Below are 56079 nucleotides of genomic sequence, written 5' to 3'. Positions count from 1 at the left end.
GGTGTACCCTCAAGTCATCGGTTTGCAGCGGGGAAGGAGCTGGCAGGGGCAGCCCTTCGTCCATCGCGGCGGCGATGGCGGCCAGCAGGCTTTCCTGCGCTTCCAGCTCGACGTCTTCGCGTTTATAGCAGGCCGATTGCCACTCGGGGAAGTCGTGGAAACCGATCTGCCAGGCGTCGCTGTCGCTATCGAAGGTGTAATGGGCGGGGTAGTGGCTGTACATGGCAATCCCTGATTGAAGCCTGAATGAGGCGCTATTGTGACGGCATGCCCGGGAGATAGCCAGCATGAACGTCGCCGTGGGGGAATTTAAATTGAAAGTAATAATTATTAGCAGGCAAATTTAATTTTCTTGTTAGCAATATTCTTATTATTTTTTACGGAAAGAAAGATTATTTAATTAGGTGCTTGGATTAACATCCCCATTAATGATTGATAATGAGAATTGAAATCAAATATCACGTCGGTTTTTATACAATTTCACATGAAGGGATGAAGATGAGAATATTGATCATGATAAAAATGTATATTTATGATTTTTATGGTTTTAATTTTTATTATTTCACTTTTTAACAATTGTGAAATTCCATTTTCATTCAGATATCACCTGGCTGCGGTATTCATCGGCAGATTTATAAAATACTCTTTTTAGGCAAAGGCGCATTCGATTCTATTTAAGCGTGCGCCAGACAGAAATATTCATTACTCCATGCTTATTACCCGACGGCCTTAGCCGATTTTTCGGGTGCCTGCTCGCATTTCCACTTTGCCAGGACAGCAGCTCACGGATTAAAGGAATACCTCGTGCCTAAAGTTAACTCGCGTTCGTTACGCTTTACCGAACGCCACGCCACCAAATATGCGGCGTCATTGCTGTTTATCGGTTTATCCCTGCCGGCCGCCGCGCTGGCGGATGAACGCTATGACGCGCTGATCCGTCAGGCCAGGTCGGGTGATACCGCGCCGGTGCTGGCGTATTTATCGCAGCGGCGCGCTCAGGAGGGGTTGAGCCTGCAGCAGCGAGCCGATTATATCCAGGTGGCCGGCTGGGCCGGCCACGATGAAGAGGTGGTCGCGCTTTGGCGTGCCGACGGCGCTGCGCTGCAGCGGGATAGCGCCAGTTTGGCGACGGCGGCCCGCGCCTATCGCAACCTGAAGCAGTGGCAACCATCGCTGCGCCTTTGGCGTGCGGCGTTGCAGCTCGCTCCCGCCGACGGCGGTCTGCAGCGCGGCTATGTGATGACGCTGGCAGATGCCGGGCAGGATGTGCGGGCGCAAACGGAAGCGGCAAAAGCGGAGAAGCTGCTGGAGCCGGCGACGTGGTATCTGACGCGCGCCTATGTGGACCAGGCCGCCGGCCGCAGCTGGGCGGCGCTGGAAAACGCCACCCATGCTCGTGCGCTGGCGCCGTCCGACACCGGAATTCAGGCTTATTACGTGACGCTGCTGGCGGCAAATCGGGTCGCGGATCCGGCGCTGCGTGAAAGCCAGGGGCTGGCATTGCCGCCCGCGCAGCAGCGCCGCCTGCAGACGGATGAAGCCGCCGAACTGGTGCGGCTGTCGTTTATCGATGCTCGCGGCGAACAGGAACGTTTCGTCATCGCCGACCGCGCGCTGGCGCGCTATGACCAACTGCTGACGCAGTGGCGGCCGCTGCCGGAGGCGCAGGACAGCTACCAACAGGCGCGTATCGATCGCCTGGGTGCGCTGCTGGCGCGTTATCGAATGGCCGACGTGGTGAGCGAGTATCAAACCCTGCAGGCGGAAGGGCGCACGGTGCCGGATTATGCCCAGCGCTGGGCGGCGTCCGCCTACCTCTATCTGCAGCAGCCGGACAAGGCGCAGGCCATTTTCGGCCGCCTGAACGCCGCCGCACCGCAGGCGGTGACCGCCGAAGACGAAACCGATCTGTTTTACGCTCAGGCGGAGAACGAACGCATCGATCAGGCGGCGTTGCTGGCGCAGCGCGTCAGCCAGCGCTATCCCTACGCGACCCGCCTGTACCAGCTGCCGACGCTGGCCTACAACGATGACTGGCTGGTCGGCCAATCGCTGCTGGCGCAGTCGCGGGTTTATCAACGCGATCTGGCCGAGGCCGAACGGCAGCTGACCCATCTGGCGCGCACGGCGCCGGGCAATCAGGGTCTGCGCATCTCCTTGGCCAGCGTTTATTTGGCGCGCGGCTGGCCGCGTCGCGCCGAGGATGAGCTGAAGCAGGTGGAAGGGCTGGAGCCGCGCAGCCTGCCGTTGGAGATCCAGCAGGGCTATGTCGCGCAGGAGTTGCAGGAGTGGCGCCAGCTGGATTTGCTGGCCGACGATGTCATCCAGCGCGCGCCGGAAAGCGTCGCCGCTCAGCAGCTTGAACGTTCGCGACGCATTCACCACATGTCTGAACTGCGCATCAGCGGCAATCAGGGCATCGATTCCGACGGGCCGGTCAGCGGCAGCCACGATTTTGGCATTCACGCCGCGCTCTATTCACCGCCGATCGACGACAACTGGCGGCTGTTCACCGGCTGGGGATTCAACACCGGCCAGTTCGACGAGGGCAAGGGCATCAACCGCGATCTCAGCGCCGGCGCCGAGTGGCGCTCGCGCGATCTGTGGCTGGAGGCCGAGGTGGCCAACCGCAACTACGGCCACGGCAATGAGCTCGGCCTGCGCCTCTCATCCTGGTATGACCTGAATGATCAATGGCGCCTCGGCGGTTCGGTGGCGCGCCTGTCGGCCGAGACGCCGCTGCGTGCGTTGACCAACGGCATCAGCGCCAACGGCGGCAACCTGTGGCTGCGTTGGCAGCACAACGAAAGCCGCGAGCTGCGCGCCAGCGTGGCGCCTTCGCACTTCTCGGACGGCAACAACCGGCTGGAATACGGCCTGGAAGGGCGGCAACGGCTGCTCGCCGGCGCCCGCTATCGGCTGGACATGAACCTGACGCTGTCCGGCAGCCGCAACAGCCAGGAGAACGTGCCGTATTACAACCCGAAGCGCGACTTCACGCTGCTGCCGTCGTTAACGCTCGATCACACCCTGTATCGCCATTATCAGACCGAGTGGAGCCAGCAGTTCCAGGCCGGTGCCGGCAGCTATTGGCAGCGGGACTATGCGCGCAAGCCGATCACCCAGCTGGGTTACGGCCAGCGCATCAGCTGGAACGGGGTGTTGGACGCCGGCGCGATGCTGCAGTTTGAGAAGCATCCGTACGACGGCAAACGCGAGCGGAACATCGGCGTGACGTTTGATCTGAATTATCGTTTTTAAAGGAATAATCATGCTTATTCGATCCTCGCTTTTCGTGTTGGCCGCGTTGCTGACCACCGCCTGCAGCCAGGCGGACGTGCCGCGCTTTACGCCGCCGGCGGAGCGCCCCGTGGGGCCGATGGAACGCCCGTGGCCGGCCAACCGTTACGCGGTGCTGGCGTATCACGACGTGGAAGACGGCGCGGCGGACCAGCGCTACATGTCGGTGCGTACCAGCGCGCTCAACGAACAGTTCGCCTGGCTGAAGCAAAACGGCTACCAGCCGGTGTCGGTCGAGCAGATCCTGCAGGCGCAAAACGGCGGCCCGGCGTTGCCGAACAAGGCGGTGCTGCTGACCTTCGACGACGGCTACCGCAGCTTCTACAGCCGGGTCTTCCCGCTGCTGAAGGCCTACAACTGGCCGGCGGTGCTGGCGCCGGTCGGCGTCTGGCTGGATGCGCCGGCCGGCAAGCCGGTCGATTTCGGCGGCCTGATGACGCCGCGCGATCGCTTCCTCACCTGGCAGCAGGTGCGGGAGGTGTCGGACTCCGGGCTGGTGGAGATCGGCGCGCACACCTACGCGTCGCATTACGGCGGCATCGCCAACCCGCAGGGCAATACCGAACCGGCGGTCGCCAATCGGCTGTACGACGCCAAACAGGGCCGCTACGAAAGCGAGGCGGAATATCGCCAACGCATCGAGAAGGACGTGGCGTTGATCACCCAGCGCATCACCGCCGCCACCGGTAAGGCGCCGCGCGTGTGGGTCTGGCCGTACGGCGCGGCCGGCGGCGTGGCGCTGGACATCGCGCGCAAGCACGGTTACCGCATGGCGCTGACGCTGGAGAACGGGCTGGGAGACGTCAACGCGCCTGAAAACGTGCCGCGCATGCTGGTGGCCGGTAACCCGTCGCTGACGAGCTTCGCCCAGCAGCTGACGCAGATACAGAACCGGCAGATCATGCGGGTGGCGCACGTCGATCTCGACTACCTCTACGATCCCGATCCGCAGCAGCAGGCCAAAAACCTCGACAAGCTGATCCAGCGCATCTACGACCTGCGCATCAATACCGTTTTCCTGCAGGCGTTCGCCGATCCAAAAGGCGACGGCAACGTGCGCGAGCTCTATTTCCCCAACCGCTGGCTGCCGATGAAGGCCGACCTGTTCAACCGGGTCTCCTGGCAGCTCTCTTCGCGCACCGGCGTGGCCGTGTATGCCTGGATGCCGGTGCTGGCGTTCGAACTGGGCTCTGACGTGCCGCGCGTACAGCGCCTCGATCCGCAAAGCGGGCAGCTGTCGGTAGACGACAAGCAGTACCGCCGCCTGTCGCCGTTCAGCCCGGTAGCGCGCCAGCGCATCGGTGAGATCTACGAGGATCTGGCGGCCCACGCCACCTTCAAAGGGATCCTGTTCCACGACGATGCCCTGCTGTCGGATTTCGAGGACGCCGGCCCCGACGCCGTTGCGGCCTACCGCCAGGCCGGCTTCGCCGATTCGGTGGCGGCGATACGCCAGGATCCGCAGCAGATGGTGCGCTGGACGCGCTTCAAGAGCCGGGCGCTGATCGCGTTTACCCAGTCGCTGACCGAGCGGGTGCGGGCGATCCGCGGCCCGCAGGTGCAAACCGCGCGCAACATCTATGCGATGCCGGTGCTCGATCCCGCCAGCGAAGCCTGGTTCGGCCAGAATCTGGCGGATTTCCTGCAGGCCTACGACTGGGTGGCGCCGATGGCGATGCCGCTGATGGAAAACGTGTCGCGCGCCGACAGCGGCCGCTGGCTGGATCAACTGGTGGGCAAAGTGGCCGCTTACCCCGGCGCGCTCGATAAAACGGTGTTTGAGTTGCAGGCCGTCGACTGGCGCAAGGAGCGCCGGATCAGCCTGGATGACGGTCAACTGCTGGCCGAATGGATGCGTCGCCTGCAGCGCAATGGCGCTCAGAGCTTTGGTTATTACCCCGACAACTTCCTCGACGATCGGCCTAAGCTGGATGCCGTTCGCCCGGTGTTGTCCTCAGCCTGGTTCCCACTGCCATGACCGATCGTTTAATTGCCTTATTTATTCTGTGTCTGGTGTTGAGCGTGCCTTTCGGCATCGTCCTGTTGTTTACCGGCGAAGTGCTGCTCAACTTCGTGTTTTTCTGGCCGTTGTTCATGTCCGGTATCTGGATCGCCGGCGGCATCTATTTCTGGCTGCACCGCGAGCGCCACTGGCGCTGGAGCCCGGACATGCCCGCGCCGGTGCTGCCGGGCAACCCGTCGATCAGCGTACTGATCCCCTGTTTCAACGAAGGGTTGAACGCGCGTGAAACCATTTCGGCGGCGATGGCGCAGCGCTATGAAAATATCGAAGTGATCGCCATCAACGACGGTTCCAGCGATGACACCGCCGAGGTGCTGGAGCAGTTGACGCTGGAGTTCCCCCGCCTGCGGGTGATCCATCTGGCGCAAAATCAGGGCAAAGCGATCGCGCTGCAGGCGGGCGCGGCGGCGGCGCGCAGCGAGTTTCTGGTGTGCATCGACGGCGATGCGCTGCTGGATCGCGATGCGGCGGCCTATTTGGTGGCGCCGCTGTTGGCCAATCCGCACGTCGGCGCCGTGACCGGCAACCCGCGCATCCGCACGCGCTCCACGCTGATCGGCCGCATCCAGGTCGGTGAGTTTTCGTCGATCATCGGCCTTATCAAGCGCACGCAGCGCGTCTATGGCCGCCTGTTCACCATCTCAGGCGTGGTGGCCGCGTTTCGTAAGCAAGCGCTTACCGATGTCGGCTACTGGAGCCAGGACATGATCACCGAAGACATCGACATCAGCTGGAAGCTGCAGCTCAAGCACTGGGCTATCTTCTTCGAACCGCGGGCGCTGTGCTGGATCCTGATGCCGGAGACCCTGCGCGGGCTGTGGAAGCAGCGCCTGCGCTGGGCGCAGGGCGGCGCCGAGGTGTTTTTAAAGAATCTGCGCAACCTGTGGGCCTGGGAGCACCGGCATATGTGGCTGCTGTTCGCCGAGTATTGCCTCTCTACGTTGTGGGCGTTCACTTACCTGGTCAGCGTGCTGATTTTCCTGGTCGGGCTGGCGGTGCCGCTGCCGGAGGGCATCCGCATTCACTCGTTGCTGACGCCGGCGTTTACCGGCCTGGTGCTGGGCGTGGTGTGCCTGCTGCAGTTCACCGTCAGCCTGCTGCTGGAGAAGCGCTATGAGAAGGGCTTCGGCCGCTCGCTGTTCTGGATCATCTGGTATCCGCTGGTGTATTGGCTGCTCAGCCTGCTGACCACGCTGGTGGCGTTTTCCAAAGTGATGTTGAAAGCTCGGCGCGGGCGTGCGCGCTGGATCAGCCCCGATCGGGGCATTGGGAGGATCAAAGAATGACGGACGTCCTGATTTATTCCGAACGCGGCCTGCTGCCGCGCGTGGTAGACAGCCTGTTGACGCTTTTTGCCTGGTGCGGCTTCCTTTATCTGTTCAGCCGAGGCCTGATGTCGGTGATGGATCAGCACGGGGTGGGGTCCGCCCTGTCGCTGCTGGAGGTGATCTCGCTGTATATCATTGTGGCGTTGTTCAATGCCGTCACGTTGATCGCCTGGGCCAAATACAACCAGTATTTCTCCCGCCGCAGGGCGGCCGGCCGCTGGCGGAAACAGCAACCGAACACCCACATCGGCTATATCACGCCGGAGTTAACCCGGCAGCTGCGGCATTTGCCGATCGCCGTGGTGTCCCATAACAGCGGCGGCGGCATCAGCCAGGTCAGCGGCAGGCTGACGGCGGCCGAACCGGCAGCGAACAAGGTGGTGCAGCTGCGTTAGTCGTCAGCGTTGCCGTCCGGCTTGCGGCGCAGCCCGCCCGGCGGCAACAGCAGGGCGCAGATCATGACGGCCAGGCTGAACAGCGGCAGCCAGCGCGCCACCGGGCCGGGGGAGTAGTTGTTGAGCACCGAGCAAACATAGCACGCCACGGCCAGCGCCCAACCCGGCAGGCCGATATCGTTGAGCCGAAACGCGGTTTTGGCCATAAACCACGTCACCAGGCCGAAACAGAACAGCGCCCAGACCATAATGCACAGCAGGTACAGCAATACCGAGACGAATTCCTCGGTATCGCCGTGCGCATGGGCGCGAAAATGGTTTTTATCCAGGTAGGTCGACAGAAACGACAGCAACACGATGCCAATGGCGAAGATCGCCAGCGAGAAAACAAAGGGTTTGCGCGAGATGCGCCCACGGTAAAGATCTTTGGCGAATTGTCCGAGAGATTCCATTACAGTCCATTGTCGTGATCATTGCGGCGATAGCCGGATGGCAAGCAGCCGGGCATTTTATCGGGGTAAAAGGGGGCGTCAAGGTGATAATTTTTCTCATTTAGTCGCGGTTGAGATTCCGCGCGGCCGCACCGGGCGTCCTTTCACCGTGCAAAACGTCACAATTTGGCACGTTTGGCTACCTGGCGCGGTAATTGGCGACATAATCCAGTTTGTTCGCGCCGAACAATGCATTAACATAACTCCCACTTATCTCTTGCATGGTTATATGGATATCCGATGCGTCACCTGGTTGCGCTTTTACCGCTGATTACCTTGCTTGCTGCCTGTAGCAGCACGCCGAAACCCAGTCCCACCGCTACGCCGCAAGGCACCCCGGTAAAGGGCGGCTTTTTGCTGAGCCCGGCGCACAGCGGCGCGCCGCTGGGGGGTGATTTCGCCAATAACCCAAATACCGCGCGCTTTATCGATAAGATGGTGCAGGAACACGGCTTTGATCGGCAGCAGCTGCACGACGTGCTGGCGCAGGCACGGCGCCTGGATTCGGTTCTGCGGCTGATGGACAGGCAGGCGCCGACGCCGTCGACCCAGGGGCCAACCGGGCCGAATGGCTCCTGGCTGCGCTACCGCAACAAGTTCATCACGCCGGATAACGTGCAAAACGGCGTGGTGTTCTGGAATCAATATCAGGATGCGCTGCAGCGTGCCTGGCAGGTGTACGGCGTGCCGCCGGAGATCATCGTGGGGATTATCGGCGTGGAGACCCGCTGGGGCCGCGTAATGGGTAAAACCCGCATTATCGATGCGCTGGCGACGCTGGCCTTCGACTACCCGCGCCGCGCCGATTACTTTGCCGGTGAGCTGGAAACCTTCCTGCTGATGTCGCGCACCGAAGGCGACGATCCGCTCGAGCTGCGCGGCTCCTTCGCCGGCGCGATGGGCTATGGGCAGTTCATGCCTTCTTCCTTCAAGAGCTATGCGGTCGACTTCAACGGCGATGGCCATATCAACCTGTGGGATCCGGTCGATGCCATCGGCAGCGTGGCCAATTACTTCAAGGCGCACGGCTGGTCCAAAGGCGAGCCGGTAGCGATTCAGGCCAACGGCCAGGCGCCGGGGTTGGAAAACGGCTTCAAGACCCGCTACTCGGTCACCGCGCTGGCGGAAGCCGGCCTGAGCCCGCAGGGATCGCTCGGGGATAACCAGGAAGCCAGCCTGCTGCGGCTGGACGTCGGCACCGGCTACCAGTATTGGTACGGCCTGCCGAACTTCTACACCATCACCCGCTATAACCACAGCACCCATTACGCCATGGCGGTATGGCAGCTGGGCGAAGCGGTAGGGCGCTCGGCGCGCGGCGGTTTCTGACGCTGCGCCCATAAACGAAAAAGGCCGCTTGCGCGGCCTTTTTTACGTTCTGAACAATCAGAAATCGTAGCGCAGACGCACCACGGTCATATCGCCGAGGTTGTCGGTGCTCGATGTCAGCACGTGCTCTACGTCAACGCGGAAGCCGTAGTCAAACTGCACGGTAACCCCGAGGCCGTTGTCGATGCGCTGGTAGTTGCGCCCGGTGACGTATTCCAGGCGATCGCCCATAAAGTACGGCATCACCGATTTCACCGCGTACTGGCCAACCGGCACGGTATAACCGGCCAGGTATTCGATACCCCACGCATCGCCGGCGAAGTAATTGTTGACGTCGGCTTTCTTGGTGGTCAGGAAGTCGTGGTAGTAACCGCCGCCGAAGGTGAGGGTCCAGTTGTCCGGTTTCCAGCTGAGGGCGGTGCCGACGATGTTCTGATCGTAGCTCTTGCTGCCGCTGGTGGACGGGTTGCGCATTTCGGCGCGGGTGTAGTTCCAGGCGGTGCCCCAGGTCAGATCCTGCGTGATGTGGTAATCCACGCCCAGTGAGCCGCCGCCTTTGCGCTTATAGCGCAGGCCGTTGCCCGGCAGGTAGTCGCTGTCGCTGAACAGGTACGACGCATAAACGTCCGCATCGCCGAAGCGGTTCTTGTACTTCAGCATCTTGCGTGAACGGTAAGAGCCGTCGTAGTCGCCGTTGATGCCGTTGCCCGGCGCCTGGGCCAACATGTCGTAGTCCCAGATATCGGTCTTGGCGCCAACCACATCATAGTAAACGCTGTTCTGCTGGCCGAAGGTCATCTGGCCCCAGGTGTTGCTTTTCAGGCCGGTGTACAGCATGCGGCGGCTGGTGTTTCTCGCGCCGTCGGCATAGTGATGATCCCAGTCGAACAGCGCCGGAATGTTTACGCCCAGCTCGTAGTAGCTGATCCAGCTGATATCGTCGAACAGGTAGTAGTCCGCCGCGAAACGGAAGCGGGTGCCGCCGTCAAAGCCGTTACGCTTGTAGGAACCTTTGTCGCCGTCGCCCGTCATGTTGTTGAACTGCGGACGGATGCTGCCGCCAACGGTGAAGTTCAGGCGGCTGAGCGGATCGCCGGCCTGTGGATCCTGCTTCAGCAGGGTGATTTCCGCCTGAGCGGCGAACGACGCGCTGCCGATCGCCAGACCCAGCGCCACCGCTTGAGTCAATACGCGCAATTTCATTGCCATGTGTTATCCCTGTTTTATGTATGACCGCCCCCATCAGCGCCGCCATGCCGATGTTTTGCGCAGAACGCTGCGTTTTTGCGCATTTTGACGGTTTTTTTTGGTGTTTTAGCGGCGGGCGGCATTTGTAACATAAACAGGGACATAAATAATTACTTTTCTTGCTAATTATTGGCCGGTTTTTGACCATTCCGTGCGGTGCAAAGGGCCGCTGTTCATGTTTCTCGATTCGGATGAATTCATTTAACGCCAAGGTTTATATTTTTCATTTGTCAGTCACCGGCGCCAGCCTGTAATTTCATCCGTGCAAGAGGTAATTAATTTGAGCCTTTTACCGGTGTATTAACGTCAGCCTTTGTCTGCGTAATCGGCCGGCATGAATAAGCGATTGGGAGGTCGCCATGAGAAACCTGTTAATGTTGTTAGTGGGGCTGTTTTCACTGCCGGCGATGGCGGCGGAGTCGCACGTTTGTCATTCTCAAGCGTATGATTATGCAGAGGTTAGTAAGCTTAGGCTGTCGGATGACACCCTGTTCACCTGCCGCGGCGTGGGGCGCCTGACGATCCCTGAATTAGCGCGTAAAGGATGGAGGGTGATTCATCTGGCGCAGCAAACGGAATATACCGACTCTGTCGATAGCGATGGTGAGGTTATTAAGCTTTATCAGGAAATCGTGGTTTATAAAGAATAACGCGACGGTTGCCCGTTATTATTCTCACGGTGGCGAGAACCCTATTATGAATGCGAGAATCGGAATCGACGGCAGGGCTGCCGCCGCGATGGTGATGCTATGCGCCATCTGGGGAATGCAACAGGTGGCAATCAAGGCCGCCGAGCCGGATGTGTCGGCGGTGCTGCAAATCGCCATTCGCTCGGGTCTCGCCGCGTTGGCGGTTTACCTGCTGGCGCGCGGCCGCGGCGAGCGCTTCACCTGGGATCGCGCCACGCTGTGCGCCGGTTTGAGCGTGGGGGCATTGTTCGCGCTGGAGTTCTTTTTTGTCTCCGCAGGGCTGCGTTACACCAGCGCCTCGCATATGGCGGTGTTTTTGTACACCGCGCCGCTGTTTTCCGCCCTTGGCCTGCATTTTCTCCTTCCTCAGGAGCGCCTGTCGCCGGTGCAGTGGCTGGGCATGCTCATCGCCTTTGGCGGCGTGGTGCTGGCCATATCGGGCATGGCTGAGGGAAGCGGCGGAGCCGAACGGCTGAAAGGCGATCTCTACGGCCTGCTGGCGGGGATCGCCTGGGGAGCCTCTACCCTGGTGATCCGCACCACGCGCCTGGCGGAGTGCCCGGCCAAACAGACGCTGCTGTGCCAGCTGACGGGCGCCTGTGTGCTGTTGTCGTTGCCGGCGCTGGCGACGGGAAACCTGCATTTCACCCTGAGCCCGGTGGCCTGGTACAGCCTGCTGTTCCAGACCGTGGTGGTGTCGTTTTTCAGCTACCTGATCTGGTTTTCGCTGCTGCGTCGCTATCAGGCCTCCTCACTGGGCATTCTCACCTTTATGACGCCGGTATTCGGTATCCTGGCGGGGGTCGTTATTCTCGGCGAGCCGTTGCAAATTGAGTTTGTATTGGGGGCCATGCTGATCGTGCTGGGACTAATCGTGGTGAGTTGTTCTTATCTTATTTATTTTGACCGAAGGGTGGCACCCAAAATATAAATTATGGATGTTGATGTACAGAACTACCAAATAAGCTGCGAAAGCCAATTCATTATCCAGCTGCAAATATCCCGCTATGCCTGGGGCGTGCCGCTGATCACGCTCAGCGATAACGGTGATTTTACCGTGATAAGAAACCGAGGCTGGTCGAGGTTAGCTAATGGGATGCAATTGGAGGTTTATTATTTCGCCAATAATTCCCTGCTTACCTGGGATAAAAACCGCAAATATATCTCTTATTCAAAGGCCGGCCGGCTCTACGCCTGCGCGCTGCATTTTTCTTATTCCCCCAAAATAGAGCGCTAACCCTCTGGCTATCAGACCAGAGGGGCGATTTTCATGATCCACTGCTTAAACGCGAGGATTTTCGGCCACTGCCGCTCGGAGATGGTCGAGGTGAAATAGCAGTGCTCGCAGGGCACGGTCATGTCGGTGAACGGAATGATCAGCTCGCCGCTTTTGATCCAATCCTGCACCAGATTGAGCCGCCCCATGGCGACGCCAAGGTGCCGCGTGGCGGCCAGCACCGCGAGATCGGATCGGTCGAACTCCATGCTCTTGCTGTCGGTATCCAGCCCCAGCGCAAAGTGTTGCGACCAGGTTTGCCACTCGTCTTCGCCGGAGTTGTAGCGATCGTGCAGCAGCGTGCAGTGGGCCAGGTTTTCCGGCGCATCGTACAGGCTATGTGCGGCGGCATACTGCGGCGTGCAGATCGGCACCATCGATTCCTGCATAAAAGCCTCGTCCAGATGCCGCCCCGAGGGCAGTTTGCCGAAGTACATCGCCAAGTCCACGCCGCGGTTGGCCAGGTTGATGATCTCCTGCCCGGTCAGAATGTTGAGGTGAATGGTGGGGTGCTGGGCGATAAAGTCGCCGATGCGCGGCAGCAGCAGGCATTGCACCAGAGAGGGGTGCGAATAGAGGGTCAACGTCCCCGTCAGCTCGCGATTTTTGATGTCCAGAATTTCCTGATTCAGCGTGTTGAAGGAGCTGTCCAGCGCCCATTGCATGCGCTCGCCCTCCGGGGTCAGGGTAATTCTGCGATGAAAGCGCTGGAATAGCAGGAAGCCCAACTCCTTTTCGAGCAGATTAATGCGGTGGCTTACGGCGCTGGGGGTGATCGACAATTCTTGCGCCGCCAGCGCAAAAGATAAATGACGGGCGACGCATTCGAAAGTATGCAGCCGGGAAAATTGATAGCTGGTCAGCGGGGTGGCCCGCTGTGAATGTTTTTTACTGGGGAACATGCTATTTCTCCGTGCACGTAATGCGCTAATATTAACACTTAATGGCATGAGTGATAAACCCAAGTTGATTAATATGTTCATTTTATATATCAGGACCCTGTTTACTGATTACCGTCATAGATTTTAAGGATTAAGATGATGAGATAACATGAACCGGTAAATGACTTGTCTGCTGGCAGACTGAAATTAGAAATTGACGAGGTCTGACATAAACCTGTTAAAGATAAATGTGACGTAGAAGGAGAAACGGTGAAAAATAAGGCCGTTATTTCTTACGCACGTATCGGTCAAGTAGAGCTGTAGGTATGATGAAAAACTGGCTCGTCCAGTGACGTTCACTGACAGACGAAGGGAAAGCCAGTAGCAAGTCGAAGGGAGGCCATTGTGCAGTTGATTTATTTTATGTCGGAATCGTTGGCGCCGGAGAAATTCGCCCGCATCCTTAATCCCGCCGATGCGCGTTATGAGCTGGAGCGACATTACCTGTTCGGCGGTTCGTCCATGTCGTCGATATCGAGCAGGCACACTATCACGCGCAATACGCAGTCCGGTATTGGCGTATCGAGTTACCGGGAAGATAGCGGCATGAAGCGCGGCGTGTTTGACGAACTAAAACGCGGCAGTTTGCTTGCCGTCGATGCAAGTATCGGTGCCTGGAGCCCCGTCAAATATCCGTTTTTCATCAATGCGCAAGGGCGCCTGCAGCGTTATCCCGGGACTGTATTACCGCCGCAGTACCCAGTTGAACGTATAATTCAACGTTATGAAGAGATGATCAGCCGATACGCCGCCAGGCCTAAACCAACTTCCTTGCCCCCGAGACAAAACACCGCTAAAAATCCCCCGCTGATGCAGGCGGTGGCCGCCGCCGTTGGCTCAAGCCTTACCGTCATCAAAGAGGTCGTTCGCCCAATGAGCAAACAGGAGCGTTGGCAGGCGAGAAAATATCTGATTGGTCGGGGGGAGCGAAGTATCTATCCGGATGCGCGGATTGCGGCGCAACGCCTGGCGCAAAATAACGTCGCGGTGGAAAAGGCCAAGCTGGCGCAGAATGTCTATAACACGACCAATCCGTTGGCGGCTACGCCAGGCGTGCCGGAAGGATGGCGGGATGTGAGTAATGACGGCGGTTTTTTGGATGGTTTAGGGGTTCGCCGGGAAATGCTTTATGACAATGAGATATCACCGGGTTTTTTGGCAAGGGTTTATGCTCCGGATAAAGCCGTGTTTGGCGATGATATGAAGCCGACAGTTGTTTTTCGCGGGTCAAGGATGCCTGAACTTCCTAATGGTAAACTGAATGCGGCGAAGAAGATATTTATCGATCGTGAACTGCCAGAGATAAAGAACCTGGAAGACTGGACGAATAACTTCAACCAAGGCAGAGGTGCTGAATCTGCATACTATCAAAGAGCTGTAGATATTGGCTCTTTATTAAAGGGCCGGGTAGATATCTCCGGGCATTCGCTAGGCGGTGGGCTGGCATCGGCGGCATCAATGACCAGCGGTAAATCTGGGTGGACATTTAATGCCGCGGGATTGAATTCGGGTACCGTGGAAAAGTATGGGGGTTCCTTGGTGGGCAGTGAGGATATTATCAACGCCTACCGGGTGAAGGGCGAAATTTTGACGAGGTTGCAGGAAGTCGATCTCAGGCAAGACTTTATCGACGTTAATGGCAACCTTGCATTATTGGCCGCGAAGGAAAAAATATCGTCACATTTGCCGGATGCCGTTGGTGTTAAACACACGCTTGATGGCGGTGTGGGAAATATGGGGGACCGACATGGGATCCAACAAGTGATAGACTGCATCGAACAGGAAAAAGACGATGATATCGCCACAATCGGTCACAGGATATAGAAGCTCGATGAGACAAGTTTTTAACGTGTTCGCAGCGCTGTTCATCGCGATTGGATTGGTGTTTACAACCGGATGTAAGGAGAAAGGAATGGACTTGCCGCCAGAAGGTTACTTTACAGGTCAACAGCTTGTGTTGGCTAAGGCTATCCGCGATGGGAATATCGGCAACATCAAACGGCTGGCGAAAGAGACGGATCTGAACAGCCCCGGTGAACACGATATGACATTATTGTTTTATGCCCTGGCGACGTCGACTCATGACAATGCCACGCCGGAACGGCTGCAGATTGCGACCGAGTTGGTAAAGGCCGGAGCCGATCCACTGCAACCTCGCCCCAATGGCGGTGCCAGTCCTGCTGAATGGATGGCAAAATTAGACAACGGTATTTGGTTAAAGGCATTGCTTGATGGGGGATTGTCTCCTAATGCAAGAGGCAAACTTGATGATCTACCAATAATATTTCAGACAATTAAATCCAGTAATACAGAGACAATGGCGACACTGATAAAATATGGTGCGGACATTAACATTCAGGATAGGTTAAAGAGAACACCATTAGTGGAGTGTGCTTATTTGGGGCGAATTGACCATATGAATCTTCTGCTTAAACATGGTGCAAATCCGTTTATTGAAGATAGATTTGGTGAAAACTTTGTTGATTTACTCGATGATAAAATCAAGAAAACGGAGGGTAATGATTCATTGCATACTCGATACCTTGAATTAAAGAAACTGCTGAGAGTTCAATAACAAATCGGGCCTGCATCGCCGAAAAGAACCGCGCCCGGTGGTGACCCTCCGGGCGCGGCATTCAGGGAAAAACGGTGTGCTGGTCGGCGCGCATCAACGGCGGCGCAGCAGCAGGCCGGCCAACAGGCCAGCGCCGGCAATGAGGGCTAATGCGGCGAGGGGGTTTTTCTTCATCATGCTGCCGGCGCAGCTCAGGGCGTCGCCGTATTTTTCTTGCAGCGCGCCCGCTGCATAGCGCGTGACGCCTTCGGCCTGCAAACGTTCGTTCCCGGTGACGTCGCCCGCCATTTCCTGCGCTTTGCCCGCCACTTTTTCCATCATGCCATTGGCTTTTTCGCTGTTCATTATGATGCGCTCCTAAGGTTCGATCCGTTTGGCTTCCGCACAGGGCGAAAGCCTGCATTTGCACCTCCATGTTATGCACTTCACGTTGTGCCTATAAGGGGCGTTTGCATCGGTACGGATAGTGCATTTGCAGGCTACTTGCCGTTCCTGGTGGCCGGCCCGCCGGTAAACAGACCGCGCTCCCTGGCCCAGACGATGGCTTCGCTGCGGCTATGCACACCCAGTTTGGAATAGACCGTCGCGACATGATTGCGAATGGTGTTGAGCGCCAGATTGAGGCGCGCTGCGATTTTCTTGTCCGGCAGCCCCTCGCAAATCAATTCCAGCACATCGCGCTCGCGCGGCGTGAGATCGCTGGCGTTAAATCCGGTCTGATCGGGCCGGTTGATGCTTTTCACGTTGGCCAGTTTTTCAATCAAGGTTTGGCTGAACCAGGAAGCGTCCTGCATCACTTCCTCGATGGCGCTCACCAGCTCCAGCTCCGAGCGTTTGCGTTCGGTAATGTCCATGAGCACCAGCAGGTAGCAGGGCGCATTGTGAATGCTGACGGCATCCGCCGAGGCCACGCAGTCGATCGGCTCGCTCCCTTTCTTGCGTACCCGGATGTCCAGTCCTTCGACGTTACCGCTTTTTTCCAGCGCGGCAAACAAACGGCGGTTCGCCTCGGGATCGTCAATAAATTGGATCTCATCGACCGTTTTGCCGATCAAGGCTTCGGCGTCGTACTCGGTGGTGCGGGTGAAGGTTTCGTTGACGTCCAGCACGCGCCGCTCGTGCGCCGTACACAACAACGTCGGCACCGGGCTCAGGCGAAATGCCTTGGCGAACCGCTCTTCACTTTCCCGCAGCGCCGATTCCGCCTGACGCCGGGGTTCGAGATCGGTAAAAGTGAACAGCATGCAGTCGTCTTCATTGATGTCCAGCGGTTGGCCGGCAACCACCACCAGCTTGCTTCCGCCACCGGGCAGTTTCAGCTCGGCCTCCATTTGTGGAATGGTTGCGCCTTCCCCCAGGCGCTGAATCGCCAGCTCTTTGTGTTCAGCCTGTTCCAACACGTCGAGTTCATAGACCGAACGCCCCATGACCTGTTCACGCTGGTAACCGGTCATATCGAGGAACCCCTGATTGACCTTGACGTAACGCAGGTCGCTTAGCCGACAAATGACCGCCGGCGCTGGATTGGCGTTGAAGGTTTTTTCAAAGCGCTGTTCGGCGCTGGCCCACTCCGTCGCGTCGCTCAGGATCAGCGCCAGCAGCTCCGGCTGCCCCTGCGCATCGGTGATAATCAGGCTCCGCAGGCGGTGCACCCAGAAGCTGTCCGGATCGTCGACCTGCCGAACTTCCACTACCACATCGGTGAAGGTCTCGCCATCGGCAACCCGGTTTAGCGGGTACTGTTCCAGCGCCAGCGGGTGGTTGTTGCGATAACGCAGGGCAAACCGCGCCGCGTACTCGTCGGCATTGGCCCCCAGGGCTTTCTGGTGGCTCACGCCATGCATGGCCAAGGCGGCTTCGTTGGCCCAAAGCAGCGTTTGATCGGTATCCGTCAGGATCACGCCGTCGGACAAGCCGGAGATGATTTGCTGCAGGTGGCCGCGGTGGGTTTCGCTGGCCAGGACGGATGGGTTCATGTGCTCTCCGCTAGACAGAAGGGGGAGCGGCCTCTGACGGGGGCCGCAGGTTACGCTACTCGCTGAGCAGCTTAGTGCATAACGTGCGTATTCGCAGGGTGTGAATGCACTAGTCATTCTGGCGCAAATGAACCGGGACGGCCGACGATGCCGCGCGGCAGACTGGATTTGTCTGCGCGGTTATCCGCCGTGCGTGCAATCACTTGTCCAGAAAATATAAGGAACAACGATGACCACTGTCTATGAATCAAATCGCTTTGCGTTTCAGGTGTCATGGGGCTCGATATTGGCCGGGAGTGCCGTGGCGCTGGTGACTTATCTGATCTTCAGCGTGCTGGGTACGGCTGTCGGTGCCCAGGCCGTGGATATGATGCAAAAGGGCAACCCGCTGAGCGGCTTTGGCACCGGCACCGGGATCTGGCTGCTGGTTTCAACGCTGGCCTCGCTGGCCGCAGGCGCGTTCGTCGCCGGCCGCACCGCACCGAATCGCGGCGGCTTGCATGGCCTGCTGAGCTGGGCGATCACCACCTTGCTGACCACCTGGCTGGTGGTTTCATTGGCGAGTGGCGTGGTGGGGCTGGCGGGTAGCGCGGTGGGCAAAGGGCTTTCGCTGGCGGGCAGCGGCCTGGCTGCGGCAGCGCCAAACGTGGGCGAAGGCCTCAAGCAACAGCTGGATAAAAAGGGCATCAGCCTTGACTGGGGAAGCCTGGAAAACCAGTTGAACGCCACGCTCAAGCAGACCGGCAAGCCAGAACTGGATCCGGCTCGGTTGGAACAGAAGGCCGATAGGGCGACCGCCGACGGCAAGCAATCGGCCATGGACGCGGCGGCCGATCCGGCGCGGGCCGCCTCCGAGCTCAAGCAGTGGTTCGACCGCGTCAAGCAGTCCGGTGAGCCGACGTTGAGCGCGGCCGATAAGGATGCGTTGGTGAATATCGTTGCGGCGCGCACCGGCAAGAGCCGTGATGAAGCGAGCCAAATCGTCGATAACTACGCTCAGGCTTACCAGCAGGCGGTGCAGAAAGTGGAGAAACTCAAGGCTGAGGCCGAGCAGAAAGCGCGTGAAGCGGCCGATGAAGCGGCTAAACAGCTGTCGCGCGCCGCATGGGGGTCGCTGTTGGTGCTGCTGTTGGGCGCCGCGCTGAGCGCCGGCGTGGGGCGGATTGCCGAATCAACTCGCCGCACCCTCGCGGTAAGTTGAGATGAGAAAAAACCTGTCGTGCATTTCGCTGAATTATCGAAAAGTAGCCGGGGCCTCCGCGCCCGTGCTCGTCATCGATTTTTGCAACGAGAACAACGAGCGCTATACCCTGCGCTACAACCTGCCGCCGGATACCCCGGAACGCACCGAGCGGCGGGTGTCTTTGCTGCTGTATCTGTTGCGTAAGCACAGGTCCGCAGAGATCGACAACCTGGCTGATTGAGCAGCCCGTGAATGAAAAGCCCGGCTTTGCTAGCCGGGCTTTTTGCTGCGCTTGGTCAATAAAGCGTGGCACAAGCAGACGCGGCACTGTTACGAGGGAAGGGGAGGCGGTTCAGCAGGGCACCAGTGGCGCTCCCATTGACATGGAGGGAAAATAGGGCATCGAACAGGGTTTGTTGAAACGTCGATTCTTCACCGTGCGGGAGAAGATAAAAAAGAAACTTGCAATGACGATCTGTGATTATCGGGCCCGAGGTTAAGATCTTGCGCTTATCCGCCGCATCTTCCTTCGCCACCGTTCATACTTTTTCGTATTCGGCTCAATAGTTTTATCAACCGGCCAAACAATAAAACACGATTTAATTTGTGATGATGAAATTCCTATTCGGCCATGCCCGTGGAGCGTAAAAAAACACTTTAAGATAAAACAATTAACATAAAGTGTGATTCACCCTGGCGGGGCAAATGCATCTTTAATGGATGCACTTTGCGTGGCGCATTTTTTATTCACGGATTTTTCGCAAGCGTATTTATATAACATGATCATTTTCAGTTATTTATATGATGACTTTTCCGATGCCGTAAAAATTGTATTGACAGGGTGATTTTTTTTAGGATTAATCCTAATGACTTGATTTGAGAGGTTAACGATTTTAATAAAAAGGACACAATCTTTATAAAGGCAGGGAGCGCTCATGGATTATAGAAAGGATATTCTTGTACAGGTCTTGGAGTATATGGAGAAAAATATTATAGAGGGGCTTTCCGTTGAGAAGGTTTCCATTATCTCGGGTTACTCTAAATGGCATTTACAGCGGTTATTTAAACATTATTTTGGCATTACGTTAGGGACTTATATCAGGAATAGAAAGCTGAGTCGGTCCGCTGTCCTGCTCAAACAGCATCAAGGTAACATATTGGATGTTGCCCTGGCATCCGGGTTTGCTTCTCAGCAATGCTACACGCGGGCATTCAAACGTTTCTTTGGCGAAACGCCCAACAGCTTTAGGAACAGCCGGGGATGGGATTTCTCCACCCAGATCCCACCGTATGGGAGCGACAATAAACCCTATTTTTATCATACGGTCATGCCGGATGACATCGACATGTTGAAGCAGTACAAGGCATTGATTTTCCACTCCGTCAGGAAGTACAGAGATGCCAGTGACATTACCCAGACGAATGATAAATGGCTAAGTAAAAATGGGAGGGCTTATAGCGTAGAAAAAAGAAAAGGGGGGCGGCCGCATGCCAACGGCAAGGAGCAAGAGGTTTTTCATTCCATATTTAACTTCTATATACCCATGGGGAAATATATTGTCATTCCCTTTATCGGGGAGCTACCTGAGTATATTGCCTTTTTTGAGGGTATCTATGACGCCCATCTGCCGGCTATTAATGTCAAAATGAGGGAGAGCTTTTTCATCGAATTATACAGGCACGAGCATTTAAACAGTAAGATCATCAATGTCGATATACTTATTCCTGTGGCGTAGTGTTGAGGAAAGGAGGCATCATGAGTAAAGAAAAATCCTCTGGCTCGATTAATAAACACCGCCGCGCGCTCTTTATGCTACCTTTAACGTTGCCTGCCTTTGGCAGAGTGAACGTTAAAGGTTTAGGCAGGCAGGCTATTCAATTAGCGCTGGCATTAACGCTCTTCATGTTTTCAGGAAATGCGATGGCAAATAATCGGGAACAGCATCAAATAGCGTTAGTCGGCACCTGGACCCATATTCCGGATGCGTCAACGGTGCAGAAACCGACGCGCCCCAGTGAAGGGCTCTATCGTCTGGCGGTTAATGGCGACGGCACGTTAACGCTGCTCGATGCCCTTAAAATGAAAAGCCCGTCGTGGATCGTCACATCCCGCGATGGCCGCTTCGCCTATGCCACCAATGAGGAGGACGCGGGAACGGTGACCGCCTTGGCGATAGACCAGGCTGGCAGCCTGCGGGTGCTGAATACGGTGAGCAGCGCGGGTCGGCAGCCGACGCATGCCACCCTCAGCCCGGACGGCAAGTTTCTGTTGGTCGCCAACTATTCCGTCGCCAAAGGCGGCGCGGGGGTGACGGTATTGCCGATTGGCAGCGACGGCAGGCTGGGTGAACGCGTACAGCATTATCCGTTTACGCCCGGCTCCGGCATCGTGCAGGGGCGCCAGGAAGGCGGGCATGCGCACTCCACCACCTTCAGCCGCGATGGGCAATACCTGTACGCGGCGGATCTCGGCGGCGATAAGCTGCACGCCTACCGCTATCGTTCGGATAACGCGCAGCCGTTGCAGGCGGATGCTTCGCGCGATGTCGCCTTTGCGCCCGGCGCCGGCCCAAGGCACATGGTGTTCTCGCCGGCAGGCGACTATGCCTATGTCATCACCGAAATGGCGGGCGAGATCGAGGCGTTTGCCGTTAACGACAATCGATTGACGCGGCAAGGGAAAGTGAAACTGAACGGCGGCCTCGATTCGGCGGAGGCGAAAAGCGGTGGGGCCATTATCCTGAGCCCGAGCGGCAGATATCTTATTGCCACCCATCGCGGCACCGATAACCACCTGCTGGTATTAAAAATAGGCAGGGACGGTCTGCCAGGCGTGCCGACGCGCTATGAGGCCGGCGGCATTGAGCCGCGTGCGCTCGCTTTCGATGCCGGCGGCCGCTACCTCTATGTCACGAATGTGTTCACCAACACCGTTATGCTGTTCGATTTCGATGATGAGAAGGGCGAATTGCAGGCCAGAGGTGAAGCGGCGGCGATTTCAACGCCGACGGATATTAAGTTTTTTAATTGATGCCAATTATAACGCTAGGCGACAATCGGACCTGAACAGGGGAAAAGGGGAATTGCGGGTGCAGATGATGGGGAATGGCGTGATAAGAAAGAATGGTGTCCCCGACTGGAATCGAACCAGTAACTAGCCCTTAGGAGGGGCTTGTTATATCCGTTTAACTACGGGGACGCTGCGGGCCGGCAACTGAAGCTGCCGGGGCATTATACCTTTTTTTACCCGCAGAATAAGCGCTTAGCGGCGCGTTTGCTCAATACCTCGCCAGTTCACGCCGAAATTTCCTCGGCTAACCGACCGCGATCACGGTTTTTCCCCGCCGTGGCGCCGCTTTTCCTCTTGCCGACGCGCGGCCTGGTTTTTGGCGCTCAAATCGTTGCGGATCTGCGCGTGGCTTATCAGCGCAAAGATAAAGGTGCCGCCGATGATGTTACCCGCCAGCGTCGGCAGAGCGAACGGGTAAATGAATGCTTGCCAGCCAATCGCGCCGTTGAACACCAGATACAGGATCTCGACCGAACCGACCACGATATGGGTCAAATCGCAAATCGCCACCAGGTAGGTCATCAGCACGATCACCCAGATTTTCGCCGCGCCGGCGGCCGGGAACATCCACACCATGGTGGCGATGATCCAGCCGGCCAGGATGCCGTTGGCGAATATTTCCCCCGGCGTATGGCGCATCACCTCTTCGCCCAGGCTGACGAAGGCGCCGCGTGTTTCGGCGTCGAACAGCGGCATATGGGTAAACGCCAGCGCCGCCAGCCCGGTGCCGATCAGGTTGCCGAGCAGCACCACGCCCCACAGGCGCAGCAGGATCAGCAGGTTGCGCGGCGTGGGCTTATGCATGATTGGCAATACCGCCGTGACGGTGTTTTCGGTAAACAACTGCTGGCGCGCCATGATGACAATGATGAAACCGAAGGTATAGCCGAGGTTCTCGATGAAAAAGCGGCTGGGATCGTCCGGCAGGCGGGCGTGGAAAATGCCTTTTGCCGCCAGCGAGGCGCCCATCGACAGCCCGGCGGCGATCGCCGACCACAGCAGCGCCAGCCCGTCGCGCTCCAGCTCTTTTTCGCCTTCCATCCGGATCTGTTCATGCACCGCCGCCGCGCGCGACGGCAGATTCTCTTCCCTGACTTCGATTTCGCGCTTGCCCTGTTCCTGCTCCTCGCTCTCTACCTGCATCGTCTCATCCGGCTCGTGCTCTTGGCGCTGCTGCTCGCTCATGCTGTCGCTCCTGCTCATTAAGGGTGAGTTCACGTCATTAAGCGTAGTTGCCTGGCCCAAATGCGGCGAAATACAGAAAAAGGTAACAAGAGTTAAAATCCGCCGATTTTTTCCACGCATTCTTGATCCTGCTCGCCATATTGGCCCGTCGGCGCGCCCGCCGCGGGCTGCGTGCGGGGAAAGGCTTATGCTATGATTCGCTATCCCAAAGAAAAATATGAGTTCCCCGATGCTGGAAGCCAAAAGTCTGAGTTGCGTGCGCGATGAGCGCATCCTGTTTAGCGAGCTAAGCTTTTCAGTTCAGCCGGGCGATATCATTCAGGTAGAAGGGCCGAACGGCGCGGGTAAAACCAGTTTGCTGCGCATTCTCGCCGGTCTGGCGCGGCCGGACGGCGGCGAGGTGTGCTGGCGCGGGCGCAGCACGCTGCGCGATCGTGCGGGTTACCAGCAAGATTTGCTGTTTATCGGCCATCAGCCCGGCATCAAAGCCGTATTGACGCCCTTCGAAAATTTGCAGTTTTATCAAGCGGTGCGCGGCACAACCGATCATCCGGCCATCTGGCGCGCCCTGGAGCAGGTGGGGCTGGTGGGCTACGAAGATCTGCCGGTGGCGCAGCTGTCCGCCGGGCAGCAGCGGCGCGTGGCGCTGGCGCGGCTGTGGCTCAGCGCGGCGCCGCTGTGGATCCTCGATGAGCCGCTGACGGCGATCGACAAACAGGGCGTAGCCGAGTTGATTAGCCTTTTTGAACAACATGCGCAGCGGGGCGGCATGGTATTGTTGACCACCCATCAGGATTTGGCCGGCGTCAGCCAAACGGTAGGTAAAGTTCGTTTGGCGGAACATGACGCGGGGAGCCTGTGATGTTTTTGACCCTGGTGCGCCGCGAACTGAAGATCGCCTGCCGTAAAGGCTCGGAGATCGTCAACCCGCTGTGGTTTTTCCTGATTGTGATCACGCTGTTTCCGTTGGGGATTGGCCCGGAGCCACAGCTGCTGGCGCGCATTGCGCCGGGCATCGTGTGGGTGGCGGCGCTGCTGGCCTCGCTGCTGTCGCTGGAGCGGCTGTTTCGCGACGACTTCCTCGACGGCTCGCTGGAGCAGCTGTTGCTGCTGCCGACGCCGCTGCCGATGACGGTGCTGGGCAAAGTGTGTGCTCACTGGGTCGTGACGGGATTGCCGCTGCTGATCCTGTCGCCGCTGGTGGCGCTGCTGCTGTCGCTCGATATGCAGACCTGGCTGGCGGTGGCGGGGACGCTGCTGCTCGGCACGCCGACGCTGAGCCTGATCGGCGCTATCGGCGTGGGGCTGACCGTCGGCCTGCGCAAAGGGGGCGTGCTGCTCAGCCTGCTGGTGCTGCCGCTGTATATCCCGGTGCTGATCTTCGCCACCGGCGCGATCGACGCCGCCTCGATGGGCATGCCGATCGACGGTTACCTGGCGATACTCGGCGCGATGCTGGCGGGCAGCGTGACATTGGCGCCGTTTGCCACCGCGGCGGCGCTGCGAGTGAGCGTGCACTAGCTAACGTATTGAATGAACAGACGGGGCAAGGCCGACAAGAGCGTACCCCGCAGAAGATTTTCGCCGTTTCGATCGCTCGGGGCGGCCGACGCATAAAAATTACCGTGAGCACTGACGACAATGTGGAAATGGTTACATCAACTGGCGCGGCCTGAACGGCTGTATCACGTCTGCGGCCGCTTTATCCCCTGGCTGGGGCTGGCGGCGGCGGCCTGCCTGCTGCTTGGCTGGGCATGGGGCTTTGGTTTCGCGCCGAAGGATTATCAGCAGGGCGACAGCTTCCGCATCATTTATATTCACGTGCCGGCGGCCATGTGGTCGATGGGCATCTACGCCTCGATGGCGGTGGCGGCGTTTATCGGCCTGGTGTGGCAGATGAAAATGTCCGATACCGTGGTGGCGGCGATGGCGCCGATCGGCGCGGTGTTCACCTTTATCGCGCTGGTGACCGGCTCCGCCTGGGGCAAGCCGATGTGGGGCACCTGGTGGGTGTGGGATGCGCGTCTGACCTCCGAGCTGGTGCTGCTGTTCCTTTATATGGGCGTCATCGCGCTGTACAACGCCTTTGAAGACCGCCGTCTGGCGGGCCGCGCCGCCGGGATTCTGGTGCTGGTGGGCGTGGTAAATATCCCTATCATCCATTTTTCGGTCGAATGGTGGAATACGCTGCATCAGGGCTCGACCAATATGCAGCAGTCTATCGCGCCAAGCATGCGCACCCCGCTGCGCTGGGCGATCCTCGGTTACCTGCTGCTGTTCGTCACGCTGACGCTGATGCGCCTGCGCAATCTGATCCTGTTCCAGGAGCGCCAGCGCCCGTGGGTCGCCGGGCTGGTGAATAAGGAGCGTCAGTCATGAACGCCGCATTCGATTCCTGGTCGGCGTTTTTCGCCATGGGCGGTTACGCCTTCTATGTTTGGCTGGCGGTCGCCGCCACGGTGATTTCGCTGTTGGGGCTGGTGGCGCACACCGTCTGGCAACGGCGGCAGTTGCTCGCCGAGATCGGCCGCCGTCAGGCGCGCGAGCGGCGCATTCGCCATGCGCAACAATCAAAACAAAAATCCGCCGCACCGCGGGAGAAATCATTGTGAATCCACGTCGTAAAAGCCGCCTTTATCTGGCGATCGTTGTGCTGATCGGCATCGCGCTGACCGCGACCCTGATGCTGTACGCGCTGCGCTCCAACATCGATCTGTTCTATACCCCGGGTGAGATCCTGCAGGGCAAGGGCGAAAATCATGAGAAGCCCGAGGTCGGCCAGCGGCTGCGCATCGGCGGCATGGTGATGCCCGGCTCGGTGAAACGCGATCCCAATACGCTGCAGGTCAGCTTCAAGATTTACGACGCGCGCGGCGCGATCGGCGTGACCTACACTGGCATTCTGCCGGACCTGTTCCGCGAAGGGCAGGGCGTGGTGGCGCAGGGCGTGCTGGGTGAGGGCAACGTGGTCAATGCGCGCGAAGTGCTGGCCAAACACGATGAAAAATACACGCCGCCGGAAGTGGCCGACGCGATGAAAGAGAACCACAAAGGCCCGGCGGAAGCGTATAACGCGCCGCAGGCGGAGGGCGCCAAGTCATGATGCCGGAACTGGGCAGTTTTCTGCTGTGCCTGGCGCTGGCGATTGCGCTGCTGCTGAGCATTTACCCGCAGTGGGGCGCGGCGCGGCAAGACAGCCGCATGATGGCGGTCGCCCGCCCGCTGACCTACGGCATGTTCGCCGCGATTGCGCTGGCGTTCCTGTGCCTGGTGCACGCCTTCGTGGTCAATGATTTTACCGTCGCCTACGTGGCCACCAACTCCAATACCCAACTACCGGTGTATTACCGCATCGCCGCCACCTGGGGGGCGCATGAGGGGTCGCTGCTGCTGTGGGTGCTGCTGCTGAGCTGTTGGTCGCTGGCGGTGGCGTTGTGCAGCCGGGCGATGCCGCAGGATGCGGTGGCGCGGGTGCTGTCGGTGATGGGGATGATCACCGCCGGTTTCCTGCTGTTCATTATCATGACCTCCAACCCGTTCACCCGCACGCTGCCGAATTTCCCGATCGACGGCAGCGATCTCAACCCGCTGCTGCAGGATATCGGCCTGATCTTCCACCCGCCGCTGCTGTATATGGGCTACGTCGGCTTCTCGGTCGCCTTTGCGTTCGCCATCGCCTCGCTGATGGCCGGCCGGCTCGACACCGCCTGGGCACGCTGGTCACGCCCGTGGACCACCGCGGCCTGGGTGTTCCTCACGCTCGGCATCGTGCTCGGATCGGCCTGGGCCTACTATGAGCTGGGCTGGGGCGGCTGGTGGTTCTGGGATCCGGTGGAGAACGCCTCCTTTATGCCGTGGTTGGCCGGCACCGCGCTGATGCATTCGCTGGCGGTGACCGAAAAACGCGGCACGTTCAAAGCCTGGACGGTGTTGCTGGCGATCACCGCCTTCTCGCTGTGCCTGCTGGGCACCTTTCTGGTGCGTTCCGGCGTGCTGGTCTCGGTGCACTCCTTCGCCTCCGATCCGGCGCGCGGCATGTTTATCCTCGCCTACCTGGTGATCGTGATCGGCGGTTCGCTGCTGCTGTACGCGGTCAAGGGCGGTCAGGTGCGCAGCCGGGTGCAGCACGAGACCTTCTCGCGCGAGACCTTCCTGCTGGGCAACAACGTGCTGCTGATCGCCGCCATGCTGGTGGTGCTGTTGGGCACGCTGCTGCCGTTGGTGCACAAACAGCTGGGGCTGGGCAGCATCTCGATCGGCGAGCCGTTCTTCAACACCATGTTCACCTGGCTGATGGCGCCGTTGGCGCTGCTGTTGGGCATCGGGCCTTTGGTGCGCTGGCGCCGCGATGAGCCGAGCAAGCTGTGGCGCCGCCTCGGCGTGGCGCTGTTGGCGACGCTGGTGCTGTCAATCCTGCTGCCGTGGCTGCTGCAGGACAGCATCGCCGGCATGACGGTGGTGGGCCTGATCATGGCGCTGTGGGTGATCATCCTGACGCTGATGGAGCTGCATGAGCGCGCTACCCACCGTCACGGTTTCTGGCGCGGCCTGCGCCAGCTGTCCCGCAGCCACTGGGGTATGGTGCTCGGCCACCTCGGCGTGGCGGTGACGGTGATCGGCATCGCCTTCAGCCAGAACTACAGCGTGGAGCGCGACGTGCGGATGAAGGCCGGCGACAGCGTGGATATTCACAACTATCACTTCGTGTTCCGCGACGTGCACGACATTCGCGGCCCGAACTACAGCGGCGGCGTCGGCATCATCGACGTCACGCGCAACGGCAAGCCGGAGGCGACGCTGCACGCGGAGAAACGCTACTACAGCGTGGCGCGCAGCATGATGACCGAAGCGGCGATCGACGGCGGTTTCAGCCGCGATCTGTACGCGGCGCTGGGCGAGGAGCTGGAGGACGGCTCCTGGGCGGTACGCCTGTATTACAAACCCTTCGTGCGCTGGATTTGGTTCGGCGGCGTCTTTATGGCGATCGGCGGCCTGCTGTGCATCCTCGACCCGCGTTACCGCATGAGCAAAAAACTCAAGCGCGAAGGCAAGCTGGAGGCGCATCCATGAATCGTAAGCTGCTGTTTATCCCGTTGGTCCTCTTCCTGCTGCTGGTGGCGGCGCTGATGGTGCAACTGACGCGCAACGCCGGCGGCGAAGATCCGACCATGCTGGAATCGGCGCTGATCGGCAAACCGGTGCCGACCTTCAGGCTGGAATCGCTGGATCAGCCCGGCAAAACCTACGATCAGGCGGTGCTGCGCGACGGCAAGCCGATATTGCTTAACGTCTGGGCCACCTGGTGCCCGACCTGCCGCGCGGAACACCAGTATCTCAATACGCTGGCGGCGCGCGGCGTGCGGGTGGTTGGCCTGAACTATAAAGACGATCGTGCCAAGGCGGTGACCTGGCTGAATTCCCTCGGCAATCCCTATGCCCTCAGCCTGTACGACGGCGACGGCATGCTGGGGTTGGATCTCGGGGTCTACGGCGCGCCTGAGACCTTCCTTATCGACGGCCAGGGGATTATTCGCTATCGCCACGCCGGCGACATGAACGAGCGCGTTTGGCAGCAGGAAGTGCTGCCGCTGTATAAAAAGTACGGGGGTGAGGCATGAGGCTGATTGTCCTGCTGTGCGCCGCGCTGCTGAGCTGGAGTGCCGCCGCGGCGATCGATACCTATCGCTTCAACTCCGTCGAGCAGGAGCAGCAGTATCGCGAGTTGACCGAACAGCTGCGCTGCCCGAAATGCCAAAACAACAGCATTGCCGATTCCAATGCCATCATCGCCGCCGACATGCGCACCAAGGTGTACGAGCTGATGATGCAGGGGCAAAGCAAGCAGCAGATCATCGATTATATGGTGGCGCGCTACGGCAACTTCGTCACCTACGAGCCGCCGGTAACGCCGGCGACGCTGATCTTGTGGATCGGCCCGCTGCTGTTCGTGCTGATCGGCGGGGCGGTGGTGATCCTGCGCACCCGTCGTCGGCCTGGCGCGGCGGTGGACGATGAATTCTCCGAACGGGAACGGCAGCGCCTGGCGGCGCTGTTGCAAGAGACTGACAGGAAGAAACCCTAATGGCTTTTTGGCTGATTATTTGCGTGTTGCTGGCCGGCGCCGCCGCGTTGCTGGTGGTGCCGGCGATGCGCCACGGCAAGCAGAGCGCCGCCACGCGCGATGCGTTGAACAAGGCTTTTTATCAGGATCGCCTCAGCGAGCTGGAGCAGGACGAGCAGCAAGGCGTGGTGACCGAGCGCCCGGAGCTGGTGAAAGAGCTGCAACAGAACCTGTTGAACGACATTCCCGTCGAGCAGGCGGCGCAGGCGAAGCCGATCAATCGCTGGGCGCTGGTGCCGGGCGTGCTGTTATTGCTGGCGGTGACCGTTGGCTTTTATCTGAAAACCGGCGGACTGGCGCAGGTACTGGACTGGCGCCTGGTGCAGGCGCAAATGCCGGAATTGCGCGAGCGCGTCGCCAATGAGCGCGCCAAACCGCTGAGCATGGAAGAGATCGCCCGCCTCGGGCTGGGGCTGCGCACCGCGCTGCAGCAGGACGATCGCAACATCAACGACTGGATGATGCTGGGGCGGGTCGGCATGGCGCTGAACAATGCCACCACCGCTACGCAGGCGTTTGCCCATGCTTATCAATTGGATCCGAATAGTCTGGAAGTGCGGCTCGGCTATGCCGAGGTCTTGACGCGCTCCAACGATCCGGAGGATAACAAGCAGGCGACGCAGCTGTTGCGGCGCATGATCGCGGAAAATCACGGCGATCCGCGGGTGCTGAGCCTGCTGGCGTTCAATGCCTTCGAACAGGGCGACTTCAAACAGGCGATAGGCGCCTGGCAGGTGATGCTGCAGCTGCTGCCGGCCAACGATCCGCGCGCGGAAGTGATACAGCGCAGCATTGCACAAGCAAAAGCCCAGGCCGGCGGAGAAACTGTTAAACTGAATGTGACCGTTTCGCTGTCACCGCAGGCGGCGAAAGCCCTGCCGACGCAGGGGACGCTGGTCATCTCGGTTACCGACGGCGTCAGCCCGGTGCCGGTGGCGGTAAAACAATTGCCGCTGAGCCGTTTTCCGCTGTCTTTCTCTCTGGATGACAGCAACGCCATGATGCCCGAGCGTTTACTCTCGGCACAGCATCAGGTGCAGGTGCGTGTGCGCCTCTCACAGGACGGATTGGCCACGCCGCAGCCGGGAGACTGGTTCGGCGAAAGCTCGCTGCAGACATTCAGCGGTAAAGAGCAGGTTAGCGTTCAGATAAACAAGCAGGTCAATGAAAAATAAGACCGAACGTGTTTTTATGGAGAAAAATATGAACTTTCGCCTGACTGGGGTGGCATTCGCAACGGTATTACTGGTGGGCTGTGCCAGCGCGCCAGACAAAGATCCGCAAGGGCGTTCCGATCCTTTGGAAGGATTTAACCGGACGATGTTCGACTTCAACTACAACGTCCTGGATCCTTATATCCTGCGCCCGGTCGCGGTGGCCTGGCGCGACTACGTGCCGATGCCGGCGCGTAACGGCATCAGCAACTTCACCTCTAACCTGGAAGAGCCGGCCAGCATGGTCAACGCCTTCCTGAAGGGCGATCCTTACCGCGGGATGATCCACTTCAACCGTTTCTTCCTGAATACCCTGCTCGGGATGGGCGGCCTGATCGACGTGGCCGGCATGGCCAACCCGAAACTGGCGCGCGAAGAACCCAACCGCTTCGGCAGCACGCTGGGCCATTACGATGTGGGTTACGGCCCGTACGTGATGTTGCCGGGCTACGGCAGCTTCACGCTGCGTGACGAAGGCGGCGACTTTGCGGATACGCTTTATCCGATGCTGAGCTACCTGACCTTTTGGATGTCGGCGGGCAAGTGGGTGGTCGAGGGGATCGAAACCCGCGCCCAGCTGCTGGATTCCGATGGTCTGCTGCGCAACTCTTCCGATCCTTACATCATGGTGCGCGAAGCTTACTTCCAGCGCCACGATTTCATCGCCAACGGCGGTTCGCTCAAGCCGGAAGAGAACCCGAACGCCAAGGCGATTCAGGGCGAACTGGACGAGATCGACTCGCAGTAATCACGGGCGTTACGCCAATGAAAACCCGCCGTCAGGCGGGTTTTTTTATGCCGGCGGCAAGCGGCGGGCAAAAAAAAGCGCCCCGAGGGGCGCTTTGGCTTCTTTCTCAAGCGAGATTAGAAACGGTAGTTGAAGTTGGCACCGTACAGCCAGGCCTTGCCCACCGAGTTGAAGGTGTATGGGCCTTCGTTGATGGTGACTTTCTGGCCGTGCATGTAGGACACACCGACGTCGACCGACGCGTCTTTGTTGAACGCGTAAGAGGTACCTGCGCTGACCCAGAAGCGGTCCTGATCCGGAATGGAGATAGAGCGGTTCTGTGCCGGCACCGGGCTGTCATCGAAGGCGACGCCGCCGCGGAAGGTCCAGTTGTCGTCGTAGAAGTAGGTGGTACCCAGCGCAATGCGGTAGGCATCGCGGAAGCCTTCATGCTTCTGGAACAGGGTCTGGCCGTTGCTGCCGGTGGCTCTCAGCTCCTGGAACTGGCTCCAGCTGGTGTACGCCAGGCTGTAGTGGATGGCCCACTGAGGCGCCACTTTGTTGTAGCCGGACAGTTCCCACATTTCCGGCAGGTTCAGATCCAGAGAGCCCGGGATGGTGCTGCCGCTGGTGCCCCACGGCAGACCAACGCCCAGCGCCTGGGTAATTGGGTTGTACTGTGCCGGCAGGCTGCTTTTGTAGTCGCCGTCGAACTTGATTTTCACTTCAGAACGGTAGGTGAAGCCGTAACGGTTGTTTTCGTCCACTTCGTACAGCAGGCCGGCATTCCAACCGAAGCCCCACTTATCGCCTTTCAGGTGAGAAATTTGGGTATCGCCAGGAATTTGAGCGATCATCCCGGCTTGCTGAGGCGTTAATTGACCGGTTTGCAGGCCTTGACCGGCAAGCAGCTTCGGCAATTCGCCGGCGTAGCGTTCCAGTTTGGCTCTGGCGTATACGGCGTCGAAGCCCAGACCGAAGCTGAAGTGTTGATCCAGGCGGTAAGCCCCGCTCAGATTCAGGTTCAGGGTTTCCAGATCGGTTTTGCCGCCATAAGCGCCTGCGGTGTAGCCGTCGTTGAATTCGGTCGCCAGACCGTAGTTGCTGGTGACCGATCCGCCTACGGCGAACTGATCGTTAATCGGGTGAACATAATGCAGGTTCGGCACCCAGGCGGTTGGCGCGATGTTTTTCGCATCCAGGCTGGCGCCGGAAGGGGATTTGCCGGTGATGTCTACATCCGGGTCGATAAAGACCGCGCCGATGGAAAGTTCCGGGCGGGTGTACATCATCAACAATGCCGGGTTGCGGCTCGCGGAGGCCGCCGTATCCGCCATGGCGCCTTCGCCAGAATACGAACGTCCTAAACCAGCTGCTGAGAACTCATTCAGCTGGAATCCTGCGGCAGACACGTTTGATGAAATAATTGCCACTGCAGCTGCGAGAGCTGATTTAGTCAATAGGTTTTTCTGGCTCATGACCAAAACCTCATTATGTGTTTATTATTTAAACTATGTTACGCAAGGTAACAAGGAGCGCGGGATTGTAGGGTCCGTTATCATTCAGACAAATCAGACCAGTGGCTGAAGTATAGGTCTGACCTGTGAAAATGTTGCAAGTTTGTTTTTGAAATATTTCCAACCTGATATCAAAAAAGAGATCTGCTTAACAAAAAGCCAGCAGTAAATAACAAAATTCTTACCATTCCTTAGCAGGCGCTCATTTTTATTTGTGATTTCCATCACTTAAAACACCCAGTAAAAGTAAGTGCTAGTGATTGCCGGCGCGGAAGCGTAAAATACCTACAGAATTTTGTGGCTTTGTGCCGGTGAGTAAAACGGCAATTTGGGCTGATAACCAAGGCCCTTGAGGAGAACCAATCATGTCAGATGCAATTAATAAATGCAGCGCCCAGGAAACCGCCGCGTGTTGCTGCGTGGATGTCGGCACCGTGATGGATAACACCGATTGCACCGCGTCCTACAGCCAGGTGTTCAGCAATCAACAAGATGCGGAAGCCATGCTGGCCGCCCTGAGCGAAAAGGCGCGCGCGGTAGAATCCGACCCTTGTGACATCAGCAGTAGCATTAAACCGGTTGACGGCGGCGTGCAGTTGGAGGCCGATTTCACCTTCGCCTGCCAGGCGGAAACCCTGATCTTCCAGCTCGGCCTGCGTTAATCCCCGCTTTACCCCCGGCGCCGCCTGCCGCGCGTCGGGGATTGCCTTCCCTACATCGCCCCCGATAGAAAGTGCGCCTGCTCGCAGTTTTGATCTCTGCCGGTTTGCCAAATGTAACCGTTTGGTTAACAATGACCTCATCAGGTCAGACCTCTTTCTGCCCATTGCGCTGACGTTATTTTCTTCAGGAGCATTTATGAGTAAGGCACTGCCGTTGGTGACCCGTCATGGTGACCGCATTGCGATTGTGAATGGACTGCGTACCCCCTTTGCCAAACAGGCGACTGCCTATCACGGCATTCCGGCGGTGGATTTAGGGAAAACGGCGGTGAGCGAGCTGTTGGCGCGCAGCGGTATCGATCCGCAGCTTATCGAACAGCTGGTGTTCGGCCAGGTGGTGCAAATGCCCGAGGCGCCGAACATCGCGCGTGAAATCGTGCTGGGCACCGGCATGAGCGTCCATACCGACGCCTACAGCGTGTCGCGCGCCTGTGCCACCAGCTTCCAGGCAATCGCCAACGTGGCGGAGAGCATCATGGCCGGCAGCATCAGCGTCGGCATCGCCGGCGGGGCGGACTCTTCTTCCGTTTTGCCGATCGGCGTCAGCAAGGCGCTGGCACGCACGCTGGTGGACGTCAACAAGGCGCGTACGCTGTCGCAGCGTCTCAAACTGTTCAGCCGGCTGAAATTCCGCGATCTGATGCCGGTACCACCGGCGGTGGCGGAGTATTCCACCGGGCTGCGCATGGGCGATACCGCCGAGCAGATGGCGAAGAGCCACGGCATCACCCGCGAGGCGCAGGATGCGCTGGCGCACCGTTCCCACGAGCTGGCGGCCAAGGCCTGGCAGCAGGGGTGGCTGCGCGACGAGGTGATGACCGCCTACGTGCCGCCTTACCGCGCGCAGCTTTCTGAAGACAACAACATCCGCAAAGATTCCAGCCTGGCGTCCTACGCCAAGCTGAAACCGGCGTTCGATCGCAAGCACGGTAGCGTCACCGCGGCCAACAGCACACCGTTGACCGACGGCGCGGCGGCGGTGTTGATGATGAGCGAGTCGCGCGCCAAAGAGCTGGGGCTGCAGCCGCTGGGCTATTTGCGCAGCTTCGCCTTCGCCGCCATCGACGTGTGGGAAGACATGCTGCTGGGGCCTTCCTACGCCACGCCGCTGGCGCTGGATCGCGCCGGTATCGGCCTGGCCGATCTGACGCTCATCGACATGCATGAAGCCTTCGCCGCGCAAACGCTGGCTAACCTGAAGATGTTCGCCAGCGAAGAGTTCGCCCGCGAGAAGCTTGGCCGCAGCCAGGCGATCGGCGAAGTGGACATGGACAAATTCAACGTTCTGGGCGGTTCCATCGCCTATGGCCACCCGTTCGCCGCCACCGGCGCGCGCATGATCACCCAGACGCTGCATGAGCTGAAACGCCGCGGTGGCGGGCTGGGCCTGACCACCGCCTGCGCCGCCGGCGGGTTAGGGGCCGCGATGATCGTGGAGGTGGAATGATGAGCTTTGAAAACGCATTGCATGAACAGCGCGCCAAGCCGTCGGCCTTTCAGCTGACGATTCGCCCCGACAACATCGGCGTGATCACCATCGACGTACCGGGCGACAAGGTGAATACGCTCAAGGCCGAGTTCGTCGAACAGGTGAACGACGTGCTGATCCGGGCGCAACAGCATACCGCGCTGGAAGGGTTGGTGATCGTTTCCGGCAAGCCGGACTCGTTTATCGCCGGCGCCGACATCACCATGATTGCCGCCTGCACCAGCGCCAAAGAGGCGGAAACGCTGGCCAAGAAAGGGCAGAGCACGCTGGCGCAGATCGCCGCGTTCCCGGTGCCGGTGGTGGCGGCCATTCACGGTGCCTGCCTGGGCGGTGGGCTGGAACTGGCGCTGGCCTGCCACGGCCGCGTCTGTTCGCTCGATGACAAGACCGCGCTCGGGCTGCCGGAAGTGCAGCTGGGCCTGCTGCCGGGCTCCGGCGGTACGCAGCGCCTGCCGCGCCTGGTCGGCGCTGCCAAGGCGCTGGACATGATCTTGACCGGCAAGCACATTCGTGCCCGCCAGGCGCTGCGCATGGGGTTGGTTGACGACGCCGTGCCGCAGTCGATTCTGTTGCAGACCGCTATCGAGCGGGTGAAACAGGGCTGGAAACATCAGCGCGAGCTGCCGTGGCAGGATCGCCTGCTCAACGGCCCGCTGGGCAGAAATCTGCTGTTCAGCATCGTGCGCAAGAAAACGTTGGCGAAAACCCACGGCAACTACCCGGCGGCGGAGCGCATCATTCAGGTGGTGCGCACCGGGCTGGATCACGGCAGCGCCAGCGGTTATGAGGCCGAAGCGCGCGCCTTCGGCGAACTGGCGATGACGCCGCAGTCGGCGGCGCTGCGCAGCCTGTTCTTCGCCTCCACCGCGCTGAAAAAAGAGCGGGGCGGCAATGCTCAGCCGCGCGCCCTGCACCGCGTCGGCATTCTCGGCGGCGGTCTGATGGGCGGCGGCATCGCCTGCGTCACCGCCACCCGCGGCGGTTTGCCGGTTCGCATCAAAGACATCAATGAAACCGGCATCAATCACGCGCTGAAATACAGCTGGGACGTGCTCGGCAAGCGGGTGCGCAGCAAGCGCATGCGCCCGGCCGAGCGGCAAAAACAGATGATGCTGATCTCCGGCTCTACCGATTACACCGGCTTTGAACAGGTGGATGTCGTGGTCGAGGCGGTGTTTGAAGATTTGGCGCTGAAGCAGCAGATGGTGGCCGAGGTCGAAGCAAACTGCGCGCCGCATACCGTGTTCGCCTCCAATACCTCCTCGCTGCCTATCGGCCGCATCGCCGAAAAAGCCCAGCGGCCGCAGCAGGTGATCGGCTTGCACTACTTCAGCCCGGTGGACAAGATGCCGCTGGTGGAAGTGATCCCGCACGCCGGCACCAGCGAAGAGACCATCGCCACCACCGTGGCGCTGGCGCACAAGCAGGGCAAGACCGCCATCGTGGTGGGCGACAGCGCCGGTTTTTACGTCAACCGCATCCTGGCGCCGTACATCAACGAAGCGGCGCGCTGCCTGCTGGAAGGCGAGCCGATGGAGTCGCTGGACAAGGCGCTGGTGGACTTCGGTTTCCCGGTCGGCCCCATCACCCTGCTGGATGAAGTGGGCATCGACGTCGGTACCAAGATCATCCCGGTACTGGTCGAGGCGCTGGGGCCACGCTTCGCCGCGCCGGCTGCGTTCGATGCGGTGCTGAAAGACGGGCGCAAAGGGCGCAAGAACGGCCGCGGCTTCTATCTCTACCCGAGCGAAGGGCAGCAGCGGCAGCGGCGCAAACGTGCGGATACCTCATTGTATACGCTGCTCGGCGTCACGCCGAAGGCGCACATGCTGCCGGCGACCGTCGCTCAACGCTGCGTGATGATGATGCTGAACGAAGCGGCGCGCTGCCTGGACGAAGGCGTGATCCGCAGCGCGCGCGACGGCGACATCGGCGCAGTGTTCGGCATCGGCTTCCCGCCGTTCCTCGGCGGCCCGTTCCGCTATATGGACGAACTCGGCGCCGAGAAAGTGGTGAAGACGCTGGACTACCTGCGTCAGCAGCACGGCGAGCACTTCGCCCCGTGCGAACGCCTGCAGCGCATGGCGCAGCAGGGCGAGCGCTTTTACCCGCTGGGGAGCTGAACGCAGGGCGGCCCGATTTGCACTATAGTTGCAACAGGGCCGCGTTGTGATCGCCATCACTCCTTGCAACAGCGTCAGCCGGTGAGGCTGTACAGCGAGGCGGAGGCAGCGGTAAGTTAGCTTGACCGCCATCAATAAATTTCATGGCGGCAAGGTTAAAATTTAACCCGTTGAATTGCTTGTTCTGTGAGCAATCGAGGTTTGCCCGGAGAGGATTGCTGTAAAAAACAGCGTTTTCTTTACGCAAACTTTCAGGCAAAATGCCCGGCCGCCATAAAGAGACGGCGCGTTATCGTTTTAAAGCTTTGGCTTTGGGTTGTAAAACTCGGCGGTACAGCACGCACGGCGTTTCTGTATAGCGTTACTTTGTCAACAACAGCGGTGCAATATGCAAGTTTTGATTATGCGTCACGGAGAGGCGGCGCTCGAGGCAGCCAGCGATGCGGTAAGGCCCCTTACACTATGCGGCCGCGACGAGTCCCGTCAGATGGCGGCCTGGTTGAACACCAAGTCTGTGGATATTGAACGCGTGCTGGTCAGCCCCTATCTGCGGGCCGAACAGACGCTGGCGACGGTGCGTGAAGCCTTGACGCTGCCGGAGGGCGAAGAAGTGCTGCCCGAGCTGACGCCGGGCGGCAACGCCGAACAGGTCGGCAGCTATCTGCAGGCGCTGGCGATGCAGGGGGTGAGCTCGGTGCTGATCGTGTCGCACCTGCCGCTGGTGGGCTATCTGGTGGCCGAACTGTGCCCGGGCGAGTGCCCGCCGATGTTTGCGACCTCGGCGATTGCCAACGTCGATCTGCCGGCGGACGGCAGCTACGGCAAGTTTGAATGGCAGGTCAGCCCGTCGCAGGTGATGGCCAAAGTGTGAGCTGCGGATGCGGTGCAGAATAAACTCAGGGCGATGTCTGACATCGCCCTGAGTCGTTTCTGCGGGTCTACTCGGCCAGCTCCACCAACAGCAGGATGGCGGCGTTGCCGCCCCATTCCTTCGGCGCCTGGTGGAACGCCAGCACGTCGGGATGCTGCGCCAGCCACAGCGGCGTTTGCTGTTTGAGAATGTGTTTGCCGTGCCCGTGCATCACGCAGGCGCAGTGCACGTGTTCACGTTTGCAGGCGGCGATCAGCGCCCCCAGCTCCTGCTTGGCCTGCAGCTGGGTCAGGCCGTGCAAATCGAGAAACAGCTCCGGCGAATAATCGCCGCGTCGCAGCTTCTTCAGCTCATACGGGCTGCTGCCGGGGCGCACGTAGCGCGTCGGGCCCTCTTCTTCCAGCTGCGGCTGGTATTCATCTGAAAAATAATAGCTGGCATCGACCTGCTCCTGCAGCAGCCGCTGCGGGGTAATCTGTTTGACCTTGGGTTTCGGCGGGCGGTGGACGATGGTGTCCTGGCGCAGCTTTTTCGCGCCCGCCACCGACTCTCTGAAGAGCTGTTGTTCGTCTTTGCTCAGAGGGGGCTTGTTCTTCATGCTTCATTCACCGGAAATCGTTTATTTCGCTAGTTTACCTTGTGAACGAGCGCTGTCGACGCAAAACTCGGGCCAGAATGAAAAGCGCGAGGGGCAAGCGTGATTTGTCGCGGGCTTCATGGCAAACTATGCGGCTAAATCATGAAACACAGCGCCTGCCGGAGGGCAAATTGGACAAAATTTTCGTCGACGAAGCAGTGAACGAACTGCACACCATTCAAGATATGCTGCGCTGGACGGTAAGCCGTTTCAACGCCGCCAATATCTACTATGGTCACGGAACCGATAATCCGTGGGACGAAGCGGTGCAATTGGTGCTGCCAAGCCTGTTCCTGCCGTTGGATATTCCGGAGGACATGCACACCGCCCGTCTGACCTCCAGCGAGCGCCATCGCATCGTTGAGCGCGTGATCCGCCGCGTCAACGAGCGCATCCCGGTTGCCTACCTGACCAACAAGGCCTGGTTCTGCGGCATGGAATTCTACGTCGACGAGCGCGTACTGGTGCCGCGTTCGCCGATCGGCGAGCTGATCAACGATCGCTTCAGCGCGCTGATCCCACACCCGCCACGCCATATTCTCGACATGTGCACCGGCAGCGGCTGTATCGCCATCGCCTGCGGCTACGCTTTCCCGGAGGCGGAAGTGGACGCGGTGGACATCTCCAGCGAGGTGCTGGCGGTGACCGAGTGCAACATTCAGGCGCACGGCGTCGAACATCAGGTGATCCCGATCCGTTCCGATCTGTTCCGCGACGTTCCCGCGATCCAGTACGATCTGATCGTCACCAACCCGCCGTACGTCGATGCGGAAGACATGTCCGATCTGCCGCAGGAGTTCCGCTTTGAGCCGGAGCTGGGCCTGGCGGCGGGCAGCGACGGCCTGAAGCTGGTGCGCCGCATCCTGGCCTGCGCGCCGGACTACCTGACCGACGACGGCGTGCTGATTTGTGAAGTGGGTAACAGCATGGTACACCTGATGGATCAATATCCGGACATTCCGTTCACCTGGCTGGAGTTCGAAAACGGCGGCGACGGCGTGTTCATGCTGACCAAACAGCAGCTGGTGGATTGCAAGGAACACTTCAGCCTCTACCGCAGCTAAACCGCATTTCCAGGGCCCGCACGGCGGGCCTCATAACGATACAAGACTAACGGTAAGGAGCCGTGATGGCAGGAAACAGTATTGGGCAGATTTTCCGCGTCACCACCTTCGGTGAATCTCACGGGGTGGCGCTGGGTTGTATCGTCGACGGCGTGCCGCCCGGCATTCCGCTCACCGAAGCCGATTTGCAACACGATCTGGACCGCCGTCGTCCGGGCACCTCGCGTTACACCACCCAGCGCCGCGAACCGGATCAGGTGCGCATTCTCTCCGGCGTATTCGAAGGCGTGACCACCGGCACCAGCATCGGTTTGATCATTGAGAACACCGATCAGCGCTCACAAGACTACAGCGCCATCAAAGACGTGTTCCGTCCCGGGCATGCCGACTACACCTACGAACAGAAATACGGCCTGCGCGACTATCGCGGCGGCGGCCGTTCTTCGGCGCGTGAAACCGCCATGCGCGTCGCGGCGGGCGCTATCGCCAAGAAATACCTGCAGCAGAAGTTCGGCGTGCAGGTACGCGGCTATCTGGCGCAGATCGGCGACGTGACCTGCGAGCTGAAAGACTGGGATCAGGTCGAGCAGAACCCGTTCTTCTGCCCGGATCCGGACAAGCTGGAAACGCTGGACGAACTGATGCGCGCGCTGAAAAAAGAGGGCGACTCCATCGGCGCCAAGGTCAGCGTGATCGCAGAAAACGTGCCGGTTGGCCTGGGCGAGCCGGTATTTGACCGTCTCGACGCCGATCTGGCGCACGCGCTGATGAGCATCAACGCGGTGAAAGGCGTGGAGATCGGCGACGGATTCGCCGTGGTGACCAAACGCGGCAGCGAAAACCGCGATGAAATCACCCCGGAAGGCTTCCAGAGCAACCATGCCGGCGGCATTCTCGGCGGCATCAGCAGCGGCCAACCGGTGGTGGCGCATCTGGCGCTGAAGCCGACCTCCAGCATCATGGTGCCGGGCCGCACCATCAATCGCCAGGGCGAAGCGGTGGAAATGGTCACCCGCGGTCGCCACGATCCGTGCGTGGGCATCCGCGCCGTGCCGATCGCCGAAGCGATGATGGCGATCGTGCTGATGGATCACCTGCTGCGTCAGCGTGCGCAAAACGGTGATGTGGTTTCCGACGTGCCTCGCTGGTAATCGCCATGAAAAACTGGATGTTGGGCCTGGTGGCCCTGACGGCCTCCGCCTCCGCCATGGCGCTGACGCCGTGGCAGAAAATCGATCACCCGGTGGCCGGCGCGCCGCAGGCGGTGGGCGGTTTCGCCAACGGCTGCATCATCGGCGCGCAGCCGTTGCCGCTGAACTCACCGAACTACCAGGTGATGCGTACCGACCAGCGCCGCTATTTCGGCCACCCGGATCTGCTGGCGTTTATTCAGCGCCTCAGCAGCCAGGCGAACCAGAAAGCGCTGGGCACGGTGCTGATCGGCGATATGGCGATGCCGGCCGGCGGCCGCTTCAGCAGCGGCCACGCCAGCCACCAGTCGGGGCTCGACGTCGACATCTGGCTGCAGCTGCCGCGCCAACGCTGGAGCGCGCAGCAATTGCTGAAACCACAGCCGATCGACCTGGTATCAGGGGACGGCAAACAGGTGGTGGCCAGCCAATGGCAGCCGCAAATTGAGTCGCTGATCAAGCTGGCGGCGCAGGACGCGGAGGTGACGCGCATCTTCGTCAACCCGGCGATCAAGCAGCGCCTGTGCCTGGATGCCGGCGCCGATCGCGCCTGGCTGCACAAGGTGCGCCCGTGGTTCGGCCATCGTGCGCACATGCACGTGCGCCTGCGTTGCCCGGCCGGCAGCCTGGAGTGCCAGGAGCAGGATACGCCGCCGCCGGGTGACGGCTGCGGGGCCGAACTGGCGAGCTGGTTCGTGCCGCATCAGCCTAACGCCAAGCCGGGCAAATCCGTGCCGCCGCCGTTACCACCGACCTGTCAGGCATTGCTGGATCACCATTTCTCAGCGGAATAACACATGGACTGGTTTGTCATTGGCCCCGAGATGCTCGGGGTGTTGTTTGCGGTAGCGCTGCTGGCGGGGTTTATCGATTCCATCGCCGGCGGCGGTGGGTTGCTGACGGTACCGGCCCTGCTGGCGGTGGGGGTTCCCCCGGCGCAGGCGCTGGCCACCAACAAACTGCAGTCGGTCGGCGGCTCCTTCTCCGCCAGCCTGTACTTTATTCGTCGGCGTGCGGTGAACCTCAACGACCAAAAGCTGACGATATTTCTGACGCTGATCGGTTCGATCGCCGGCGCCATTCTGGTGCAGCATATGCGCGCCGATTTGCTGCGGCAGATGTTGCCGTTGCTGGTGATCGGCATTGGCCTCTATTTCCTGCTGATGCCGCGGCTGGGTGAGGAAGATCGTCAACGCCGCCTCGGGGCCTTGCCGTTTGGGCTGGTGGCCGGTGGCTGCGTCGGGTTTTACGACGGTTTCTTCGGCCCCGGTGCCGGGTCTTTCTACGCGTTGGCCTATGTGACGCTGTGCGGTTTTAACCTCGCCAAGTCCACGGCGCATGCCAAGGTGCTGAACTTCACCTCCAACGTCGGCGGGTTGGCGCTGTTCATCATCGGCGGCAAGGTGGTGTGGAGCATCGGTTTGGTGATGCTGGTGGGGCAGGTGCTGGGGGCGCGTCTGGGGGCGCACATGGTGCTGACCCGCGGGCAGAAGCTGATTCGGCCGATGATCGTGATTGTCTCGCTGGTGATGAGCCTCAAGCTGCTGTACGACAATCACGGCGCGGAAATTCAGCAGTGGTTGACCGCCTTGGTGCACGGTTAAAGATGAAGAGGGGGCGTTGCTTACGCGCCCTATCTTATCGGGTATAATGGCCTCTTTATTTTTGTGGTTATAGAGTTTTTATGTCAGACACGCAGACCCGCTATCACTATGAACAGCTGATCGAGATCTTCAATCAGTGCTTCAGCGATGATTACAACACCCGCCTGGTGAAGGGCGACGACGAGCCTATCTATCTGCCGGCCGACGACGAACTGCCGTATCACCGCATCGTGTTCGCCCATGGCTTCTACGCCAGCGGCCTGCACGAAATCTCGCACTGGTGCATCGCCGGCGAAGCGCGCCGCCAGTTGGTGGACTTCGGTTACTGGTATTGCCCGGACGGGCGCGACGCGCAAACCCAGAGTGAATTCGAAGCGGTAGAGATCAAACCGCAGGCGCTGGAATGGATGTTCTGCGTGGCGGCCGGTTTCCCGTTCAACGTCAGCTGCGACAACCTGAACGGCGACTGCGAGCCGGATCGCATCGCGTTCCAGCGCAAGGTGCGCGCCCGGGTATTGGCGCTGCTGGAGCAGGGAATACCCACACGGCCTGCGCGCTTTATTCAGGCGTTGCAATCGTTCTACAATACGCCACCGTTGGCGGCCGAGCATTTTCCGTACCCGGAAGATCTCAACTGACGCCACAGCCCGCTATTTAATGTGGAAATTTGATGATCGCAGAATTCGAAGCGCGCATTTTGGCGCTGATTGATGACATGGTAGAGCACGCCAGCGATGATGAACTGTTTGCCGGTGGCTACCTGCGCGGTCATCTGACGCTGGCGGTGGCCGAAGCGGAAGAGCGGGGTGAGCACACTGCCGAAGCGCTGAAGGCGCGGGTGGAAGAGAGCCTGCACAAGGCGATCGCCGCCGGGGAACTCTCGCCGCCGGATCAGATCCTGGTGCGCGGCATGTGGGAAAACCTCTATCAGGCCGCCACGCCTGCCGCCTGACCGCCATGCCGGGGCGCATCACCGCGCCCCTCATTTATGAATTAAACCGCACGCCCTTTCAGCAGCTTTCGTATCCACATCCGATTCGGATTCAACGCCGCCAGCAGGCGCGCATCGCCCGGCAACGGTTCGCCGAACAGCTGCGCCGCCAGAATTTCCGCCGCCAGCGGCGCCGAGCACAGCCCGCGCGATCCCAACCCGCCGATAGCGAACAGGCCGGGATAGACCGGCGCATCGGCGACGGTTTCGCCGCGCTGGTTCTGCCGCTGCAAATCCTGATACTGCGTCACCGTGGCCTGATAGTCCGGCAGCGCGCCGACCATCGGCAAATGATCGCGGGTGGCGCTGCGCACGCCGCAGCGCGCCTGATGAGCGCTGACGTCCACCTGCTGCGGCCAGGCCTGCTCAGGTAGGCAGCGCAGCAGGCGCTCGCGGTTTTCCTGTTGCTCCTGCTCGCGGTAGTCGGTGGCGGTGTCGCCACGCTGGTAGCTGGCGCCGATGCAGTGTTGGCCGTTGTTGGCATTGACCGGCGTCAGGTAGCCGTCGTAGCACAAGACCTGTTTCAACTGACCGAGGGCCGGCGAGCTTGGGATGTGCGACACCTGCCCGCGCACCGAGTACAGCGGCAGGGCTTGCGTCGGAGCCAGCTCGGCCAACCGGTGCCCGTTGGCCAGGATCACCGTCGCATGGCGGTGGCTTTCGCCGTGGGTGAAGTCGATACGCCAGCCGTTTTCTTCACGCGCCAGCGCCTGCGCGTCGTGCCGGTAGCGGCAGACCAGACCCTGCCGCTGCGCCAGCGCGATAGCGCCGCGCGTCAGCTCGGCCGGGCAGAGCCAGCCGCCCTGCGGGTAGGTGATGCCGCCAAAGCCGGTATCGACGCCGCACAGTTCACTGAGCGTCTCGCGGTCGGCCGCCATCGCCAGCGCCGGCGGCCAGTCGGTTTTCAGCATATTGGCGATCTTGGCCCCACTCTTTTCGTCGTAGGCCAGCTGGCTGACGCCGCACCACTGGTGATCAAAGGTGACGCCTTGTTGCAAGAGGGTGTCGTATTGACGACGGGCGAAGGGAAACGCGGCGCTGAAGAAACTCTCCAGCGCGTCGCCGCTGCCGTTCAACAGAGGATAAATCGCCCCCTGACGGTTGCCGGAAGCGCCCTCGGCCGCCTGCTCGTCGGCGCAGTACAGCGTGACGCTGGCGCCGCGCCGCAATAAGGCCAATGCGGTGAGCGCGCTGGCGACGCCGCCGCCGATCAGGGCGATGTCGGCGGTGTTGTCCGCCGCCGGACGCCGATACCAGGGCGCCGGGTGGGGTGTAGGCTGCGTATCGGCCGGCAGACCGCCGGCGAGCATCTCACGTTTTTGGCCAAAGCCTTTGCAACGGTTGACCTGAAAACCGGCCTGCTGCAAGCCGCGGCGCACGAAGCCGGCGGCGGTAAAGGTGGCGAAGCTGCCTTCCGGCCGGGCGAAACGCGCCATGGCGGCGAACAGTTGCTCGGTCCACATGTCGGGATTTTTGGCCGGTGCGAAGCCGTCGAGGAACCAGGCGTCGACCTGGTTATTCATGCTGGCGTCGAACTGAGGCAGCAATTCGTTGACGTCACCGAACCACAGATCGAGCGTAATGCGGCCTTCGGCCAACAGCAGGCGATGGCAGCCCGGCAGCGGCAGCGGCCATTGGGCGCGCAGCTCGTCGGCATAGGGAGCCAGCTCCGGCCAGCGCGCATGCGCCGCCGCCAGATCGGCCTGCTGCAGGGGGAATTTTTCAAAGCTGATAAAGTGCAGGCGTTGCAGCGCGGCGTCCGGCTCGGCCTGGCGGAAGCCCGCGAAGGCCTGCCACAGCGTAAGGAAATTGAGCCCGGTGCCGAATCCGGTTTCCGCCACCACCAACAGCGGGCGCGGGTGAGTGGCGAAACGCTGCGGCAGCCGGTTGCCGTGCAGGAAGACATAGCGGGTTTCTTCCAGCCCATCCTGATTGGAAAAATAGACGTCATCAAACTGTTTCGAAACAGGTGTACCCTGTTCGTTCCAGGTTAGCGTTGCGGTTTGGATGGGGGCGTGGTTCACGGTCAATAGCTCGAAATTCAAGGGATGCCGCGAATTCTAACGGCGCTGGCGCCCAGGCGCAAACTGGACAACAATAAAGCTGAAAAACGCTGATCGGACTTGTTCGGCTTACATCTGTACGCTAAAGTGCGATGCAAAATCCCGTAGGTAAATAGTGGAAGAGGTATTGAATGAAACGTGCAGTGATTACTGGCCTGGGAGTTGTCTCCAGCATTGGTAATAACCAGCAGGAGGTCCTGGCGAGCCTGCAGGAAGGACGTTCTGGGATCACTTTCTCCCAGGAACTGAAAGATTCCGGCATGCGTAGTCACGTATGGGGGCAAGTTAAGCTCGACACGACCGGCCTGATCGACCGCAAGGCGGTGCGTTTCATGAGCGATGCTTCCATCTATGCCTTCCTGGCGATGCAAGAAGCGATCGCTTCTTCCGGCCTGAAGGAAGAAGAGTATCAAAACAACCCGCGCGTGGGCCTGATCGCCGGTTCCGGCGGCGGTTCTCCGCGCTTCCAGGTGTTCGGCGCCGATGCGATGCGCAGCCCGCGCGGCCTGAAAGCGGTTGGCCCGTACGTGGTCACCAAAGCCATGGCTTCCGGCGTTTCCGCCTGCCTGGCGACGCCGTTCAAAATCCACGGCGTAAACTACTCCATCAGCTCCGCTTGCGCGACCTCTGCACACTGCATCGGTAACGCGGTTGAGCAAATTCAGCTGGGCAAACAGGACATCGTGTTCGCCGGCGGCGGCGAAGAGCTGTGCTGGGAAATGGCCTGCGAGTTCGACGCGATGGGCGCGCTGTCCACCAAGTACAACGACACGCCGGAAAAAGCCTCCCGCACCTACGACGCCGATCGTGATGGTTTCGTCATTGCCGGCGGCGGCGGTATGGTCGTGGTTGAAGAACTGGAGCACGCGCTGGCGCGCGGTGCGCACATCTACGCAGAAATCGTTGGCTACGGCGCAACGTCTGACGGCGCCGACATGGTTGCGCCATCGGGCGAAGGCGCAGTACGCTGCATGAAGATGGCGATGCAGGATCTGGATGCGCCTATCGACTACATCAACGTGCACGGCACCTCCACGCCGGTAGGCGACGTGAAAGAGCTGGGCGCGATTCGCGAAGTGTTCGGCGACAATACCCCGGCTATCTCCTCCACCAAGGCGATGACCGGTCACTCGCTGGGCGCCGCAGGCGTGCAGGAAGCGATCTACAGCCTGCTGATGCTGGAGCACGGCTTTATCGCGCCGAGCATCAACATCGAAACCCTGGATGAGCAGGCGGCCGGCATGAACATCGTGACTCAGCCGACTCAGCGCGAGCTGACCACGGTGATGTCCAACAGCTTCGGCTTCGGCGGCACCAACGCCACCCTGGTGATGCGCAAACTGGCGAAATAATTCCGCCTGAGCTTCATCTCGCCATCAAGCCCGCGTTTTCGCGGGCTTTTTACCGTTCAAAGCCCGCCAGGCGAGCGCTCGGAGTTTTCCCAAATCACATCCCCTGACACATCATTACCTCGCCATTACACGCGTTGGGCATACAATAGCCAGGTAGCGTGATTATCGCTCGGCGTGGCTTTCTAAAGTGATCGAACATTGAGGCAAGAAGTATGAAAAAGTTAATTGCGGTTGGGTTACTGTCGGCCGTGTTGGCCGGATGCGCCACTGATTCTCCCTGCGTTCCGGTCTACGATGACCAGGGGCGTCTGGTGCACACCAACACCTGCATGAAGGGCACCACTCAGGATAACTGGGAAACCGCGGGCGCGATCGCCGGCGGCGCGGCGGCAGTGGCCGGTCTGACCCTCGGCATCATCGCGCTGACCAAGTGATCGGCGCGGCGCCTGCGGGCGCATGCAACCAGCCCGGCCATTGCGTGCCGGGCTTTTTTATTTCACTGCACCAAAAACGCCTTGAACTGCGGCGTCATCACGGCGCTAAAGCCGTCGTCGGTTTTGCTGATCAGGTAGACCGCCAGCCCTTTCTCTTCGGCAAGTTTCAACGCTTTCTCCGTGCCCAGCACCATCAGGCCGGTATCCCAGCCGTCGGCCTCGAGCGCGGTGGGGGCGATCACCGTGGCGGAAACCAGCCGGTGGTTGATCGGCCTGCCGGTGGTCGGATCGATGACATGAGAGTAGCGCTGGCCGTTTTGTTCAAAGTAGTTGCGGTAGCTGCCGGCGGTGCTGATGCCGTAACCGTGCAAATCCACCAGCGCCTGCACCGCGTTTTCACGGTCGGTTGGCTTTTGGATTGCCACCCGCCAGGGTTTGCCCTGGCCGTTGACGCCGCGTGAAGAGACCGCGCCGCCGACCGATACCAGGTAGTTGGTTATGCCGTTGCGGTTCATCAGGCGCACCAGTTCATCGGCACCGTAGCCTTCGCCCAGCGTCGAGAGATCGACGTACATGTCCGGCAGATCTTTTTGCAGCCACTCCCCGCGATTGTCGCTGATAAGCTTCAGGTGCTGCAGGCCGATGCGCTGCTTCGCCGCGTCGATCTGCGCCTGTTCCGGCACCTTGACCGGATGCTTGTCGGGGCCGAATCCCCACAGGTTCACCAGTGGGCCAACGGTAATGTCCATGGCGCCGCCAGTATCGCGGCCGATGCGCTGGGCCATCAGCACGATGTCCGCCATGCCGCGCGGGATCGGCTGCGGTTCGAGGCTGGCGCTACGGTTAAATTGCGACAGCACCGAGTCGGCGCGGTAGGTGGAGATATCGTCGTTGGCCCGTTCGAGCACCGCGTCGATCTGCCGCTGCAGTTCTTGCTTGCCGATCGCGACGTCACCGCTGACTTTAACGCTGTAGAAGGTGCCCATGGTCTTGCCGTCGATAGCGATTTGCGGGCGGGAGGAGGCATCGTCGCAGGCGGCGAGCAGGGCGCATAAGGCGCTGAGCAACGCCCCTTTGGCGAACAGGGAAGCCATAACATGTCCTTTGAAAACGAGAAAGCCGCTACAAATAAAGTAAAGCGCGGCAAATGGAAAGCGGATAAAGGTAAAATAGCATTTTGCTGGCGTTGCGGCTGTGCCTGAGCTAACGTCTCGCTCATGCTTTTCGCTGAGGTTTCAAGCTGCCACCATGAGTGCAACCGCCATTTCCCGGCTTATCCATCCCTTTGTCAAAGACCGTTTCCTGCATGCGCTGTTGCTGGCCGGCGTGGCGATGTTCGCCTTTCATCCGCAGCCGCTGGCAGCGCTGGGCGGGTTCATCGACGGCCGCACCCTCATTACTCTGTTGGGGCTGATGCTGCTGACCAAAGGCGTCGAGGTCAGCGGCTACTTCGACTTCGTTGGCCGCAAGATTATCAACCGGCTGCATAGCGAACGGCGGCTGGCGCTGTTCCTGGTGTTTTCCGCCGCGCTGCTGTCGTCGTTTCTGACCAACGACGTGGCGCTGTTTATCGTCATTCCGCTCACCATCACGCTGAAAAAGCTATCGGCGCTGCCGGTGGGCCGTTTGATCATCTTTCAGGCGCTGGCGGTGAACGCCGGTTCGCTACTGACGCCGATCGGCAACCCGCAAAATATCCTGCTGTGGAGCCGCTCCAGCCTTTCTTTCCTCGGCTTCATCGGCCAGATGGCGCCGTTTGGCGCCGCGATGATGCTGAGCCTGTTGGCGTTGACCTGGTTCAGCTTCCCGGCGCGCGACATCGTGAAAACGCCGAATACCGAGGGTTACCCCTATCAACGGCCGCTGTTGCTGAGCTGCGTGGGGCTGTATGCGATCTTCCTGCTGTGCCTGGATATCGGTCTGCCGCTGTATGGGCTGCTGGCGGTGTTCGCCGGCTTTTTGTTGCTGGCGCGCCGGGTGCTGTTGCAGATCGACTGGAGCCTGATTTTCGTGTTCGCCGCCATGTTTATCGATGTTGGCCTGTTTACCCGCCTGCCGCCGCTTCAGCCGGCGTTTGCTGCTATCGCCGGGCTGAGCGACGGCGGGGTGTATGCGCTGGGCGTCGGGCTGTCGCAGATCGTCAGCAACGTGCCGGCCACCATTTTGCTGCTCAACTATGTGCCCTCCAGCGCGCAGTTGGCCTATGCGGTCAATGCCGGCGGCTTTGGGTTGGCGATCGGCTCGCTCGCCAACCTGATTGCGCTGCGCATGGCGGGGGAGCGCAAGATCTGGTTGCGCTTCCACTATTACTCGCTGCCGTTGCTGGCGTGGGCCGCGCTGGTCGGCTGGCTGTTGAGCTAGCCCGGATTACCGCTCTGCCGGGCGGCCAACAGGCAAATGCTGCGGGTTACCTGGTAGGATTTCACAAAGGCGCTGATGGGTAAAAACTCGAAGCGCGAGTGGAAGTTATGCGCGCCGGTGAAGTAATTGGGCGTCAGGATGCCGCGGCTCGAGAGCGCCGCGCCGTCGGTGCCGCCGCGCATCGGGATCACCTTCGGCGGGATGCCGTGGGCGGCAAGGGCGCCAAAGATCAGATCGATGGCGTGCCGATCTTCGCCGATGGCGTTGCTGATGTTGCTGTAGATGTCGCTGATGCTGCAGCTGACGTTGGCGCGCGGATAGTTGGCCGCCACCTGACGCACCGTCTCCTCAAGGCGGGTTTTGCGCGCCTCGAAGGTGGCTCGATCGAAGTCGCGAATCGACACCTTCAGCGTCGCCTGATTGGCATTGGCGGCCAGATCCGTGAACCAGAAATAGCCCTCGCGCCCGTCGGTGTGTTCCGGGGTATCCTGCACGTCGAATCGGTTGATGATGTCGTTGGCGATGCGTATCGGGTTGATTAACACGTTTTTCGCCGACATCGGGTGCGCGGTCACCCCTTCGATGCGGATCTCCGCCGACGCCGCGTTGAAATTCTCGTACACCACTTCACCCAGCTCGCAGCAGTCGATGGTGTAGGCGAAATCGACGGCGAAACGCTGCAGATCCAGCGCCTTGGCGCCGCGCAGGCCGATCTCTTCATCCGGCACGAATGCCACCACGATATCGCCGTGGCGATCGGCGGCGGTCAGGTTGGCCAGCAGCGTCATCACCACGGTGACCGCCGCCTTGTTGTCGGCGCCCAGCACGCTGGTGCCGTCGCTGAACAGGATCTCTTCGTTCCGGTAGGGCAGGATCTCCGGGTGCTCGGCGGTGCGCAGCCAGATATCTTGCTCGGCGTTCAGGCATAAATCTTCGCCGGTGAAGCGCAGGCGCTGCGGGCGAATTTCGGGCGACAGGCCGACGTCCACGGTGTCGATATGGGTGATGAAGCCGATGCGCGGCGCGCCGGGTTGGGTGCCGGGCTTGCGGGCGGTGACGGTGGCGTGGTCGTCTATCTGCACGTCGGCCAGGCCGAGCCGGCGCAGCTCTTCCGCCAGCAGCTGTGCCATCTCATGCTGCCCCGGCGTGCTGGGCAGGGTGGTTGCGGCGGCGTCGCTCTGGCTGGTCACCGCCAGATAGCGGAAGAAACGTTCGGTGAGCTGTTCGGCAATCGGGCTGGTCATCGGAACTCCTCGCGGTTGGCAATCTACCGGTTTTAAAACGAAATCAGCCGTTTGTCCAACGATGCAATGCGTAAACCGCCAGAATGCGAAGCATCGCGCAGAAACAAAAAATAGCGGTGAAACTAGGAAATCGTCGCAGGTTTCTGCGGCAAAATCGGTGTTAGCTGTGGGCCGGGAAGCGCCCGCATAACACTTATCTGTTCCTCAAGGAGAATTCATGCACACCGGTCACGCTCTGCTTATCACCATACTGTCCCTTGGCCTCTCTCCCAGCGCCTGGTCCTCTGCCGACACCGGACATGCCAACAGCAACGCCAACAGCCGCGAAGTGGCCAGCGCGCTGGGCGGCCTGAAAAACAAAACCTACGAACTGGAACAGGCGCCGAAGATCCGCGTCGCCAGCTTCAATATCGCCGCCGGCAAGGTCAGCGACATGACCGCCATCGCCAAGGCGATTCGCGCGATGAACGTCGACGTGGTGGCGCTGCAAGAGGTGGATAAGCTCACCGCCCGCAGCGGCCGCGTCGATCAGGCGGCGGAGCTGGCGAAGCTGACCGGCATGCAGGCGGTGTTCGGCCGGGCGATCGACTTCGACGGCGGTGAATATGGCCTGGCGTTTCTCTCCAGGTATCCGCTGCACGACGCCGTGATCTATCCGCTGCCGTCCGGCCAGCGCGAACAGCGCATTGCCTTCAGCGCCAAGGTCGACGTGCCGGAGTTCCCGGCGCCGATCACCCTGTTCAACACCCACCTCGATACCAAGGAAGACCCGACAATGCGCCTGGATCAGGTGCGGGAGCTGAACGATCGCACCATAGAAGTGCGCGGTATCAAGCTGCTGTTCGGCGACATGAACGATGTGCCGGGCAGCGTGACCTGGCTGGAATTGAGCCGCTATTGGAACGACATCATGCCTAACGGGCAGGATGGCCGCAGCTGGCCGGCGGAAAACGCCGAGATCAAGGTGGATTACCTCTTCACCGGCAACGCGCAGCGCTGGCATCTGGACAGCCTGACGGTACCGAACGCCAGCGGCGACTGGAACGGCGTGCATTGGCCGGCGGTGAGCGACCACCTGCCGCTGGTGGCGGAAATGCGCCTGACCGAGCAATAAGCCGGTCGGCATTCCGTTGGGGCCGGGCTAAGCCACGGCGATCTGCGCCAGCCGCTCGACGGCGCTGCGGATCTCGCCCGGCGTCAGGGCCGAAAAGCCCAGCAGCCAGCCGTCGCGCTGCGCCTGAGCCGTCTGGTATTGTGCCGTCAGCCGGGGCGTGAGGATGCCGAGTCGCTGCGCCTGTCGGCTGAGCGCCGCCTCCTGGCCGGGCGGCAGCCAGACGCTGAGCTGCAGGCCGCCGGCGGCGGGAGCGGGCGTGGCGAAGTGGCCGAGTTTTTCGCGAACTTCCGCCAGCAACACATCGCGCCGGCTGCGGTAGAGCTGGCGCATATAGCGGATATGCGCGGCAAAGTGCCCCTGGCGGATGAATTCGGCGGTGACCGCCTGCATCAGCTGCGCGCTGTGGCCGTCATACACCGTGCGCGCGGTGACGAACGCGTCAACCAGCGTGGGCGGGACGATCAGGTACGCCAACCGCAGCGAAGGGAACAGCGATTTGGAGAAGGTGCCGAGGTACAGCACCCGGCCACGGCGATCCAGGCCCTGCATCGCCGGTATCGGCAGGCCGTCGTAATGAAACTCGCTGTCGTAATCGTCCTCGACGATCCAGGCCTGCTGCCTGTCCGCCAGCGCCAGCAGCGCCAACCGGCGTGCCAGGCTGAGCGCTGCGCCGGTTGGGTATTGGTGCGAGGGCGTCAGATAAATCAAACGAGGGTCGGGCAAGGAGGGGTCAGCGCGCAGGCCGTCGCCGTCCACCGCGACCGGCGTCAGGGCGGCTCCGGCGCTGATAAAGGCGTTTCTTGCCCCGGTGTAACCCGGTTCTTCCATCCAGACGCTGTCGCCGCTGTCCAGCAGCAGCGTGGCGATCAGCTGCAGCGCCTGCTGCGAACTGGTCAGCACGATAACCTGCCGTGCATCGCAGATCACGCCGCGCGTTTGATTGACGTGGGCGGCAATCGCTTCACGCAGCGGCAAATAGCCCTGAGGGTCGCCGTAGCGCAGCAGGCTTTCTCCCTGTAGCCGCAGGCGCTGTGCGGTCAGTTGCTTCCACAAGGCCAGCGGAAACGCGCGCAGATCCGGCGAACCGGCGGCAAACGCCCGTGGCTGCTGCGGATCGCGGCAGCCGCCGGTTTGTACGATCTGTTGGCCGCGCTGCGAAAGGCGCGGTATGCCGGCAGCGGTCGCCGGCGGCGGTGATTTGGCGATGATAATCGCCACAAAGGTGCCCTGGCCGACGCGGCGCTGCAGGTATCCCTCCGCCTCCAACTGACCGTAGGCCGATTCGACGGTCATCCGCGAGAGGCCCAGATCGCTGGCCAGCACCCGGCTGGAAGGCAGGCGTTGCCCAATGCTCAATGCCCCTTGGTGGATGGCCTGCCGCAATGCGCCGCACAGGCGATCGCGCAGCGTGCCGGCGGTGTGGGGCGATTGCTGAAACAACGTGACCAGCGAGTGCCGCATAATGGGTCTTATCACAGTTGGGAAATGGGTATCAATCATAAGACCAAAATGGGGCACTATTGTCATCTGTCTTGATACACGGGAGTGAGTGGTATGTCGAAAGAATCATTAGTGCTGGCTTTTCCTCCGGCGGCGCCGGAAGAGAGCCTGGCCTACCTGGCGGCCAAACTGAGCCGCTATGCGGATGCCTGGGACGTGGCGGAGGATCTGCGCAATGGCGTGGAGGGGATGGTGGTGATCGACACCCGCGCGGAGGCGATGTACGCCGCCGGGCATATTCCCGGTGCGCTCAGTTTGCCGCATCGTCTGATGGATGAAGCCAGCACGGCGCAGCTGGATCGCGAAAAAGTGTATGTGACCTACTGCGACGGCATCGGCTGCAACGGTTCCACCAAGGGCGCTTACCAGCTGGCGAAGCTGGGATTCCGGGTGAAGGAGCTGATCGGTGGGCTGGACTTCTGGCTGCGCGACGGCCATCCGTTGGCCATCGGCGAACAGCCGGGATCGTTGCGCGATCGGGCGGCTGTTGAGGACTGCGGCTGCGCCTGAGGCGTTAAAACACCAGAGCCAGCACGACGGCCAGCGCCAACAGCAGCAGGATCAGCGCGACGGCGGGTTTGCTGAGCGCTTTTTGCAGCGGCAGCGGCAGGGCGGCGATCAGCGGGTTGAGCAGCGGCTGCGGATCGACAGGGTGGCTGACGATAGCCTGGGCCTGGCCGGCTTTTTCCAGGCGGCGGGCAAACAGTTGATGAATGGCGTCGCTCATTTGCGGATGCGTCAGCGGCGCATTGGCACCGCAGTTGAAGCGCGCCTGGCAGTAGTCGTTCATCTGCTGCAGCTCTTGCTCGTCCGCCGGCTGCTTGAGTGCCGCCAGCAGATTGTTCAGCGTCGGCGCGCTCTGCGGGCTGAGAGCCACCTTCACTTGCAAGAATTGGTTTAACAGCTGGAAGTGGCGCGCAGGGAGCGGATCGTTGGTTTTCACGCCCGCCAGATCAAACAGCGTTTGCCAGATTTTAGCCGGCGCTTCGCCGGTGGCCGCGCTGAGTTTGGTGACCTGCTGCTGCAGGCTCTGATGCTCTGCGGGCAGCAGCGGGCGATCGCTGGTGGCGGTTTGCTGCGGCTGAGGAATGGTCAGGCCGCCGGTCTGCAACAGATTCAGCACCTGCTGCAGCTGTGGTGGGCTCAGCTGGCTCAGTACCGTGTGGCCGAACTGCTGGCGAATAAAGTCGCTGACCGCCTGGCGGTTGTTGCCCTGCGGCAGCAATTCGGCCAGCTGTTGCAACAGCTGGCGCCCGGCGTGGTTTTGCTGCGCCTGCGTCAGGCGCGTTTGCAGCAGCTGTTCCGCCGGTTGAAAATGGCGCGCCAGCAGTTCACCGCCGTTGTCGGCGCCGAGCTCGTGGCGCAGAGTCGCCCAGATCTCCGCCGATTTTGCCGGGCTGAGCGTCATGATTTTCACGATCAGCTTTTCCAGCGTCGTGCGCTGTGCCGGAGAAAGGGGTTGATCGTCAGTGGCCGCCGTTTTGCCCGGGGAGGGAGGGCGTTCGCCGGCGATTGGGGTGCCCGGCCCACTCAAAGGTTGCATATCACCAGTCCTTCGCTGTGTATCCCCGCAGAATGCCTGGAGGAGAGAATCATCATCGTACCCGGCGAAAAGCGCAGGCTTACCCGCTATGATACCTGTAAATCGCCGCCATCAATACCGCCGCTCAGACATTTCTTTACCGACAAAACGTTGCTAATCGCACCCGCGTCGCTAAGATAACCCCAGACCCGAACATGAGGATGGCATGGTTAAACGGCAGCGGATTGCAAAATGGTTTTTATGCCTGGCTTGCCTGGTGGTGCTGACGTGCATGACCCAGCGCATGGCGGGCCTGCATGCGCTGCAGCAAACGCTGGGGATCCCGGCCGCCACCGCCGTTCAGTCCAGTGACACCGCCGCCGAAGCGCAGCCGACGCCCTGTGAACTGAGCGCCAAGTCATTGCTGGCCGCACCGCCGGTGATGTTCGAAACCGTTCTGTTCGGGCTGGGCCTGCTGCTGGCGCTGTTAGCGCCGACCATTGCCGCGCGCCTGCGTATTCCTCCCCCTCGCGCCATTTCACCGCCCACCCTCAGGGTGCACCTTCGATTATGCGTTTTCCATGAATGAGTTAATCGCCCGTTTTTCGCGGTGAATTAATCATTTATGGAGAATTAACATGTTGAAAATTATCAGGCTGGCCTGCGCTTGCCTGTTTATGCTGTGGCTGCCTGCCTTGCAGGCGGCGGACAGCGGCTGGCTGCAAAACCCGGCCAACGATCATGCCAAGGTGCGGCTGCGTGCCGACACGTCACAGCCGGGGGAAACCCGCCTGCTGCTGTCGGTCGAGCTGCAAAAGGGCTGGAAAACCTACTGGCGTTCCCCAGGCGAAGGCGGCATCGCGCCGGCTATCGTCTGGCAGGGCAACCCGCCGCCGGCGACCTGGCACTGGCCGACGCCGCAGCGTTTCGAGGTGGCCGGCATTTCCACCCAGGGCTATCACGATCGGGTCACGCTGCCGATCGTGATGTCAGGCCAGATATCCGGCCCGCTGGCGGGCACCCTGACGCTATCCACCTGCAGTAACGTCTGCATTCTGACCGACTACCCGTTCAGCCTGGATCTGACGACGCCGAACGATCCGCAGTTTAACCACGACTTCGCGCAGGCGATGGGACAGGTGCCGATCGCCGCCGGGGTGGCGGAGGGCGTCAAGGCCGGTTACCGCAACGGCGAGCTGCAGATCGCCGC

General features: G+C 60.3%; 55 protein-coding genes and 1 tRNA gene (2 of these 56 cut by a window edge). 41 read left to right on the top strand and 15 right to left on the bottom strand.

Features of this window, described 5'->3' with window-relative positions; translation table 11 throughout:
- Positions 1-223, bottom strand: partial view of a type II toxin-antitoxin system HicB family antitoxin gene (locus AC4PR2_RS12380; protein ID WP_443014711.1) — the 5' portion only. It extends 215 nt beyond the left edge of the window; 223 of the gene's 438 nt are visible here — the first part of the coding sequence; it begins with the start codon at positions 221-223; the stop codon falls past the left edge of the window.
- Positions 224-804: 581 nt separating this feature from the next.
- On the opposite strand from AC4PR2_RS12380, the gene pgaA reads away from it, so the two are divergent.
- The 4 genes from pgaA to pgaD are packed head-to-tail and all read left to right on the top strand — an operon-like array spanning position 805 to position 7046.
- A complete protein-coding gene (gene pgaA, locus AC4PR2_RS12375; protein ID WP_492175165.1) occupies positions 805-3261 on the top strand; it encodes a poly-beta-1,6 N-acetyl-D-glucosamine export porin PgaA in 2457 nt (818 codons plus the stop codon).
- A gap of 10 nt (positions 3262-3271) precedes the next feature.
- Entirely contained in the window at positions 3272-5278 is a 2007-nt protein-coding gene (gene pgaB / locus AC4PR2_RS12370; protein WP_060419930.1) for a poly-beta-1,6-N-acetyl-D-glucosamine N-deacetylase PgaB, read from the top strand.
- Positions 5275-6609 carry a poly-beta-1,6-N-acetyl-D-glucosamine synthase gene (gene pgaC / locus AC4PR2_RS12365; RefSeq protein ID WP_492175164.1) on the top strand — a complete coding sequence of 445 codons (1335 nt, stop codon included), beginning with the start codon at positions 5275-5277 and terminating at the stop codon, positions 6607-6609. The genes pgaB and pgaC overlap by 4 nt, the downstream gene beginning before the upstream one ends.
- Positions 6606-7046 carry a poly-beta-1,6-N-acetyl-D-glucosamine biosynthesis protein PgaD gene (gene pgaD, locus AC4PR2_RS12360; RefSeq protein ID WP_060419934.1) on the top strand — a complete coding sequence of 147 codons (441 nt, stop codon included), beginning with the start codon at positions 6606-6608 and terminating at the stop codon, positions 7044-7046. The genes pgaC and pgaD overlap by 4 nt, the downstream gene beginning before the upstream one ends.
- Here pgaD and AC4PR2_RS12355 read toward each other — a convergent pair.
- The gene (locus tag AC4PR2_RS12355; RefSeq protein ID WP_443014436.1) at positions 7043-7498 is read right to left on the bottom strand and encodes a DUF805 domain-containing protein; all 456 of its coding nucleotides are present in this window, start codon (positions 7496-7498) and stop codon (positions 7043-7045) included. The two genes, pgaD and AC4PR2_RS12355, sit on opposite strands and share 4 nt — an antisense overlap.
- Before the next feature lie 279 nt (positions 7499-7777).
- On the opposite strand from AC4PR2_RS12355, the gene mltB reads away from it, so the two are divergent.
- Complete coding sequence (mltB, locus tag AC4PR2_RS12350) at positions 7778-8866, top strand: lytic murein transglycosylase B (RefSeq protein ID WP_038876549.1); 1089 nt, start codon at positions 7778-7780, stop codon at positions 8864-8866.
- Positions 8867-8923: 57 nt separating this feature from the next.
- Here mltB and AC4PR2_RS12345 read toward each other — a convergent pair whose 3' ends face one another.
- Positions 8924-10075, bottom strand: a complete 1152-nt coding sequence (locus tag AC4PR2_RS12345; protein WP_038876548.1) for a porin — start codon at positions 10073-10075, stop codon at positions 8924-8926.
- Positions 10076-10473: 398 nt separating this feature from the next.
- On the opposite strand from AC4PR2_RS12345, the gene AC4PR2_RS12340 reads away from it, so the two are divergent.
- The 3 genes from AC4PR2_RS12340 to AC4PR2_RS12330 are packed head-to-tail and all read left to right on the top strand — an operon-like array spanning position 10474 to position 12040.
- Entirely contained in the window at positions 10474-10764 is a 291-nt protein-coding gene (locus AC4PR2_RS12340; protein ID WP_049200124.1) for a hypothetical protein, read from the top strand.
- 46 nt (positions 10765-10810) lie between these two features.
- Complete coding sequence (locus AC4PR2_RS12335; protein ID WP_100396447.1) at positions 10811-11734, top strand: DMT family transporter; 924 nt, start codon at positions 10811-10813, stop codon at positions 11732-11734.
- Positions 11735-11737: 3 nt separating this feature from the next.
- Positions 11738-12040, top strand: coding sequence for a hypothetical protein (locus AC4PR2_RS12330; RefSeq protein ID WP_087763433.1), 303 nt, complete (start codon positions 11738-11740; stop codon positions 12038-12040).
- An 11-nt stretch (positions 12041-12051) separates the two neighbouring features.
- Here AC4PR2_RS12330 and dsdC read toward each other — a convergent pair whose 3' ends face one another.
- Positions 12052-12981 carry a DNA-binding transcriptional regulator DsdC gene (dsdC, locus tag AC4PR2_RS12325; protein WP_033648097.1) on the bottom strand — a complete coding sequence of 310 codons (930 nt, stop codon included), beginning with the start codon at positions 12979-12981 and terminating at the stop codon, positions 12052-12054.
- Between the two features lie 384 nt (positions 12982-13365).
- On the opposite strand from dsdC, the gene AC4PR2_RS12320 reads away from it, so the two are divergent.
- Together AC4PR2_RS12320 and AC4PR2_RS12315 are read left to right on the top strand one after the other, a co-directional pair.
- A complete protein-coding gene (locus tag AC4PR2_RS12320; RefSeq protein WP_197808988.1) occupies positions 13366-14844 on the top strand; it encodes a DUF8093 domain-containing protein in 1479 nt (492 codons plus the stop codon).
- 7 nt (positions 14845-14851) lie between these two features.
- Positions 14852-15595, top strand: coding sequence for an ankyrin repeat domain-containing protein (locus tag AC4PR2_RS12315; RefSeq protein ID WP_060419947.1), 744 nt, complete (start codon positions 14852-14854; stop codon positions 15593-15595).
- A gap of 93 nt (positions 15596-15688) precedes the next feature.
- Here AC4PR2_RS12315 and AC4PR2_RS12310 read toward each other — a convergent pair whose 3' ends face one another.
- Positions 15689-15940 (bottom strand): CsbD family protein, encoded by a 252-nt coding sequence (locus AC4PR2_RS12310; protein WP_100396445.1) that lies wholly within the window; start codon positions 15938-15940, stop codon positions 15689-15691.
- A gap of 134 nt (positions 15941-16074) precedes the next feature.
- Positions 16075-17571: a PAS domain S-box protein gene (locus AC4PR2_RS12305; RefSeq protein ID WP_197830403.1), complete on the bottom strand. Its 1497-nt coding sequence runs from the start codon at positions 17569-17571 to the stop codon at positions 16075-16077.
- Positions 17572-17800: 229 nt separating this feature from the next.
- Here AC4PR2_RS12305 and AC4PR2_RS12300 point away from each other — a divergent pair, with 229 nt between their 5' ends.
- From AC4PR2_RS12300 to AC4PR2_RS12285, 4 genes are all read left to right on the top strand, one after another.
- Positions 17801-18772 (top strand): YrzE family protein, encoded by a 972-nt coding sequence (locus tag AC4PR2_RS12300; protein WP_038876539.1) that lies wholly within the window; start codon positions 17801-17803, stop codon positions 18770-18772.
- A gap of 1 nt (position 18773) precedes the next feature.
- Entirely contained in the window at positions 18774-18995 is a 222-nt protein-coding gene (locus tag AC4PR2_RS12295) for a hypothetical protein (protein WP_043140211.1), read from the top strand.
- Between the two features lie 694 nt (positions 18996-19689).
- Positions 19690-20490 (top strand): helix-turn-helix domain-containing protein, encoded by an 801-nt coding sequence (locus AC4PR2_RS12290; RefSeq protein WP_060419953.1) that lies wholly within the window; start codon positions 19690-19692, stop codon positions 20488-20490.
- A 185-nt stretch (positions 20491-20675) separates the two neighbouring features.
- Positions 20676-21785, top strand: coding sequence for a lactonase family protein (locus AC4PR2_RS12285; protein ID WP_492175162.1), 1110 nt, complete (start codon positions 20676-20678; stop codon positions 21783-21785).
- A gap of 93 nt (positions 21786-21878) precedes the next feature.
- On the opposite strand, the gene AC4PR2_RS12280 is transcribed toward AC4PR2_RS12285, so the two are convergent.
- Positions 21879-21953: transfer RNA gene (locus AC4PR2_RS12280), tRNA-Arg, on the bottom strand.
- 129 nt (positions 21954-22082) lie between these two features.
- Entirely contained in the window at positions 22083-23009 is a 927-nt protein-coding gene (locus tag AC4PR2_RS12275; RefSeq protein WP_492175161.1) for a formate/nitrite transporter family protein, read from the bottom strand.
- Positions 23010-23238: 229 nt separating this feature from the next.
- On the opposite strand from AC4PR2_RS12275, the gene ccmA reads away from it, so the two are divergent.
- The 10 genes from ccmA (at position 23239) to mlaA (ending at position 31092) form a co-directional block, all read left to right on the top strand.
- A complete protein-coding gene (gene ccmA / locus AC4PR2_RS12270) occupies positions 23239-23871 on the top strand; it encodes a cytochrome c biogenesis heme-transporting ATPase CcmA (protein WP_060419962.1) in 633 nt (210 codons plus the stop codon).
- Positions 23871-24530: a heme exporter protein CcmB gene (ccmB, locus tag AC4PR2_RS12265; RefSeq protein WP_025303731.1), complete on the top strand. Its 660-nt coding sequence runs from the start codon at positions 23871-23873 to the stop codon at positions 24528-24530. Before ccmA ends, ccmB begins: the two co-directional genes overlap by 1 nt.
- Positions 24531-24650: 120 nt before the next feature.
- Positions 24651-25388, top strand: coding sequence for a heme ABC transporter permease (locus tag AC4PR2_RS12260; RefSeq protein WP_004936270.1), 738 nt, complete (start codon positions 24651-24653; stop codon positions 25386-25388).
- A complete protein-coding gene (gene ccmD / locus AC4PR2_RS12255) occupies positions 25385-25621 on the top strand; it encodes a heme exporter protein CcmD (RefSeq protein ID WP_039564913.1) in 237 nt (78 codons plus the stop codon). Before AC4PR2_RS12260 ends, ccmD begins: the two co-directional genes overlap by 4 nt.
- Entirely contained in the window at positions 25618-26112 is a 495-nt protein-coding gene (gene ccmE / locus AC4PR2_RS12250) for a cytochrome c maturation protein CcmE (RefSeq protein WP_004936264.1), read from the top strand. The genes ccmD and ccmE overlap by 4 nt, the downstream gene beginning before the upstream one ends.
- Positions 26109-28079 (top strand): heme lyase CcmF/NrfE family subunit, encoded by a 1971-nt coding sequence (locus tag AC4PR2_RS12245; RefSeq protein WP_492175160.1) that lies wholly within the window; start codon positions 26109-26111, stop codon positions 28077-28079. The genes ccmE and AC4PR2_RS12245 overlap by 4 nt, the downstream gene beginning before the upstream one ends.
- Entirely contained in the window at positions 28076-28627 is a 552-nt protein-coding gene (locus AC4PR2_RS12240; RefSeq protein WP_033653726.1) for a DsbE family thiol:disulfide interchange protein, read from the top strand. Before AC4PR2_RS12245 ends, AC4PR2_RS12240 begins: the two co-directional genes overlap by 4 nt.
- A complete protein-coding gene (locus tag AC4PR2_RS12235; protein WP_038876524.1) occupies positions 28624-29091 on the top strand; it encodes a cytochrome c-type biogenesis protein in 468 nt (155 codons plus the stop codon). The genes AC4PR2_RS12240 and AC4PR2_RS12235 overlap by 4 nt, the downstream gene beginning before the upstream one ends.
- Positions 29091-30305, top strand: a complete 1215-nt coding sequence (gene ccmI / locus AC4PR2_RS12230) for a c-type cytochrome biogenesis protein CcmI (protein WP_330112959.1) — start codon at positions 29091-29093, stop codon at positions 30303-30305. Before AC4PR2_RS12235 ends, ccmI begins: the two co-directional genes overlap by 1 nt.
- 28 nt (positions 30306-30333) lie before the next feature.
- The gene (mlaA, locus tag AC4PR2_RS12225) at positions 30334-31092 is read left to right on the top strand and encodes a phospholipid-binding lipoprotein MlaA (protein ID WP_049200138.1); all 759 of its coding nucleotides are present in this window, start codon (positions 30334-30336) and stop codon (positions 31090-31092) included.
- A gap of 116 nt (positions 31093-31208) precedes the next feature.
- Here mlaA and fadL read toward each other — a convergent pair whose 3' ends face one another.
- Positions 31209-32549 carry a long-chain fatty acid transporter FadL gene (fadL, locus tag AC4PR2_RS12220; protein WP_087763423.1) on the bottom strand — a complete coding sequence of 447 codons (1341 nt, stop codon included), beginning with the start codon at positions 32547-32549 and terminating at the stop codon, positions 31209-31211.
- A gap of 404 nt (positions 32550-32953) precedes the next feature.
- On the opposite strand from fadL, the gene AC4PR2_RS12215 reads away from it, so the two are divergent.
- From AC4PR2_RS12215 to sixA, 4 genes are all read left to right on the top strand, one after another.
- Entirely contained in the window at positions 32954-33250 is a 297-nt protein-coding gene (locus AC4PR2_RS12215) for a YfcZ/YiiS family protein (RefSeq protein ID WP_072145088.1), read from the top strand.
- 196 nt (positions 33251-33446) lie between these two features.
- A complete protein-coding gene (gene fadI / locus AC4PR2_RS12210) occupies positions 33447-34757 on the top strand; it encodes an acetyl-CoA C-acyltransferase FadI (protein WP_033653729.1) in 1311 nt (436 codons plus the stop codon).
- Positions 34757-36922, top strand: a complete 2166-nt coding sequence (fadJ, locus tag AC4PR2_RS12205) for a fatty acid oxidation complex subunit alpha FadJ (RefSeq protein ID WP_084827331.1) — start codon at positions 34757-34759, stop codon at positions 36920-36922. Before fadI ends, fadJ begins: the two co-directional genes overlap by 1 nt.
- Positions 36923-37310: 388 nt before the next feature.
- A complete protein-coding gene (gene sixA, locus AC4PR2_RS12200; protein WP_004936230.1) occupies positions 37311-37793 on the top strand; it encodes a phosphohistidine phosphatase SixA in 483 nt (160 codons plus the stop codon).
- Positions 37794-37860: 67 nt separating this feature from the next.
- Here sixA and smrB read toward each other — a convergent pair whose 3' ends face one another.
- Positions 37861-38391, bottom strand: a complete 531-nt coding sequence (gene smrB, locus AC4PR2_RS12195) for an endonuclease SmrB (RefSeq protein ID WP_060419981.1) — start codon at positions 38389-38391, stop codon at positions 37861-37863.
- Between the two features lie 170 nt (positions 38392-38561).
- Between smrB and prmB the strand changes: the two genes are divergently transcribed.
- The 6 genes from prmB (at position 38562) to AC4PR2_RS12165 (ending at position 43240) form a co-directional block, all read left to right on the top strand.
- Positions 38562-39494, top strand: a complete 933-nt coding sequence (gene prmB, locus AC4PR2_RS12190; protein ID WP_197803800.1) for a 50S ribosomal protein L3 N(5)-glutamine methyltransferase — start codon at positions 38562-38564, stop codon at positions 39492-39494.
- A gap of 65 nt (positions 39495-39559) precedes the next feature.
- Positions 39560-40645 carry a chorismate synthase gene (aroC, locus tag AC4PR2_RS12185; protein ID WP_159318335.1) on the top strand — a complete coding sequence of 362 codons (1086 nt, stop codon included), beginning with the start codon at positions 39560-39562 and terminating at the stop codon, positions 40643-40645.
- Between the two features lie 5 nt (positions 40646-40650).
- Entirely contained in the window at positions 40651-41478 is an 828-nt protein-coding gene (gene mepA, locus AC4PR2_RS12180; protein ID WP_038876512.1) for a penicillin-insensitive murein endopeptidase, read from the top strand.
- 3 nt (positions 41479-41481) lie between these two features.
- Positions 41482-42288: a sulfite exporter TauE/SafE family protein gene (locus AC4PR2_RS12175; protein WP_025303718.1), complete on the top strand. Its 807-nt coding sequence runs from the start codon at positions 41482-41484 to the stop codon at positions 42286-42288.
- 80 nt (positions 42289-42368) lie between these two features.
- Entirely contained in the window at positions 42369-42926 is a 558-nt protein-coding gene (locus AC4PR2_RS12170; RefSeq protein ID WP_084827332.1) for an elongation factor P hydroxylase, read from the top strand.
- A gap of 32 nt (positions 42927-42958) precedes the next feature.
- Positions 42959-43240 (top strand): YfcL family protein, encoded by a 282-nt coding sequence (locus tag AC4PR2_RS12165; protein WP_084827333.1) that lies wholly within the window; start codon positions 42959-42961, stop codon positions 43238-43240.
- A gap of 41 nt (positions 43241-43281) precedes the next feature.
- Here the strand turns inward: AC4PR2_RS12165 and mnmC are convergent, their stop codons facing one another.
- Positions 43282-45303 (bottom strand): bifunctional tRNA (5-methylaminomethyl-2-thiouridine)(34)-methyltransferase MnmC2/FAD-dependent 5-carboxymethylaminomethyl-2-thiouridine(34) oxidoreductase MnmC1, encoded by a 2022-nt coding sequence (gene mnmC / locus AC4PR2_RS12160; protein ID WP_336842842.1) that lies wholly within the window; start codon positions 45301-45303, stop codon positions 43282-43284.
- Between the two features lie 170 nt (positions 45304-45473).
- Between mnmC and fabB the strand changes: the two genes are divergently transcribed.
- Together fabB and AC4PR2_RS12150 are read left to right on the top strand one after the other, a co-directional pair.
- Positions 45474-46694: a beta-ketoacyl-ACP synthase I gene (gene fabB, locus AC4PR2_RS12155; protein WP_016926857.1), complete on the top strand. Its 1221-nt coding sequence runs from the start codon at positions 45474-45476 to the stop codon at positions 46692-46694.
- A 212-nt stretch (positions 46695-46906) separates the two neighbouring features.
- Complete coding sequence (locus AC4PR2_RS12150; protein ID WP_004936201.1) at positions 46907-47128, top strand: putative periplasmic lipoprotein; 222 nt, start codon at positions 46907-46909, stop codon at positions 47126-47128.
- A gap of 62 nt (positions 47129-47190) precedes the next feature.
- Here the strand turns inward: AC4PR2_RS12150 and apbE are convergent, their stop codons facing one another.
- On the bottom strand, positions 47191-48222 hold the full coding sequence (gene apbE / locus AC4PR2_RS12145; RefSeq protein ID WP_070915272.1) for an FAD:protein FMN transferase ApbE: 1032 nt from the start codon (positions 48220-48222) through the stop codon (positions 47191-47193).
- Positions 48223-48376: 154 nt separating this feature from the next.
- On the opposite strand from apbE, the gene AC4PR2_RS12140 reads away from it, so the two are divergent.
- Complete coding sequence (locus tag AC4PR2_RS12140) at positions 48377-49489, top strand: SLC13 family permease (protein WP_197803802.1); 1113 nt, start codon at positions 48377-48379, stop codon at positions 49487-49489.
- Here the strand turns inward: AC4PR2_RS12140 and pepT are convergent.
- A complete protein-coding gene (gene pepT, locus AC4PR2_RS12135; protein ID WP_492175157.1) occupies positions 49486-50733 on the bottom strand; it encodes a peptidase T in 1248 nt (415 codons plus the stop codon). The genes AC4PR2_RS12140 and pepT overlap by 4 nt on opposite strands.
- Positions 50734-50950: 217 nt before the next feature.
- On the opposite strand from pepT, the gene AC4PR2_RS12130 reads away from it, so the two are divergent.
- Complete coding sequence (locus AC4PR2_RS12130; protein WP_142110291.1) at positions 50951-51847, top strand: endonuclease/exonuclease/phosphatase family protein; 897 nt, start codon at positions 50951-50953, stop codon at positions 51845-51847.
- A 27-nt stretch (positions 51848-51874) separates the two neighbouring features.
- Here AC4PR2_RS12130 and pdxR read toward each other — a convergent pair whose 3' ends face one another.
- Complete coding sequence (gene pdxR, locus AC4PR2_RS12125; RefSeq protein WP_337046882.1) at positions 51875-53308, bottom strand: MocR-like pyridoxine biosynthesis transcription factor PdxR; 1434 nt, start codon at positions 53306-53308, stop codon at positions 51875-51877.
- A gap of 93 nt (positions 53309-53401) precedes the next feature.
- On the opposite strand from pdxR, the gene AC4PR2_RS12120 reads away from it, so the two are divergent.
- Complete coding sequence (locus AC4PR2_RS12120) at positions 53402-53857, top strand: rhodanese-like domain-containing protein (RefSeq protein ID WP_197803804.1); 456 nt, start codon at positions 53402-53404, stop codon at positions 53855-53857.
- 4 nt (positions 53858-53861) lie between these two features.
- On the opposite strand, the gene flk is transcribed toward AC4PR2_RS12120, so the two are convergent.
- Positions 53862-54890, bottom strand: a complete 1029-nt coding sequence (gene flk / locus AC4PR2_RS12115; protein ID WP_084827337.1) for a flagella biosynthesis regulator Flk — start codon at positions 54888-54890, stop codon at positions 53862-53864.
- A gap of 205 nt (positions 54891-55095) precedes the next feature.
- On the opposite strand from flk, the gene AC4PR2_RS12110 reads away from it, so the two are divergent.
- A complete protein-coding gene (locus AC4PR2_RS12110) occupies positions 55096-55458 on the top strand; it encodes a hypothetical protein (protein ID WP_060439335.1) in 363 nt (120 codons plus the stop codon).
- A 49-nt stretch (positions 55459-55507) separates the two neighbouring features.
- On the top strand, positions 55508-56079 hold the start of the coding sequence (locus AC4PR2_RS12105) for a protein-disulfide reductase DsbD family protein (protein ID WP_337046883.1). The gene runs 1465 nt beyond the window's last position; only the first 572 of its 2037 coding nucleotides appear in the window; the start codon lies at positions 55508-55510; its stop codon lies beyond the right edge, outside the window.

This window comes from Serratia sp. A07, from assembly GCF_058725505.1.
This window is presented reverse-complemented; position numbering and strand designations above follow the sequence as displayed.

Coding starts and splice junctions, on each gene's coding strand:
- AC4PR2_RS12290 (WP_060419953.1), top strand. CDS start 19,690: ATGGATTATAGAAAGGATATTCTTGTACAGGTCTTGGAGTATATGGAG.
- pgaB (WP_060419930.1), top strand. CDS start 3,272: ATGCTTATTCGATCCTCGCTTTTCGTGTTGGCCGCGTTGCTGACCACC.
- AC4PR2_RS12285 (WP_492175162.1), top strand. CDS start 20,676: ATGGCAAATAATCGGGAACAGCATCAAATAGCGTTAGTCGGCACCTGG.
- AC4PR2_RS12345 (WP_038876548.1), bottom strand. CDS start 10,075: ATGGCAATGAAATTGCGCGTATTGACTCAAGCGGTGGCGCTGGGTCTG.
- AC4PR2_RS12110 (WP_060439335.1), top strand. CDS start 55,096: ATGGTTAAACGGCAGCGGATTGCAAAATGGTTTTTATGCCTGGCTTGC.
- pgaC (WP_492175164.1), top strand. CDS start 5,275: ATGACCGATCGTTTAATTGCCTTATTTATTCTGTGTCTGGTGTTGAGC.
- ccmB (WP_025303731.1), top strand. CDS start 23,871: ATGTTTTTGACCCTGGTGCGCCGCGAACTGAAGATCGCCTGCCGTAAA.
- ccmI (WP_330112959.1), top strand. CDS start 29,091: ATGGCTTTTTGGCTGATTATTTGCGTGTTGCTGGCCGGCGCCGCCGCG.
- AC4PR2_RS12130 (WP_142110291.1), top strand. CDS start 50,951: ATGCACACCGGTCACGCTCTGCTTATCACCATACTGTCCCTTGGCCTC.
- AC4PR2_RS12295 (WP_043140211.1), top strand. CDS start 18,774: ATGAGAAAAAACCTGTCGTGCATTTCGCTGAATTATCGAAAAGTAGCC.
- pgaD (WP_060419934.1), top strand. CDS start 6,606: ATGACGGACGTCCTGATTTATTCCGAACGCGGCCTGCTGCCGCGCGTG.
- AC4PR2_RS12140 (WP_197803802.1), top strand. CDS start 48,377: ATGAGTGCAACCGCCATTTCCCGGCTTATCCATCCCTTTGTCAAAGAC.
- AC4PR2_RS12355 (WP_443014436.1), bottom strand. CDS start 7,498: ATGGAATCTCTCGGACAATTCGCCAAAGATCTTTACCGTGGGCGCATC.
- AC4PR2_RS12340 (WP_049200124.1), top strand. CDS start 10,474: ATGAGAAACCTGTTAATGTTGTTAGTGGGGCTGTTTTCACTGCCGGCG.
- AC4PR2_RS12170 (WP_084827332.1), top strand. CDS start 42,369: ATGTCAGACACGCAGACCCGCTATCACTATGAACAGCTGATCGAGATC.
- AC4PR2_RS12245 (WP_492175160.1), top strand. CDS start 26,109: ATGATGCCGGAACTGGGCAGTTTTCTGCTGTGCCTGGCGCTGGCGATT.
- fabB (WP_016926857.1), top strand. CDS start 45,474: ATGAAACGTGCAGTGATTACTGGCCTGGGAGTTGTCTCCAGCATTGGT.
- mltB (WP_038876549.1), top strand. CDS start 7,778: ATGCGTCACCTGGTTGCGCTTTTACCGCTGATTACCTTGCTTGCTGCC.
- apbE (WP_070915272.1), bottom strand. CDS start 48,222: ATGGCTTCCCTGTTCGCCAAAGGGGCGTTGCTCAGCGCCTTATGCGCC.
- AC4PR2_RS12275 (WP_492175161.1), bottom strand. CDS start 23,009: ATGAGCGAGCAGCAGCGCCAAGAGCACGAGCCGGATGAGACGATGCAG.
- AC4PR2_RS12165 (WP_084827333.1), top strand. CDS start 42,959: ATGATCGCAGAATTCGAAGCGCGCATTTTGGCGCTGATTGATGACATG.
- dsdC (WP_033648097.1), bottom strand. CDS start 12,981: ATGTTCCCCAGTAAAAAACATTCACAGCGGGCCACCCCGCTGACCAGC.
- AC4PR2_RS12335 (WP_100396447.1), top strand. CDS start 10,811: ATGAATGCGAGAATCGGAATCGACGGCAGGGCTGCCGCCGCGATGGTG.
- fadJ (WP_084827331.1), top strand. CDS start 34,757: ATGAGCTTTGAAAACGCATTGCATGAACAGCGCGCCAAGCCGTCGGCC.
- fadI (WP_033653729.1), top strand. CDS start 33,447: ATGAGTAAGGCACTGCCGTTGGTGACCCGTCATGGTGACCGCATTGCG.
- AC4PR2_RS12305 (WP_197830403.1), bottom strand. CDS start 17,571: ATGAACCCATCCGTCCTGGCCAGCGAAACCCACCGCGGCCACCTGCAG.
- AC4PR2_RS12240 (WP_033653726.1), top strand. CDS start 28,076: ATGAATCGTAAGCTGCTGTTTATCCCGTTGGTCCTCTTCCTGCTGCTG.
- aroC (WP_159318335.1), top strand. CDS start 39,560: ATGGCAGGAAACAGTATTGGGCAGATTTTCCGCGTCACCACCTTCGGT.
- AC4PR2_RS12175 (WP_025303718.1), top strand. CDS start 41,482: ATGGACTGGTTTGTCATTGGCCCCGAGATGCTCGGGGTGTTGTTTGCG.
- fadL (WP_087763423.1), bottom strand. CDS start 32,549: ATGAGCCAGAAAAACCTATTGACTAAATCAGCTCTCGCAGCTGCAGTG.
- AC4PR2_RS12150 (WP_004936201.1), top strand. CDS start 46,907: ATGAAAAAGTTAATTGCGGTTGGGTTACTGTCGGCCGTGTTGGCCGGA.
- AC4PR2_RS12120 (WP_197803804.1), top strand. CDS start 53,402: ATGTCGAAAGAATCATTAGTGCTGGCTTTTCCTCCGGCGGCGCCGGAA.
- AC4PR2_RS12300 (WP_038876539.1), top strand. CDS start 17,801: ATGACCACTGTCTATGAATCAAATCGCTTTGCGTTTCAGGTGTCATGG.
- mepA (WP_038876512.1), top strand. CDS start 40,651: ATGAAAAACTGGATGTTGGGCCTGGTGGCCCTGACGGCCTCCGCCTCC.
- smrB (WP_060419981.1), bottom strand. CDS start 38,391: ATGAAGAACAAGCCCCCTCTGAGCAAAGACGAACAACAGCTCTTCAGA.
- flk (WP_084827337.1), bottom strand. CDS start 54,890: ATGCAACCTTTGAGTGGGCCGGGCACCCCAATCGCCGGCGAACGCCCT.
- sixA (WP_004936230.1), top strand. CDS start 37,311: ATGCAAGTTTTGATTATGCGTCACGGAGAGGCGGCGCTCGAGGCAGCC.
- AC4PR2_RS12315 (WP_060419947.1), top strand. CDS start 14,852: ATGAGACAAGTTTTTAACGTGTTCGCAGCGCTGTTCATCGCGATTGGA.
- ccmD (WP_039564913.1), top strand. CDS start 25,385: ATGAACGCCGCATTCGATTCCTGGTCGGCGTTTTTCGCCATGGGCGGT.
- AC4PR2_RS12215 (WP_072145088.1), top strand. CDS start 32,954: ATGTCAGATGCAATTAATAAATGCAGCGCCCAGGAAACCGCCGCGTGT.
- AC4PR2_RS12310 (WP_100396445.1), bottom strand. CDS start 15,940: ATGAACAGCGAAAAAGCCAATGGCATGATGGAAAAAGTGGCGGGCAAA.
- mlaA (WP_049200138.1), top strand. CDS start 30,334: ATGAACTTTCGCCTGACTGGGGTGGCATTCGCAACGGTATTACTGGTG.
- pdxR (WP_337046882.1), bottom strand. CDS start 53,308: ATGCGGCACTCGCTGGTCACGTTGTTTCAGCAATCGCCCCACACCGCC.
- pepT (WP_492175157.1), bottom strand. CDS start 50,733: ATGACCAGCCCGATTGCCGAACAGCTCACCGAACGTTTCTTCCGCTAT.
- AC4PR2_RS12235 (WP_038876524.1), top strand. CDS start 28,624: ATGAGGCTGATTGTCCTGCTGTGCGCCGCGCTGCTGAGCTGGAGTGCC.
- ccmA (WP_060419962.1), top strand. CDS start 23,239: ATGCTGGAAGCCAAAAGTCTGAGTTGCGTGCGCGATGAGCGCATCCTG.
- AC4PR2_RS12260 (WP_004936270.1), top strand. CDS start 24,651: ATGTGGAAATGGTTACATCAACTGGCGCGGCCTGAACGGCTGTATCAC.
- AC4PR2_RS12330 (WP_087763433.1), top strand. CDS start 11,738: ATGGATGTTGATGTACAGAACTACCAAATAAGCTGCGAAAGCCAATTC.